Genomic DNA, 57671 nt, shown 5'->3' with positions numbered 1-57671 from the left:
TCCATTGGAAACCGGAAGCACTTTGGCTTCAGGAGGTTTAGGAACGACCGGAGTAAAGCCAACTTACTTGATTACAATCAAAATATTAGAACAAATTTTTAACGTAAAATAATTTTTTATGAGCGCAACTTCTCAAAATAATGATAATCAAGAAATTGATTTATCACAGATTTCAAAGAAAATAGGTAATTTTTTCGAAAACATTTCTACTGCAATTTTTAGAGGAATTTTATTTTTTAAAAGAAATATTATTTGGGTCGGAATATTATTTATAATTGGTGCTTTATTAGGATATTATCTTGATAAAACAACAAAAATTTATGATAATGAAATCATAGTAAGTCCAAATTTTGGTTCGGTAGATTATTTGTACGGTAAAATTGAACTAATCAATTCTAAATTTGAAGAAGGAGATACTTTATTTTTAAAAAATATTGTTGGTATCAAAAATTCCAAGAAATTCAAAGGAATAACAATAATTCCGATTACCGATGTTTATAAATTCATTGACAATAAACCACAAAACTTTGAATTGATTAAATTGATGGCTGAGGATGGTGACATTAAGAAGATTGTGAACGAAAACCTTACCAGTAAAAACTATCCATATCATATTATTTCTTTTTCTACTCTTAATCAAACTTCTAACGAGAATACAGTTCAGCCTATTTTGAATTACCTTAATGATTCTGATTATTTCAAGAAAATTCAAAATGAATATATGAATAACGTCAAAATAAAAATGGTTCAAAACGACTCCATAATTTCGCAAATAGATGGGCTGTTGAATTCATTCAAAGTTAAAAATGGGTCACAAAATGATAAAACTGTTTATTATAGTGAAAAATCACAGCTTAGTGAAGTAATCAAAACCAAAGATCAATTGGTTTATGAGCAAGGATCACACAGGATTGAACTAGTTAATCTTGATAAAATAGTTAAAGCAAGTAGTGTGACATTAAATGTTAGAAACAATAAAGCAGTTAATGGTAAAATGAAGTTGGTATTACCATTCTTGTTTTTGTTTTTATTTGTATTAGTAGGTTATTTCAAATCCTACTATAAAAAACAAATGGCAAAATTAAACAGCTAATCATGAAAGGAATTATTTTAGCGGGTGGATCAGGAACAAGATTGCATCCATTGACCTTGGCAGTGAGCAAACAGTTGATGCCGATTTACGACAAACCAATGATTTATTACCCACTATCAACCTTGATGTGGTCCGGAATCAATGAAATTTTGATTATATCAACACCACACGATTTACCATTGTTTAGGCAATTATTAGGTGACGGAAAAAGTTTGGGTTGTAGATTTGAATATGCTGTACAGGAAAACCCTAATGGTCTTGCGGAAGCATTTATTATCGGAAAAGAGTTCATAGGTAACGATAAAGTCGCCCTAGTTCTTGGAGACAATATTTTTTACGGAACAGGTCTTTCGGATTTGTTGTTAGCCAATAATAATCCGGATGGCGGAATTATTTATGCTTACCATGTTCATGATCCCGAAAGATATGGTGTTGTCGATTTTGATAAAGACGGAAAAGTACTTTCGATTGAAGAAAAACCGGAACATCCGAAATCAAACTTTGCTGTACCGGGGATTTATTTTTATGATAATGATGTTGTAGACATAGCGGCGAATATTCAACCAAGTCATAGAGGAGAATTAGAAATTACTGATGTTAATAAAGAATATTTAAAGAGAGGAAAACTCAAAGTAAGTATTCTCGACAGAGGAACAGCATGGCTTGATACAGGTACATTTCAATCGTTGATGCAGGCAGGACAATTTGTTCAGGTAATAGAAGAACGTCAGGGATTAAAAATCGGTGCCATTGAAGAAGCAGCATACAAAATGGGATTCATCGATGCAAAACAATTAGAAAAATTAGCCCAGCCACTTTTAAAAAGCGGTTATGGCACACACTTACTTAGTTTGATTTAAGATATGAATTTTATTGCAACCAAACTGGAAGGCTGTTTTATTATTGAACCAAAAATAATCCTCGATGAACGAGGTTATTTTATGGAAAGTTTCAACGAAAACACCTTTCAAAAAGGGGTTAATCAGCAGGTTCATTTTGTTCAGGACAATCAATCTTTTTCGTCAAAAGGAGTTTTGCGTGGCTTGCACTATCAAACAGGCGAACACGCTCAGGCCAAATTAGTAAGAGTTTTGCAAGGCGAAGTGCTAGATGTTGCGGTTGATATCAGGCCTAATTCACCAACATTCGGACAATACGAAGCCGTAGTTTTATCGGGAGAAAATCAGAGACAATTTTTTGTCCCAAGAGGTTTCGCCCATGGTTTTTTGGTGTTGAGTGATACCGCTACTTTTTTCTACAAATGCGATAATTTTTATAACAAAGAATCAGAAGGCGGAATTAGCTATAATGATAAAACCATCAATATTGATTGGGGTTTTCCAACAGAAAATCTAATCATTTCTGAAAAAGACAAAGTGCAACCCAATTTAGAAAACGCCAAAAAAGCATGGTAGTTTTAGTCACCGGAGCCAACGGACAATTAGGACAAAGTCTGCAATTTATTGCGCCAATGTATCCTAACCTTAATTTTGTTTTTTGTTCTTCAGCGGATTTAGATATTTCCGATTTAGAAAAATGCCAAACCGTTTTTTCGAAAATAAAACCTAATTATTGTATCAACGCCGCCGCTTATACAGCCGTTGACAAAGCCGAAAGCGAACCCGAAAAAGCACAGCTTATAAATGTTATTGGCGCTAAAAATTTAGCTGTCGTTTGCAAAGAATATGAAACTATTTTGATTCATATTTCTACTGATTTTGTGTTTGATGGTAATGCTTCAAAACCTTACACAGAAAATGACATTCCGAATCCGACAGGAGTTTACGGGCAGACCAAGTTAGACGGAGAAAAAGCAATTCAAAGTATTTTTGATAATTATTATATCATTAGAACCTCATGGGTTTACTCGCGATTTGGAAATAATTTTATGAAAACCATGTTGCGTTTGTCTTCCGAAAGAGATTCTATTTCCGTAGTTAATGACCAAATAGGAACACCAACAAATGCAGTTGATTTAGCTGAATGTTTAGTTAAAATTGTGACTTCCAATTTCCAACTTCCAACTTCCAACTTCGGCATCTACAACTTCAGTAATGAAGGACAGTGCAGTTGGTATGATTTCGCAAAAGAAATATTTAGGATTAACAATATTTCGATAAATTTACAATCAATCCCAACAACATCTTTTCCAACACCGGCAAAGAGACCAAAATATAGTGTTTTGGATAAGTCGAAAATAAAAGCCAATTTTGGGTTTCGTATTAATCATTGGGAAAAAGCCTTAGCTAAACTGCAGCAATGAATCAAAAACCAACCATATCAATAGTAAGTCCTGTTTACAGAGCGGAGTTTTTTTTGGATAAGCTCGTTTCAGAAATCCAGAAAGTTATGTCTAATCTTACTATTGATTACGAAATTGTTTTGGTCGATGATCGGAGCCCGGATAATTCTTGGGCAAAAATGAAGGAATTGGCGATTGCAAACCCAAAGATAAAAAGTATCCGATTGAGTCGGAATTTTGGACAGCATCCCGCAATTATGGCAGGTTTGAGTCAGGCAAAAGGAGAATGGATTGTTGTTATGGATTGTGATCTACAAGACCAACCAAAAGAAATTGAAAAACTTTACAGTAAAGCCCAGGAAGGGTTTGATGTAGTCCTGGCAAGAAGAACAAACAGACAGGATGGCTATTTGAAAAAGCTTTCCTCAAAACTATTCTCTAAAGTTTATGGGTTTTTTACAGACACAAAATACGATAACGAAATTGCCAATTTTGGGATTTACAATACTAAGGTAATCCAGTCGATACTAAAGATTTCGGATTATATCAAGTTCTTTCCGTTGTTTGTAAATTTTGTAGGGTATAACACGACTTCAATTGAGGTAGAACATGCATCCAGACAATCAGGAAGTACCGGCTACAGCATTTCAAAACTCATAAGTCTTGCTTTTAATTCAATAATTTCGTTCTCAAATAAGCCATTAAAGATTTTTGTCAAATTTGGAATTATAATTTCCTTATTATCTTTTTTGGTGGGTTCCTATTATCTTTATGAGGCATTCAGCAATAAGATTGAGGTGCTCGGATATACCTCCATCATTGTCTCTATTTGGTTTTTATCAGGAGTAATAATAACAACAATTGGAATAACAGGAATTTATGTTGGAAAGATTTTTGACCAGACAAAGAACCGACCTGTTTTCATAATTGATGAGGTAATATGATAAAGAAAAAGGAATGGGATTCAGATTTTTTTAATCTGAATGTGGGCGAGTTGGACTTTAAGGAATGTAACGATTCCTTAAATTATCTCGATTACGATTTACTATACGTAATGTCATCAGAGGATTTCGATTTATCACTTAAGGGATTTGAAAATTCTTTTTCAGAGGAAAAGGTCAAATTTCATAAAGAACTCAAAGTAACAAAACAGTTGTCTGAGAATGTTTTCTCTTACAGAGAAACCACATACAACATCCAAGACATATATCAATTGGCTTATGAAAGTGGAAGCCACAGTCGCTTTTTGCTCGATAAAAAATTTAGCAGTGAAAAGTTCAGGGAATTGTACAGACTTTGGATTGATAATTCGATTTCGGGACAATTTGCAGACGATGTTTTACTGTATAAAGAACAAGGACAAACAATAGGGCTGTTAACTTATAAAACCAAAGAAGAAGATGCTTTTGTCGGATTGATAGCAGTATCTTCAAATCATCAAGGAAAAGGAATCGGTGGAATTATGCTAAGACATTTGGAAACCGTTTTATATACAAAAGGAATAGAAAGTTTAAGCATTCCCACACAGCGCCAAAATGAGCAAGCCTGTCATTTTTATGCTAAACAAGGTTATTCAATTTCAGAGAATATACACATTAAACATTATTGGAAGATATATGATACCATTTAACAAACCCTATTTAACGGGTAACGAAATAGCTTATATTGAAGAAGCCGTTAAATCCGGAAAAATATCCGGAAACGGGCACTTTACTAAAAAATGTCAAAATTTCTTCGAATCGAATTATGGCATAAAAAAAGCACTGCTAACGACTTCTTGTACAGATGCCTTGGAAATGGCTGCGATTTTAATAGACATCAAGGAAGGTGATGAGGTTATTATGCCGTCCTATACATTTGTTTCTACTGCGAATGCCTTTGTTTTAAGAGGGGCAAAAATAATTTTTGCGGATAGCAGAAAAGATCATCCCAATATTGATGAAACCAAAATAGAATCATTAATTACGGCAAAAACTAAAGCTATTGTTCCGGTGCATTATGCCGGAGTTGCCTGCGAAATGGATGCCATAATGAATATCGCAGCAAAACATGATTTGTATGTAATAGAAGATGCCGCTCAAGCCGTTGACAGCTATTATACAGGCAAAAACGGTATTAAAAAAGCATTGGGTTCTATTGGTCATTTGGCTGCTTTTTCTTTTCACGAAACCAAAAACATCATTTCGGGGGAAGGCGGATTATTAGCCATTAATGATGATAAATTTATTGACAGAGCGGAAATAATTTGGGAAAAAGGAACGAATAGGTCTTCATTTTTTAGGGGAGAAGTGGATAAATATGGTTGGGTTGACATTGGGAGCTCCTTTTTACCTTCGGAAATTATTGCTGCATTCTTGTGGGCGCAACTCGAAAATCTTGAAAAAATCCAGGCTAAAAGAAAAGAAATCTGGAATAATTATTTTAATAGTTTAAATGATTGGGCACAGAAAAACGAAATAGAATTACCCTTAACTCCAGACTATGCAACCAATAATGCCCACATGTTTTATTTGGTTTGTAAAAATTTAGAACAAAGAACAAAGTTGTTGGCTCACTTAAAAGAGAACGAAATTTTGGCGGTGTTTCATTACATCAGCTTACATACAAGTCCATTCTATCTCTCTAAACATCAAGGAGGAGAATTGCCGGAAACGGATAGGTTTACGGATTGTTTGGTACGATTACCATTGTTTTTCGAATTAGACAGTCAAAAAGTGATAAACGCTATAATAGATAACTAGACTAAATTATTCAAAATATAATTTTGCCCCCTTTTCCTGTCCTAGCTTAACAACAACAATACCGTTGAACATTTTAACCGATTCATGATTTGGCCATGTCGGCATTTTAGCAATAGAATCTTTTACTAAATCAAGTTTCTCTTTGGTATCAATCATTTTATATTCAGCAATATCAGATTTCTCGAAGAAATTGACTATTCTATAATTATCCGCTGAATTCCCCCAATTGAAAATTGAGCCACCAAAAACTTCACTTTTCTCTAATCTAAATTTTTGATGATATTCATAAGGGAAATAGCCATAAAAGTAAATATTTTTCTCTGTTGTAAAAAAATCAGGATATTTAGTTTGTATTGTATTGTCTATTTTTTCAGCTATTCTTTTGTCGTGGTTGTAAATTTTATTGGCAGTAAGAAAAAGGTTTGTAATAAAGTAAATATTAATAACAGCTATCAAGACCACTAGTGTTTTGCTAATGGCGGTTAGATTTATTTTAAGATAATCCAGTGAAAAAACGATAACGAAGGCAAAAACAAGATTAGACGCTACATACAGACGTGGTGGATGATAACCATTAGTTATGGCTATGGACATCATAAAAGGTAAAAAAAGCACTAATAATAAGGATAGAAAACGAATTAGAGCAACCTTTTTATTGATGAAAAAGCGAATAAATAAAAACAGGCTTAATAGTAGTGCAATACCAAATAATCTTTCTCCGTAATAAAAACCTCCGCTAAGGTTTTTAAACCAAATGGAACAAAAATCAAAAAAATGATTATTATTAGATTCTCCACCTGACACGAAGGAAGAAAGATAAGCACTGTTCTCCATCGGCGGGCAAATTATTTTTACTGAAAAATAATATAAAATGAATGAAATTATCAGTAAGATTCCTTTAAACAATAATCTTTTTATCTCAGATTTTAGATTAAATGATTCTTCAAAAGTGCTTTGGAAAAAGAGAATAACACAAAGTGTAGCAAGAACTATTATGAATGCCTGATATAAAGAAATTGCAAATACGGTTATCAAAACTCCCGATGAAAAAAATAATATTTTTCTTGTCATCGCTTCAGAATTTAATCCTTTTATAAATAATTCCACAGTTAATACAGACAGGAGAATTCCTAATCCTCCAATAACTGCCATCATGCCAAAAACAACCTCATAAGCTATTTGAGGAAAAGTAACGAATAATCCGCAAAAGAAATAAGCAGAAATGCCTTCAAACCTAAATAGTTTAGCCAATCGAACCGCCGCTAAACTAAATAAAAACAAACTTAAAAGTAAGGAGAAATATTGTAAATGACCTTTAAAAAGATGGTACACTATTAAGTTTTGTCCCCATCTACCCATATCCATTCCGAAATCAGACAATATTGGGATTTCGTTGTCTACGCTAAGAGTATAATTTGAAAGCGCAAAACCGTAAGCTATTATTGACAATAAAAATGTATAAGAATACATTTTAAAGTTGTTTTCAAATTCTTTTTTTAACGAATCAGTCATACTCAAAACAGGTTTTAATTTTTGCGTAAAAATAATAATTAAAGTTGCATTCTATTAATAATATTGTTTAATTTGCAAATAAATTTTACTAGATTATGAAATACAATCATTTACTCATTCTGTTTTTTTGTTTCTTTTGTATAGTTGGGTGTAAGGATAAAACTACTGATAAATCAGAAGAGGCAACAGAGGCGCAAAATACAATTAAACCATTTAAAGTAACATTAAAATTTTCAGCAAAAGTAAATGATGATTTTTGCTTATTATATACCGAAGATGGAACAATAAATTTTGGAGAAAAAGGAATATGGAAAGCAATTAAAGGAAGTGAAATTGAACAATCAGTTGATTTTGAATTACCAGAAGAAGTTTTCCCAACAGCATTGAGAATAGACCTTGGAATAAAGCCAGAACAGACAGACATCATTTTAAAAGCTATAATTTTAGAATATAAAGATAAGACGCGACAAATAATGGGAACTGAAATGGCGGCGTTTTTTAGACCGGATGAAAATACGTGTACATTTGATGCTACTACGGGAATAGTTAAACCAATCGTAAAAGATGGCGTTAGACAAAATCCTTCTTTGTATCCTCAAAGTATTTTAAGACAGGAAATCGAGAAATTAGCACAATAATTTATATTACAAATACATAAAAAACTACAAATTGAGCATCAATTTGTAGTTTTTTATTTTAAAACCATTCCATTTATTGTTAAATAAAATTCTTTACATATTTAAAAACAAACAGAGTGCCAACTTATTGGTTTATGGTATTGGGCAAGGGTTTAATTTAATAACACCCTTACTTGTTGTGCCTTATATTGTATTAATATGCGGTGAAGAAGGGTATGGAAAAATTGGTGTTGGGATGGCTCTTGCTTTTTTTATCATGGTCTTTATTGATTATGGTTCGGAGATTGTTGGCGTAAAGGATGTCGCTGTTAATAGAGAAAACAACAATAAATTAGAAAGCGTTTTCATTACGACTTACACAGCCAAATTCATTTTACTTTTGGCAATGTTACTTTTGGTTTCAATTTTATTTTATTTTATTCCGTATTTCAGTAAAGAAAAAGCACTTTTCTTTTTAAGTTTATCAATGGTTATCGGTCAATTCATTAATCCCTCCTGGTTTTTGCAGGGCATTGAGAATTTTAAATGGATAACAATATTAAACATACTTTCAAAAGTAATTTATCTCGCGGGTGTTTTTCTGTTTTTAAAAACACCCGGCGATTATATATACAGTAATCTTATTTGGGGAATAGGAATGATAGCTGCTAACGGAATTACTTGGTTCTACATTGTCTATAAATATTCGTTTTCATTTTCTAATTTAAAAAGAAGTGAAGTACAAGAAATGATAAAACATAACTTCTCTATTTTTTCGTCACAAATATTTGTTTCGCTTCAAATGTATTCTCCTATTGTTTTAATTAGCTTTTTTGGAGGTAATACGATGGCTGGTCAATACAAAATTATTGATCAAATTATAGTGATTTTTAAAACGTATCTCTTGTTATTTTTCAATTTCGTTTATCCTCGAGTGTGCTACCTACTAGACAAAAGCAAAAAAGAAGCACTACGTTTTTGGAAAATATACAACGGTTTAAATGGCATTTTCATTATTATCTCTATGATAATAATTGCTTTATTTTCATTGAAAATTGTGGCCTATTTTAATCCAAAAGGGATTATAGAAATAAGCAATTTACTAAAAGTAGCAATTTTAATTCCGATACTTCAAAGCATTTCCATTCCATTGAAGCAATTGGTTTTGGGTTCGAACAAACAGAGACAATATGTAAAAACAGTTATGATAATTACAATAATAAGTCTTGCTATTATTGCGGCAATTACACCTTTTTATAATGTTTTAGGAGTATTGATTGGCTTAATTATAACCGAAATTATAACAGCAATAATATTTTACTGTATCATTAAAAAAGACTTATTTGTTCGAACAAGTTAAAAACTATTGTATTTTTGAAGTTTGTAGAAAATTTGCTTTCGAATGATTAAAAAACTCTTCCAAAAAATGCTTGCCAAGACAGGGAAAACCTATCAGATAGATGATAGAATTCCTAATAAGTTGCTGTATTCAATTTTCTATAATCGTGGCCTAATGTTGGTTAGAGGTTATTTAAAAACAGGAAAAAAAGTTTTTATTGGGAATAATACCAATATTCAAAATTCACGAAATATAGTTTTTGGAAAAAACGTTACCATTGATAAACATTGCGTTATTGACGGATTCTCTTCAGAAAAAATAATTCTTGGAGATTGCGTTAAAATAGGCTCTTTTTCAACGCTTACTTCTACTAGTCATATGTCCAAATATGGAAAAGGATTAAAAATGGGAAACAATTCCGCAATTGGTGATTATACTCATTTTGGCGCAGCCGGAGGAATAGAAATCGGAGACGACGTCATTATGGGTTCTTATATTTCATTCCATTCGGAAAACCATAACTTTTCAGAAACTTCAAAGCTAATAAGGCAACAAGGAGTTACTTCAAAAGGGATTAAACTCGGGAACAATATTTGGGTCGGAGCTAAAGTCACTTTTCTTGACGGTAGTGTTGTTGGAAATAATTCTGTTGTAGCTGCCGGAGCTGTTGTGAATGATGTTTTCCCCGACAATGTTGTTATTGGCGGAGTTCCTGCAAAAGTTTTAAAAAGCATAGAATAAATGGCAACAGTTATAAAAAAGGCACTTCCTTATCAAATTCTTTTTGCTATTTGTGTTTATGTTCCCTATTTGAATAATTATGAGTTAACCTTTGCTATTTGGTCACTCACAGCCCTCTTTACTATTCAGAAAGTATATTCAATAACCATCATAAAACAACTGCTTTGTTTCGCTATAATTTTAGCATTAGCTACAGTAGTTTACTTTTTTAAAGGCCATCAACTTTATTTTGTGATTAGAGATATCACCTATCTGACAAAACCCTTTATAGGATTGTTGGTAGGGTATCAATTATGCAAAAAGTTTCCATTAATAGCCTTTAAAACAATTGTTTTTACGGGGTTTTTCATTGCACTTATTCATCTAAGTTTAATTTTTCATGCCATTATTTTTTATAAAGCAACTACGGTAAATGATATTAGATTTTTTGGTGGTTATTTTAGTGATTTTGAAGTCTATGCCTTAATAATAGTAATATTTCATGAAAGATTTCAGTTAAATTTTTCCCGAAAAAAAGCATTTTTTTTCATGAGCATTATAGGGTTTTCAGTATTCATGTATTTGGCGAGAACAAATTTTATACAATTTATCATATTATTTCTAGCATTGAAAGGATATTTCGAGGTCAATAAAAAATCAATAATAGTTGTAGTTTCCGTGTTGATTTTGACGGGCATTGGATATACCATAATTTATAATATGAATCCCAAAAGAAATGGTGATGGAATAGAAGCCTTACTTTATAAGATAAAAATCGCTCCTATTGAAGCCTTTAAAACAAAGATAAACAGGGAAGATTGGAAAGATTTTAATGATAACTATCGCTCTTATGAAAACATTATGACTGTAAGACAAATGACAAGAGAAGGATATTTATCACTTTTATTTGGTCAAGGTATTGGGTCACAAATTGATTTAAAACAAAAGGTTTGGCTAGGAGACATGGAACTTAGATACATTTCCATACTCCATAATGGCTTTATGACAATATTTTTAAAAGCCGGTTTATTAGGATTGTTTATCTACTTGATAACAATTTACCTCTTGTTTAAGAAAAGCCAGTCCGAAAGTGAATTGATTCAAAATATTGATTTACTGCTTTTAGGAACAGGGATATTTTTAATTTTTTCAAACTGGGTGTTTATGGGTGTTTATAACCTTTTAGATAGTAAATCCATACTTATTGGAACTATAATCTGTTATAAAGGCATGGCTATTAAAAGTCACTTAAACCAATTAAAAAATGATTAACATTCTATTTATTCATCAATCGTCAGACTTATATGGTTCAGACAAAACATTATTACTTTTGTTAAAAAACCTTGATAAGAGTAGGTTTAATCCAATAGTCATTATTCCACATGAAGGGCCATTAAAAGAAGAATTGGAAAAGCAAAACATCAAGGTAATAGTTGCTCCAGTTTTGAAATTATACCGTAAGATGTTCACTCCTACAAACCTTTTTAAATTTTTAAAGGAAATAAGATCCGGAGTGGCAACGCTTGATGACTTAAATGAGAAATATCAATTTGATTTAATTTACTCTAACACATTAGCCGTTTTATTAGGACATTTTTATACGCGAAAACGAAAAATAAAACACCTTTGGCATGTACATGAAATAATTGAATCGCCTAAAATTTTCACACGATTATTTTGTAGATTACTTCAAAGTTCAGCGACTACTAAAATTGTTTATAATTCTATATCGACGCAAAATTTTTGGAATGTTAATTCAAAGATTGCAAGTAAATCAAGGGTAATATGGAATGGTCTTGAGTTCCCTAAAAATAGTGCATCAGTAGATGAAATAACAACGATTCGAGAAACCTTTTTTAAATCAAAACCAAACGAAATTGTTATAGCGTTGATAGGGAGAATTAGCCGATGGAAAGGTCAGCAACTTTTATTAAATGTTTTTAATACCTTGTCAAATAAGCATCAAAATATTAAGCTGGTTTTTATTGGTTCACCACCTCCAAATCAGGATGGATTTTTAGAAGATTTAAAATGGGATATTCAAAAATATCAACTAGCTGATAGGGTTTTAGTAATCCCATTTCAGAAGGAAATCTTTAAATTTTGGCAAAGTATTGATATTGCAGTTGTCCCTTCAATTGAGCCAGAGCCTTTCGGGCTTGTTGCCGTTGAAGCCATGTTAGCAAAAAAGCCTGTAATTGGTTCTAATCATGGAGGATTAACAGAAATAATAATAAATAATGAGACTGGTATTTTAGTTGAACCTAATAATAAAAACTATCTAGCAGAAGCTATTTCTAAACTAATTGAAAATCAAGAATTAAGAGAAAAGTTTGGCAAAAATGGTTATAATAGAGCAATTAAAGAGTTTTCTATTGAGAAATATGTTCAAAGTTTTGAAAAATTATTTGTTGAATTATAAACATTAATATTATTGTTAAATAATTATTTCCTAATTAAGAAAAAAAATCTATGAACATAGCCAAATCAGGCATTCGTGTAGTATCGAATTAAGATAAAACGTTATATAAATGTTTGATTTCTTCGGTTAACGGAACTTGATGATTGCCTACAAAAAATCCGTTTTTATCTAAATATTGCGCATTTTTCATTTCTCCGAAAATCTCATAATCAAAGAATTTCAACACTTCATTTTTGGTAAAATCACCTGTTACAATTGGACGGCAATCGATACCATTTTCCTCAAGCTTTTTAACTACATCACTTCTTTTCAAAGAAGACTCAGGTTTGATGATAAAACTAAAGCCAAACCAACTGCTATTATCAATATCTTGTTGGATATAAAAGTCTTTATGATTGGCAAATAATGAATTAAATAAAACAGCATTTTCTCTTCTTTTCTCCAGAAAATCAGGAAGTTTTTTTAACTGCTCAATTCCGATGGCGCCGCTCATTTCTACAGGTCTGAAGTTGTAGCCTGGTAATATAAATCGAAACGATTCTTCAAACCAATCGTCACTTTTATTAGAAACTTTGTTCTCTTTTGGCAAATGTCTTGTCCAACCATGAGCTCTGATGCAAAGCAATACGTGGTAAAGCTCTTCGTCATCAGTTACCACAATTCCACCTTCCATAGTTGCCATATGATGTGAATAGAAAGTTGAAAAAGTTCCAAGAACTCCAAAAGTTCCTGCTTGTTTCCCTTTGTATTCTGCGCCCATCGATTCACAATTGTCTTCCATCAGAAGAATATCGCGACCGGCAATGATTTTATTGATAGCATCAAAATCATTGGGGTTTCCTAATAAATTCACGGCCAAAATCATTTTGGTATTATTCGTAACCGCTTTTTCAAGTTGGGCCAAATCAAAATTCAACGTATTCAAATCAACATCTACAAACTTTAATTTTAATCCGTATTGATACAACGGATAATAAGTAGTTGACCACGAAACCGCAGGAACAATTACTTCATCTCCTCTTTTTAATTTTGGATTTTTGGTATAAAACAACGCACCAACTGCTAATAAATTTGCCGATGAACCCGAGTTAACCATAACAGCATATTTTGAGCCTGCGAATTTGGCAAAATCAGTTTCAAACTGTTTTACGCTTTCGCCCATGGTGTACATGTCTTTGGCTATTACAGATTGGATAGCGTTTATTTCTTTTTCATCCCAAGTAGAGGATGCTAATGGATACTTAATCATGTAAAACGTGTTTTTTAAAATAGTCAACTGTTTTTTCAATTCCGGCTTCTAATGACGTTGAATGTTTCCATCCAAACTGAGTCAGTTTAGTATTGTCAATTAATTTTTGTTTCATGCCAACAGGTTTGGTAAGGTCGTGAACAAAAGTTCCCTCAAAGCCAATTACCTTAGCTATGGTTTGGTAATATTCATTTATTGTGTAATCAAATCCAAGTCCAACGTTGATATTTTGCGGCATAGTTTCGAAATGTTCAATGGCATAAAAAATAAAATCGGCCAAATCTTCGACATACATAAACTCTCTTCTTGACAAACCATCGCCCCAAATATCAATTTGATTTTGGTTTGAAACCTTGGCTTCGTATATCTTTTTTATAACTGCCGGAACCATATGTGAATGTTCCGGGGAAAACTTATCGTATTTTCCATATAAATTACACGGAATTACAGTTTTATATAAAAATGTATTGTCTTCTTTATGGATGTATTCACAAAGTCGGGTTGTGATAATTTTAGCCAAAGCATAACCTTCATTCGTTGGCTCTAATTCGCCTTGCAAAATAAGTTCTTCTGATAAAGGATTTTTGGCATTTCTGGGATACATACAAGAACTGGATAAGTTCATGAAATGTTTTATATTGTTATCTTTTGCAGCCAGAATAATATTTTTTCCAATCTCTAAATTTTCGGTTAAAAACTTCACCGGATTTGCAATGTTAGCCTGAATTCCACCTACAAATCCCGCAGCATGAATAATAAAATCGGGTTTATGCAATTTTATATAATCGCTTAACGCACTATAATTTTTTAAGTCTAATTCTTCACTGCTTGGATGTAAGAAGTCATAACTTTTTGCTTTCGGAAAATGCAGAATATTTTTCCCGACCATTCCATTTCCTCCGGTTAAAAAAATCTTCATTGGATTTATCACTTAAAGGTTACGGATTTTATTCAAACAACTTTAAAGAATCCCTGTCTTTAAATCGGACAACATACTCTAAATCGTGCTTCATCATGATTTTCACAAGTTGATCAATAGAAGTTCGGCTAGGATTCCATCCCAAAACAGTTCTTGCTTTTGTTGGATCGCCAAGCAAGCTTTCTACTTCTGCCGGTCTGTAATAATTAGGATCAATTTCGATTAGCACTTTCCCGGTTTTTTTGCAAACACCTTTTTCATTTTCAGCTGCACCCTGCCATTCGAGTTCAATGCCTGCTTCTTTGAAAGCTAATTCGCAAAAGGTTCTTACTGAATGTTGTATTCCTGTTGCAATTACATAATCTTCTGGAGTTTCTTGCTGTAACATAAGCCACATGCATTCTACATAATCTTTGGCATAACCCCAATCTCTCAATGCATCAAGGTTTCCTAAATACAATTTCTCCTGAATTCCGTGAGCTATCCTTGATGCCGAAAGCGTGATTTTTCTGGTAACAAAAGTTTCTCCACGACGTTCGGATTCGTGATTAAACAGAATTCCGTTAACAGCAAAAATGTTATAAGATTCTCTGTAGTTTTTGGTAATCCAAAAGGCATATAATTTTGCAACGCCATATGGAGAACGCGGATAAAATGGCGTGGTTTCTTTTTGCGGAACTTCCTGTACTTTTCCATACAATTCCGAAGTAGAGGCTTGGTATATTTTAGTTTTGCCAACCAAATCACAAATTCTTACGGCTTCGAGCAAACGAAGTGTACCAACAGCATCTGTTTCGGCAGTATATTCGGGCATGTCAAAAGAAACTTTAACATGAGACTGTGCTGCCAAATTATAGATTTCATCAGGTTTAATTTGCTGAACCAACCGAATCAAATTGGTAGAATCGGTCATGTCACCATAATGCAATTGAATTTTTTTATCCCTATGTAAATCACGGATTAAGGATTCAATATACAAGTGTTCAATTCTTTCGGTGTTAAACGTAGAACTTCGTCTTATTATTCCGTGAACTTCGTATCCTTTTTCAAGCAAAAACTCCGCAAGATAGGAACCATCTTGCCCGTTAATACCTGTAATTAAAGCTTTCTTCATTTCAAATTTTTAATCTTGATTACAAATATATGGTTTATTATAGAAATACTTTTATCAAACTGACCGGACAATAATTTTTTTAAACTACTAAAAAAGTTATTTTTGCAACCTAAGTTTAAATTTTGATGAAAATAGCCATACTAGGAACTCGTGGTGTGCCCAATTATTACGGAGGTTTTGAGCAGTTCGCCGAATTTTTTTCGGTGTATCTAGCCAAAAAAGGTCATGAGGTGTATTGCTATAACTCTCACGATCATCCTTTTCAGGAAAAAAACTTTCACGGTGTAAACATAATTCATCAGTATGATCCGGAATACAAACTGGGAACCTTTGGGCAATTTATCTATGATTTTAATTGCATCATGGATTCACGCAAAAGAGATTTCGACATCATTTTGCAATTAGGCTATACAAGCAATTCGGTTTGGCATTTTTTGTTGCCTAAAAAATCAATCATTATTACTAATATGGATGGATTAGAGTGGAAAAGAACAAAATACTCTAAACCCGTTCAGCAATTTCTAAAATTTGCCGAAAGATTGGCAGCAAATAATAGTGACTTTTTGGTTTCGGATTCGTTGGGGATTGAAAAATTCCTTAAAGAAAAATACAAAAAGGACTCAACCTATATCGCTTATGGTGCTTATCCTTTTTCTGCTCCAAACGAAGATTTTTTAAAGGAATACAACGTAGAAAAAGAAAACTACAATATGATAATGGCGCGCTTTGAACCGGAAAATAATCTGGATATGGTTCTGGAAGGTGTAGCCATGAATGAGGATAAAATGCCAATATTAGTAGTTGGAAAACACATGACTAAGTATGGGGAATACCTGAAAAACAAATTCAAAAACCACTCGAATATCCGATTCGTAGGTGGAATCTATAATTTGGAACATTTGAATAATCTTCGTTATTTTTCTAATTTATATTTTCACGGACATTCTGTTGGCGGAACAAACCCATCGTTGTTAGAAGCTATGGCTTCGAGAGCTTTGGTGATAGCTCATAACAATGATTTTAATAGAGGAATTTTAAAGGAGAATAGTTATTATTTTTCCAATCCTGCTGAAGTAAAAAATATTCTGAATACAATCAAAAAAAATGATAACTTGCGATTGGTTCAAAACAATTTTGATTCGATTGTGAACGAATTTAATTGGGAAAAAATAAATGGGGAATATTTACAACTTTTCGAAGAATGTTATTCAAAATCTGATAAAAGAAAATAAGAGTAACAACTCTTTTATTCCAATACTTTTAGTTCTCTCTACCATTCCTTTAGCTTTTGCGATAAACAATATTTCTATGGGAATATTTTTGTTAGTCGCTTTTATTACTTTCAAAAAGGAAACGATTAAATTTCAAAAAGAGTTAATTTTTCCAATCCTGCTATACGTTTTAATGGTACTTTCCTATTTCTGGTCTATAGATTCGAAGGAAACACTTGCTGCTTTGTCAAAGGAAGTTCCATTGCTTATAATTCCGCTTGGCTTTCTGATTTTTAAAACAAATACTTCAGAACAGAAAAAGAAAATCATAGAATATTACAGCTATGTTATTGTTGCCTTTGTTTTATACTATTTAATCAGAGCAATAATTCGCTATTTTATATTTGGTGACGCAAGAATGTTCTTTTATCATGGTGAAAATGAAAAAGACTATGGGCTTGTCCCTAAACTGCTGAATGCCATACACATGTCAGTCTTTGTTGCTGTTGCGTTTTTTTATTTTTTTACCAAGGAGATAAAATCCAAGATTGAAACCTTATTTTCTATTTTGCTTTTTGGATTTATATTACTCCTATCTTCCAAAAACATCATACTCGTAGTTGTATTTCTTTCGCTGATACACATTTTCTTTTTTTCAAAAACAGCCCATAAATTAAGGCTGCGAAACCTAATTGTTTTTGGATTGTTAGTCGGAATAATTTTCTCAATAGGAAGGATAAAAGACCGGTTTAAAGTTGAATTCCAAACCAATACAGACAAAAGCTTAAGCGCCGATGTAATCGAAGGAATTCCGCAAAGTGTTCATTATGTAAGTTTAAAAGAAGCATGGTCAAACCCAACGTTTACACCTAATGATTACTTTAACGGAACTGCATTTCGGGTGTATCAATTTAGAATTTTCAGAGAATTAATAAATGAAAATAATGCATTCTTTACAGGTTTCGGATTGAATGCTTCTTACTCAAAAATCAAAGAAAAAGCAATACAGTATAATCTTTACATGGGAGTTGAAAATGATTCGGATAGTGGTTATCAATCAAAGAATTTTCACAATCAATATGTTCAAAATTTTGCCGAATTGGGTGTTTTTGGTTTTATACTATTGTTATTTTTGTTGATTGTTAACGTTAAAAATGCAATTAAATCAAAAGATTTTGTACATTTTGCTTTCGCATTTCTAATGATAAGTTTATTTTTGACCGAATCATTTTTATGGAGACAGCGAGGCGTTGTGTTTTTTACCATGATGTATTGCCTTTTTAATTCAGTTCCGAAGCTTCGGGATGTTCATAATGGCTCAAAAGCAGAATAAGAAAATATGAAAAGAATATTAATTACCGGTGCAGCTGGTTTTTTGGGCTCACATCTTTGTGATCGTTTTATAGCTGAAGGTTATTACGTTATTGGAATGGATAATTTGATAACGGGCGATTTAAAGAATATTGAGCATTTATTCAAACTCAAAAATTTTGAATTTTATCATCACGATGTAACCAAGTTTGTTCATGTACCGGGAAATCTAGATTATATTCTTCATTTTGCATCACCTGCAAGTCCAATAGATTATTTAAAAATTCCCATTCAAACCTTAAAGGTTGGTTCGCTCGGAACCCATAATCTTTTGGGTTTAGCACGTGTAAAAAAAGCCAGAATTCTTATTGCTTCAACTTCTGAAATTTATGGTGATCCGTTAGTGCATCCACAAACAGAAGACTATTACGGGAATGTAAATACCATTGGACCAAGAGGCGTGTATGATGAAGCCAAACGGTTTCAGGAATCAATCACAATGGCATACCACACTTTTCATGGCGTAGAAACCAGAATCGTTAGAATATTCAATACTTATGGACCAAGAATGCGACTCAATGACGGACGTGTTATTCCTGCATTTATCGGACAAGCATTGCGTGGAGAAGACTTAACGATTTTTGGAGACGGAAGTCAAACCCGCTCGTTTTGCTATGTAACAGATCAGGTCGAAGGAATTTTCAGATTGCTGCACTCCGATTATTCACAACCTGTAAATATTGGCAATCCTAACGAAATTACCATTAAGGATTTTGCCGATGAAATTATAAAATTGACAGGAACAAATCAAAAGGTTGTTTATCATCCGTTGCCAATTAATGATCCAATGCAAAGGCAACCGGACACTACCCGAGCTAAAAACATTTTAGGTTGGGAAGCTAAAGTTTCAAGAGAAGAAGGAATGAAATTGACATATGAATATTTTAAATCTCTTTCATCTGAAGAACTTTTAAAAGAAGAACACAAAGATTTTAAAGGATATATCCACTAGTAGTATATGGTTGCACAACAAACAGGTAGATACTCAAAATATATTAGACCGATAAATATTCTTTTTGATCTGGTTGTAATAACGTCTTTGAGTTTATATTTCTTCAGAGAACTGAACCTTAATCAGTTTTACTATTTGTTGTACCAAACATTTACATGGATTGTAATTGCTGTACTTGTAAAGTATTATGAAGTGTATCGATTTACAACTCCCGTTGAAATCGTTACGAAGTTAGTCAAACAATTCAGCGTTTTTTTATTGGTTGTTATTGCTTTTTTCCCATTTGCCAAAACGGCAATTTTTAGTGGAAAAGCAATTGCAATTTATATGACTATTAGTTTTTGCATTATTGTAACCTTTAAATATTTCTGGTTTTTTTACTTAAAAAAATATAGAATTGTAACGGGGAGCAATTTTAGAAATGCCGTTATCATCGGATTTACACCCGAAGCAATAAGGCTAAAGGAAGTATTTGAAACGAGGAAAGATTATGGTTATAGATTCTTAGGTTACTTTTCGGATAAAAAACAAAATCCCGAAATCAAAGGAAGAATTGAGGATTTAAATCAGTTTGTTATCGATAATAAAGTGGATGAAATCTACTGTTCTTTAAATGAAATTTCAAACGAAAAACTTAAAGAGTTAGTAGAGTTTGCCGATGATAATAAAAAGGCAATAAAATTTATTCCTGATACTAAAGAAATTTTTTCGAAAAACTTAAAAGTTGATTATTACGAATTATTTCCGGTACTCTCATTACAAAAAACACAATTACACAATCCAATAATAAAAGGTGTAAAGCGCGCTTTTGATGTGATCTTCTCATTAGTAGTTATCATTCTTTTATTGTCGTGGTTAATTCCTATTTTGGCAATTTTGATAAAGTTAGAATCAAGAGGGCCAGTGTTTTTTAAACAAGGAAGACCTGGAATTGATGAGGAAGAGTTTTTCTGTTATAAATTTCGTTCTATGCAGGTAAATGGATATACCGAAAAAGAAGCTTCCAAAAATGATCCGAGAGTTACCAAGATGGGGAAATTTATGCGAAAAACCAGTATGGATGAGCTGCCTCAGTTTTTTAATGTTTTGTTCGGAGAAATGTCGGTTGTTGGGCCAAGACCACACTTATGGTCACAAAATAAAGCTTATGCCAGTAAGATTAAGAAATACATGATTCGTCATTATGTAAAACCAGGCATTACCGGTTTAGCTCAGGTGAAAGGATTTAGAGGAGAAATTGAAACTGAAGAAGACATGGTAAACCGTATAAAACTCGATGTCTTTTATATCGAAAACTGGTCGCTGATTATGGACATCAAAATCATTTTCCAAACGGTATTTAATATCTTCAAAGGAGAAGACAAAGCGTATTAGAAAACACCCTTTTCTATTAGTATTTTCATTTGATTATCTAAATCAAATTCTTTTAGCGCTTTTTCGAAAATCTGCTTTTTCATTACATCCAATTCCGATTTTTTGATGGTTGAAATGACCTTAAGTTTTTCATTCAAATCTTCATAGTTTCCAACAGCTGCAACCCAACCTAACTTATTGTCGTTAACTATAGTTTCGCCTTCACCGCCACCAAAATAAAGTATCGGAAATCCAAGCGAACCATATTCAAAAATCTTAGAAGGAACTGAACCATAAATTCTTGTTTTTAAAGGAACAATGGCAACGTCGAACGATTTTATTCTTTCGTGTAATTCCTTTCTGTCTAACATTCCGTTGAAGAATAGTTGCTGTTCCTTTTCAGACGAAATCAGCCCTTCTATTTGCGTTTTTTCGGCACCATCGCCAAAGATGTGAAATTCTATATTTAGTCCTTTTAAATCGATTTTTTGACACAATTCGAATACACCTTGCGCAATTCCGAGAAGTCCGGCATAGAAAATTTTTATGGGTTGATTTTCTTCCGTTTTTAATTCCATTTCAGAAATACTATGATCGGGAAAATTGCGATATAAAAAACATTTTTTATCCGGAAATAAAGTATGAACGTGTGTTATAATTTCGTTGGATTGTCCTAAAATCAAAGTCGCTTTTTTATAAATATAGCGTTCAAAAAACAACGAAAATTTATGTGATAATGAGCCATTTTTCAGAGCATTCAATTCGATAGCAGCCAATGGCCATAAATCGGAAATGTTCAAAATTATTTTTTTTCTTTTTAGCGAAAGCACAAAAACTGAAATAAAAGATAACAATAAAGGCGGCGATTGAACAACTACTTTCTTTGGCGTTTTTTTGAATAATAAATAAAAAAACAAGGTAACCGAAAATGACAGAACAGAAATAATCCGAACCAGTAAATTTTTGCTGACACTAGGATAAATCCAAAGACGTTTTACAGTTATATTATCTCGGTTTTCAGTTACCGAAAACTTACCTTTATATTCCGGAAATAATGCTCCTTTTGGGTAATTCCCAAGCGGGCAAATAACCGAAACTTTATAGTTGTTTTGATTTAATTTTAAGGCCAACTGCTCAATTCTATTGGCAGCTGCACCTTTTTCCGGCGGATAATAATTGGATATGATTAGAATTTCTTCCATTATTTTTTTGAAAGCAAAATATCGATTATCCTATCGGAAGCTTTACCATCCCAAAGCTCTGGAATTCCTGCTTTTCTTGGACCATTTGCCAGAAATTCTCCAAATACTTTTTCTAAATTTTCAATCGAAGTACCCACTAAAGTATTTGTACCGATGGTTTGTGTTTCGGGTCTTTCGGTATTGTTTCGCATCGTAAAACACGGAATCCCAAGAACTGTAGTTTCTTCTGAAATGCCACCTGAATCTGTAATGACAGCAAAACTGTTTTTGATTAAATACATGAAATTCAAATAGCCTTGTGGTTCAACAAAAAGGATATTTTTCAGATTCAGATTTTGTTCGCCTAAGATTGCTTTAGTTCTGGGATGAATCGGGAAAATAATTTTTTTATCGCCAACCATTTTGTCAATACCATCTAATAAATTCACCAATGATTTTTCTTCATCAACATTTGCAGGGCGATGCAATGTTAAGACGATATAATTTCCGGTTTCTAAATGAAATTCGTTCCAAAAATCCGGAGCAGAAATTCTATCTAAATTTTGGTATAAAGTATCAATCATCACGTTACCCACAAAATGAATTGCCGAAGGTTCGGCACCATACTTTAAGAGATTTTCTCCGGCCCAGGTTGAGGTTGTAAAGAAATAATCGGTAATGCTATCCGTAACAATTCTGTTTATTTCTTCGGGCATTGTCATATCTCCAGAACGAATTCCGGCTTCAACGTGCGTGACTTTTATGTTTAATTTTTTGGCAACAATAGCACACGCCATAGTTGAATTGACATCGCCAACAACCAAAACCAAATCACATGGGTTTTGCAATAGCTCTTCTTCAAAGGCAATCATAATGGCAGCTGTTTGCACCGATTGTGAACCGCTTTTTACTTCCAGATTTGCATTTGGATGCGGAATATTTAATTCTTCAAAAAAAGTATCGCTTAGGTTTTTATCGTAGTGTTGGCCAGTGTGAACCAAACGATAGGAAACTTTTGCTCCTTCGTTTTGCTTTTTTTCTATCGCTTTGATAATGGGTGCGATTTTTATGAAGTTAGGTCTTGCGCCTGCGACTATTGTTATTTTCATGTTTCTACTTTACTAAAGAAACAAACTGTTTCAGTTTTCCGCTTTTGCTGCGTTCCAGTTTTTCTTTACGGCTAAATGAAAAAGTAAGACCACTTTCTAAATACGTAGTGATGGCTTTTTCAATTTGTTGAATCTGAATTTCGGATAATTCCAATTCGCTCACATATTCGATGTCAAAAGTATCGATTTTGGTTTGTTTTATCACAAATTCTTTCACATTTCCATCGTCTTCAATGATGCTTTTGGTAACATAATAAAAGGTTAATCCCGGAGATTTTTTTCCGCTTGGCAAAACAGCAATATCGTTGGTTCGGCCAATTAGTTTCTTAAGAATAGGTTTTTTAGAAGTACTTTTTTCATCCAAAATTCCAACATCACCAATATCATATCGGATAAACGGATGCGCTTTATTATATAATGATGTTATAACTATTCGGCCTTCTTGACCATTAGGCAAAACCTTGTTGTCATCATCTAAAATTTCTACAAAGATGGTTTCAGAATTTACCTGCCATTCGCCTTCGGGGTTTTGGAAAGCAATTAAATCGAGTTCAGAGGCACCATATTCATTGACAACCGGAACGCCAAATTGTTTTTCGAGTAGCATTTTATCATCATCAAAAAGCATTTCGGAGGTTACAATACAACATTTCAGTGTTGGGCAAACTGCTGTTAAAACAATATTTTTCTTTTGTAAAAATTTAGCAAATAAGACTATCGAACTAGTATATCCATTGATATAATCGAATTTTTTATTTTTAAATTTAAGCAAGACTTTTTCTAAAACAGCATCAGATAAATCAAAAATGGTAAAACGATAACGATGGCTCAATAGGTCTTTGATACGTTCTTTTTTGTTTCCGATAAAATCTAATGGAATTCCATAAAAACGCGCTTGTAAGGACGAATTAAAATCAATTCCAAACCAGCCAAAACGATAAATGATATTAGACCATGTCAAAGCATGACAAAATTTATCTTTGGCAAAAATAAAAGGATCACCACTCGAACCGGAGGTTTTGTTTACATAAACAGTTGATGATTTATAACCTTCGGAAAGCCTTTCCGATAATGGTTTTTGGAATTCTTTTTTTGTCATTACGGGAAGTTCATCCCAATTGTCACAGGAAGTTTTCCCAACAAATTCCTGATATGATTTGTTGTGTTTTAAATGATACTCAACGATTGCTGCCTTCTTTTGATTTACATAATTTTCATATTCAATTTCTGAAATGGCTAGAATTTTTTTGAACTCGACATTCGCTTCCTTCATCGGGAAACCGTTTACTAAAAGCGAAAAATTGAAAAAGTTGAACATAAAGACAATAAAAAAGGGCTAACGAATGTCAGCCCTTAAAAATACTATTTTATTTGTAATTAATTTTTAAGAATTTTAATCACATCTTTTGAGTTATCTGAACTTAATTCGAAGAAATAAGCACCGGTAGAAAGAGATGAAATATCCAATGTGTTTTCAATTCCGTTTAATGATTTAGTCATAACGATTTTACCTGTTACATCTGTAACGGATAAATTATATGCATCTGCATTTTCAGCTGCGATTGTAACTGTTGAAGCTGCAGGATTTGGGAATACTTTAAATTTAGCTGTATTAAAACTTGGAGTTCCTAACGTATTATTAAATTTAAATGCTCCTCCTACACCAGTTGTAGCAAAACCTCCGCCCCAACCAACGGTATCGCTTTTTAAAGCTAACATTGTGTGAGACAATCCGTCAATTGCTGTCCAGGTTACACCATTATTTAAACTGTAAGAAGACCCGAAATTTCCATCTGTTGAACCTCCGGTTACAAGCATTCCGGGACCTGCAAAAGCAATAGCCCCATGAAATATTCCATTCCCATATGTAACAGGTGTCCAAGTTGCGCCACCATCAGTTGTACGAAATAATTCTGTTTCTAAAAAAGTTGGACTAGGTAATCCGTCATAAGTTTCTTTTAAAATAAAACCATTATTATTATCAGAAAAAGCAAATTCAGCAATAGATGTAGTATCAGTACCACCGCCAAAATCAGGAATAGGAGTAGTAATTTTTGTCCAGTTTAAACCTCTGTCGGTAGAACGCATTAATTCACCTCCATCAGTTCCGAACCAAACCGTATTTCCGTTCACATAATATTTACCAGTATAACCATAATCAGTAGCTGAAGCAGCGATATTGGCTGAAGGAGTTCTTACCCAAGTAGTTCCTCCATTTGTAGTGGTATAAATTTCAAAATAACCACCTCTTTTATCACCCATACAAACACCATTATTGGCATCCCAGAAATAAACAAAGTTAACAAATGAAGCAGTTGTAAATGCAGCTGTAGTTTGTCTGGTCCATGTGGTACCGCCATTAGTTGTTTTGTATACACCTTGAGTCGCTAGGGCTGTAGTAGTAGGAAAGACACTAACCCAAGCTGTGTTAGCATCTACTGCAGTTATGTTTCCAATACCCAGACCTGTTGTATTACCAACTCCAATAGCGCCAGTTGTCCAAGTTGTTCCTCCATCAATGGTTTTAGAAAATCTTTGATGATTAGTTGTAGAAGTTCTTTGAACTAAAGCCCAAGCATTATTAGCATCAATCACAGCAATGTCTCCGGTGTAAGAACCGTCAATAGGAAAATTAGTGTTTTGTGTTGTCCACGTTACCTGAGCATTAGAAGTAAATGCAAATACTAATAAAGAGAAAAGTAATAATTTTTTCATAAGTTCAATTTTTATATTAAAAAACAAAAATAATCTTTTTTTCCAAGCAAGATGAAAATTTAATAAACCATTAATATTTAAAAGTTATTTTTGCAGTCAAAATAAATAATCATGATTATTTTACTACTTGGTTCAGGAGGAAGAGAACACGCTTTGGCGTTTAAAATGCTTCAAAGTTCAAAATGCTCAAGACTTTTTGTTGCACCCGGAAATGCAGGAACTGCATCAATAGCAACAAATGTTTCTATTAATCCAAACGACTTTAATGCGATAAAAACATTTGCAATTCAGGAAAAAATTGAAATGGTTGTTGTTGGTCCGGAAGATCCATTAGTATTAGGTATTTATGATTTCTTTAAAAATGATGCCGAGCTAAATCATATTCCGGTTATTGGTCCTTCAAAACTCGGAGCTCAATTAGAAGGAAGTAAAGAATTTGCCAAAGAGTTTCTGGTTAAACACAACATACCAACTGCAGCTTATTATAGTTTTACAGCAGTAACTGTCGAAAAAGGCTGCGAATTTTTAGAAACACTGCAACCACCATATGTTTTAAAAGCAGATGGATTAGCAGCAGGGAAAGGTGTTTTGATTATTCATGATTTAGAAGAAGCAAAAGCAGAATTACGAAATATGTTGGTTCATGCCAAATTCGGAAATGCAAGTGCCAAAGTAGTTATCGAAGAGTTTTTGGACGGAATAGAATTGAGCTGTTTTGTATTGACAGACGGGAAAAGTTATAAGATTCTCCCAACAGCAAAAGATTATAAACGAATAGGTGAAGGCGATACAGGTTTAAATACAGGTGGTATGGGAGCAGTTTCTCCGGTGCCATTCGCAGATACCGTTTTGCTTGAAAAAATTGAAACCCGAATTGTAAAACCAACAGTTGAAGGTTTACAGAAAGACGGAATTGAATATAAAGGTTTTGTTTTTATTGGATTAATCATTGTTAAAGGCGAACCAATAGTTATTGAATACAACGTCAGAATGGGTGATCCCGAAACGGAAGTTGTAATTCCGAGAATTAAATCCGATTTAGTACAATTATTTCAAGCTGTTGCTGATGAAAAACTGAATGAAGTTTCATTAGAAATTGATAAAAGAAGCGCCTCAACAATAATGGTTGTATCTGGTGGTTATCCCGAAGACTATGAAAAAGGAAAAGAAATTTCAGGACTAGAAAAAGTTGAAAACTCACTTGTTTTTCACGCTGGAACAAAACTCGAAAGCGGAAAAGTAGTAACTAATGGAGGAAGAGTTTTAGCCGTGACTTCTTTTGGAAATGATTTCCAAGAAGCCATAAAAAAATCTTACCAAAATATAGACAAGCTACATTTTGATAAGATGTATTTTAGAAAAGATATCGGCTTCGACTTACTTTAAGAAAGAGTGAGCTGTTGTATCTTGGTCTTCTTCGTTGTTGGCTCTGTGTTTTGCCAATTCCTGGCACCAGTAAACAATATAATAGCAGCAAACAATAATTAAAGTCCAGCTAACAATGTTAGCCAACCACCAATTGCTTAACTCTAATGAGCGTAATAAATCAAGTGGTTTGAATAAAAAGTCTACAAATAAAGATTGAATGCCTTCAAAAAATGCTCTCATTTTATAAAATGTTATATTTACAGCACAAATGTATAAAATATCCTTATGATAACAAGTGTTTTTAAAAAATCTACTTTACTTAATAATGCTTTAGTGGTAGTTTTATTGCTGCTTTTCTTTTTTATGTATCAGTCAAGCAATTTATTGACACCGATTTCTTCCAACGGATTTTCAAAAACAGCAACACTTGTTTTATTATTATTGTCTTCTTTTTTCTTGGTAAATTTTACGGTGAAAAAGAATAACCTGACCAAAAACAGCAGTTATACTATTTTATTTTTCTTGTTATTCCTGCTTATTTTTCCATCCATATTTACTAATTCTAGTTTATTGTTTGCCAATTTTTTTCTGCTTTTGGCCATTCGAAGATTGATTTCTTTGCAAACACTAAAGGCGCCAAAAGAAAAGATTTTTGATGCTTCGATGTGGATTTTCATTGCCAGCCTGTTTCATTTTTGGTGTATCCTTTTTATTCTGCTGGTCTACATTTCGATATTTTTTCACGTTTCAAGAGACTTCAGAAACTGGCTTTTACCCTTTGTAGCATTTTTTGCAACGGCAGTTATCTTTTTATTTTCTGCTCTGGTATTTGATAAAACATGGATTGCTCATATTATAAATCAAACGCAAACGAATTTTCAATTAGATTATTTTACCAACAATTATCAAAATATTGCGCTCTCGTTTTTTGTTGTGATAGGGTTGTATTTTCTATTATCACTGATTTTTTCCTTAACAAATAAGCCGCTGATATTACAGGCTTCCTATAAAAAAATGATATTCGGATTTTTAATCGGAGTAACTATTTTTTTGATTTCGCCCGATAAAAACAATGAAATGTTGGTCTTTACCTTTATGCCATTATCAGTGATGTGCACCACAAATATCGAATATTCGCAAAGCAAAATGTATCAGGAAATCGTTTTGTTACTGCTTATTTTGGGATGTTCGTTTAGCTACTTCTCCCAACTATAATTTGCTTCCATACGCCAAATCACCGGCATCACCAAGACCCGGAACGATATAATTTTTCTCGTTAAGTCTTTCATCAATAGCAGCAATCCAAAGATGACAGTTGTCAGGAAGGTTTTTTTGAAGATACTCTATGCCTTCCGGTGCCGCAATTACAACTGCAATATGAATTTCTTTTGGTTTTTGTTCCAAATGCAATTTATGTAACACCGCCACAATCGATTGTCCTGTGGCTAACATCGGATCAATTAAAATCAGATTCTTATTTTCGAAAGATGGAGCCGCTTGATATTCAACTAAAATATCAAACTTATCATCGTTGTCATAGTGATGGCGATAGGCTGATACAAAACCGTTTTCGGCATTGTCAAAAATATTCATAAAACCCATATGCAACGCCAATCCGGCACGAAGAATAGAGCATAAAACAACATTATCGGCAATGGTTGTGGTGTGTTTAATTCCTAACGGGGTTTGAACGTTGATGTTTTTGTACTCTAAAGTTTTACTTAATTCATACGCCATAATTTCTCCAATTCGCTCAATGTTTTTTCGGAAGCGCATGCTGTCTTTTTGAATGGTAACATCGCGAATTTGTGCCAAAAAATGATTGAGAATACTACTTTTTTCAGAGATATTATGAATGTGCATGAATGTATAATTTGAATGTTTAGGTAAATGTATAAAAAACTATCTTTGTACCCGAGACCTTTGGGTCGAATTGTATGAATAAAATAAAAAATAACCGTATGTTTTCACAGTTTGCATTTCCTATTTTCGAACAAAGCATTAAAGATTATCATGTTATTGATGATGTGTATCAACCAACCTTGAACCCATATACTAAAGGAACTATTGAATATTTATTGTATGCTAAAAACTGGGTTGACACCGTACAATGGCATTATGAAGACATCATCCGCGATCCAAATATTGATCCGGTTGCGGCCTTAGTTTTGAAACGAAAAATCGACGCATCGAATCAGGTTCGTACCGATATGGTTGAATATATCGACAGTTATTTTCTCCAAAAACATAAAGATGTTCAGGTAAAACCAAATGCAAAAATCAATACCGAAAGTCCGGCTTGGGCTATTGATCGTTTGTCTATTTTGGCGCTGAAAATTTACCACATGAATGAAGAAGCCAATCGCGCCGAAGCTACTGCTGAACACCGAGCTAAATGCCAGGAAAAATTGAACGTTCTGTTAGATCAAAAAAACGACATGTTTATTTCCATAAACGATTTATTGACGGATATCGAAAACGGTGACAAATTCATGAAAGTGTACAAACAAATGAAAATGTACAACGACGATGATTTGAATCCGGTGTTGTACCAAAATAAGAAGTAACTGTTCCTTTGTTATTCTGACGAAAGAAGAATCTCAACCTTTTGACAAAATCCATTAAACATATAGCTGTCATCCGAATGTCTGCCATGGGCGATGTTGCGATGACAGTTCCTGTTATCAGAGCATTCGTTGCCCAAAATCCAAATGTAAAAATCACAGTCGTTTCGCGACCATTTTTCAAACCTTTTTTTGATGGAATTACCAATGTGAATTTCTTTGCCGTCGATGTAAAAGAAAGACACAAAGGTTTCTTTGGTTTGCTGAAACTGCATTCCGATTTAAAGCAACTCAATATTGATGCTGTAGCCGATTTACATAATGTTTTGCGGTCACAAATTCTCCGGACACTTTTCGCGCTAAGCGGAAAAAAAGTAGCTTCAACAGACAAAGGCAGAGCCGAAAAGAAAGCGTTAACACGTTCCGAAAACAAAATCTTCAAGCCACTCAAAACGATGGTTGAAAGACATGTTGACACGTTTAAGAAACTTGGTTTTTTAGTTGATGTATCAAATCCAAAGTTCCCACAAAAAGCAATTTTATCTTCGGATATTTTAAAGATCACCGGAGAAAAACCAACTCGAAAATGGATTGGGATTGCGCCATTTGCTCAATACGACAGCAAAGTTTATCCTCAGGATTTGATGCAGCAGGTTATAAATGAATTAGCATCTGACACAAACAATAAAATATTCCTTTTTGGAGGTGGTAATAAAGAAATTGAAATTTTAAATTCGTTTGCCAACGGAAAAGAAAATGTAATAAATATTGCAGGACAACTTAAGTTGCAGCAGGAATTAGATTTGATTTCTAATTTGAATGTTATGCTTTCGATGGATTCAGGGAATGCGCATATTGCCGCGATGTTGGGAACAAAAGTGATTACACTTTGGGGCGCGACACATCCGTTTGCCGGATTTGCACCGTTCAATCAACCATTAGAAAATTGTTTGGTTTCCGACAGAGACAAGTTTCCAAAACTGCCAACTTCGGTTTATGGGAATAAAAAAGTAGCAGGTTATGAAGACGCGATGCGAACAATTACAACTGAAAAAATAGTATTTAGTATTCAGTCTCAGTTAGCAGTTTCTGAAAACTGAAAACCGTGACTGTTAACTAACTAAACATCATCATAATCCACATAAATTTCAGGAGAAGTTGGATGCGCCTGACACGTTAAAATCAAACCTTCGGCAATTTCTCCATCCGTCAAAATTGAATTTTTTTTCATTTCGGCAGAACCATTCGTGATTCGCGCCAAGCAGGAACTACAAATTCCACCTTGACAGGAATAGGGTGCGTCGATTCCTTGTTTCAATGCAGCTTCGAGAACCGTTTGTTTTTGTGACATTTCGAAAGTGGTTTCTTCGTCATCAACCATTACGGTTATTTTGGTATGACCGGTATGACTTTCAGCAGCTGGATTTTCATTAGCAGAAGAAGTCGAAAACAATTCGAATTTAATATTTTTCTCGGCAACATTATGTTCTTTTAAAACACTCGAAACCAGATTAATCATTTCTTCAGGACCACATAAATAAAATTTGTCAAACTCTTTTTCTTTGTGTTTATTATTCAAAACAAAATTTACAGTCGATTTATCAATTCGACCAAAAAGTTCACCATCAACTTTAGCCTGACTAAAAACATAGTGAACAAAAAAGCGCCCAACATATTTTAATTGCAATTCGTGTAATTCGTTGTGAAAAATAGTTTCATCAGGAGTTTTATTTCCGTAAACCAAAACAAAAGTGCTTTTTGGTTCGCTTTCCAAAACCGATTTTAAGATTGACATAACCGGTGTTATTCCGCTTCCGGCAACAAATCCGGCATAATTCTTTAAGTTTGAAAAAACAGGTTCGAAAGTAAATTTTCCTTCCGGCTGACCAACTTCTAAAATATCTCCAACCTTTAAGTTATCATTCGCAAATTTTGAAAAATGACCGCTTTTTACAGATTTGATTGCAATGCGCAATTCACCACTATTTGGCGAAGAACAAACGGAATACGCACGACGGATTTCCTGACCGTCTAAAGTTAATTTTAGATTTACATATTGACCGGCTGTAAACTGGTAAGCAGATTTTAATTCGGCAGGAATATTAAAAGCAACAGAAATAGCATTGGCAGTTTCGTGTTTTACTTCTTTAATCTGTAATTTATAAAATGAAGACATGAAAAATAATTTTCGCAAAGGTAAGAAATAGCAACGATTTGAAAAGTAAAGAAACTTTGAAAGTCTGTAACAAATTTTTACTTTTAAGAACTAATTTCGAAAACCTAAATAACTAACCATGTTCAAACACTTCATTTCGCTCGAATGGAAAGCTTTTCTTCGTTCGGCTTCTTTTGGCACCAATGTGGCATTTAAAATTATAATGGGCATTTTTGCTGTTATTATAATACTTGAATTTTCACTACTAGGTTTTTTTGGATACAATATTCTTCAGGAATTCCATTTAGAACCATTGTCAACAGTTAATAAATTTTTGATTTATTATTTAGTTATGGATTTAGTCATAAGGTATTTTCTTCAAAAAATGCCTGTAATGAACATAAGACCATTTTTGAGTTTACCAATAAAAAGAGATACTGTTGTTCATTTTTCTTTAGGGAAGACGGTCATCTCTTTTTTTAATATAATACACGCTTTTTTCTTTATTCCGTTTACGATTGCCTTGTTTACCCATGGCTTTGGATTTCAAGCTGTTTTGTGGCTTTTAGGTATTACGGCTTTGATTTATTCTAATAATTTTATCAATATTTTGCTCAATAATAAGAACAGCGTTTTTTATCCGATGTTAGCTATCGTTGTCAGTTTAGGATTGGCGCAATATTATAAGATTTTTGATGTAACCAATTATACGCAGCCTTTTTTCCAAGGAATGTACAGCACCTATTATTTGTTTTTGATTCCGCTGCTGTTAGCTATCGTCACCTATTATTTTTCATTTGATTATTTCAAAAAAAATTTAAATCTGGATACAGGGTTGGCGAAAAAAAGTGATGAAGCCAAAACCGAAAACCTCACTTGGTTAAACCAATTCGGAACTCTGGGAACTTTTCTCAAAAACGATATTAAACTTCTGAAAAGAAACAAGCGTTCCCGAACCACGGTTATTATGAGTTTTCTGTTTATTTTTTATGGATTACTGTTTTATACAAAATCGATTGAAGCTTATAATAATCCGGCCATGCAGGTTTTTGCCGGGATTTTTGTTACCGGAGGGTTTTTATTCACTTTTGGGCAATTCATTCCAAGTTGGGATAGTTCATATTACCAGTTGATGATGAGCCAAAATATTCAATACCGTGAATACATCAGTTCAAAATGGTGGCTGATGGTTATAGGCACTGCGATTTCGACAATAATTGCTTCTTTTTATTGGGTGTTTTTTGGATGGGAAATTTATTTATTAATTGTCGTTGGCGCGATTTACAATATTGGTGTCAACTCACATTTGGTAATGCTTGGCGGCGCATTTGTTAAAACCCCAATTGATTTGACAATGGCCAATAAAGCTTTTGGCGACAAACAGGCATTTAATTTCAAAACGGTGATAATGTTAATACCAAAACTATTGGTGCCAATGGGTTTATATGCTCTTGGATATTATCTTTTTTCTCCGAATATTGGCTATCTCTTTGTGGCTTTAGCCGGAGTTATTGGATTTGCCTTTAGAAATATGGTTTTTACCAAGATTGAAAAAGTATATAAAACCGAAAAGTACGAAACTATAGCAGCTTACAAACAGAAAAACTAAAAACAGAAGAGTCTGATAAACTCATAAACCTCATAAACTTTATAAGATGATACAAGTAAATAATTTAACCAAAAGATACAACCTGGGAACAATGGTTTTAAACATGCCAAATCTTGAAATTCCAAAAGGACAAAGCTTTGGATTGGTCGGAAATAATGGTGCAGGAAAAACTACTTTTTTCAGTTTGCTCTTGGATTTAATTCAGCCAAGTTCGGGCCATATAATAAACAACAAAGTACAGGTCGACAAAAGTGAAGCATGGAAACCTTTCACAGCTGCATTCATCGATGAAAGTTTTTTGATAGGTTATTTAACTGCCGAAGAGTACTTTTATTTCATCGGTGATTTACGTGGACAAAATAAAGCCGATGTTGATGATTTACTAAAAAAGCACGAAGAATTTTTCAATGGTGAAATTCTAAACAGCAAGAAATATTTAAGGGATTTATCCAAAGGGAATATGAAAAAAGTAGGCATTATCGCTACTTTAATCGGAAATCCGGAAGTGGTTATTTTGGATGAACCTTTCGCTAATTTAGACCCAACAACGGTTAATAGATTAAAAAAAATTATCAAAGAATTAGCCGAAGACCCTAATGTTACGGTTTTGGTTTCTTCACACGATTTGGTTCATACGGTTGAGGTTTGCAACAGAATTGTAGCACTCCATTTGGGCGAAGTTGTAAAAGATATCCAAACATCGCCCGAAACGTTGAAAGAATTAGAAGCATTTTTTGCAGTTTAAAAAATTAACACTTTTTCTAGTAAAGCGGTAAGTTTTTATCTTAAAAGGTAAAAATTTACCGCTTCATTTTTGATATGTTAAAAAAAAATGTAGTTTTACCAGCTAGTCTATTTGTTTTTAACACTTTGCTTTAAAATGTGTTACGATTAATGAGTTTTCTTTTAGGATTATTGATTTTTAAAAATTACCTAATCGGACGAAAAGAAAGTATCCATCGCAATTACACTAGATTAAAAGATTACTGCATGAAGAGAAATTACTTAAGAAAAATAAATACCACAACTATTGATCTTAAATTAAAAACAGTAACGTTTTTATTGTTTTTATTTGTTTTTAATAATGCTTTTGGCCAGTCCTTAGATGGTTGTTCAACTTCTGCAGGAGCTGGACTGACCGTTGGCACTAGCTGTACATCAGTTGCTTTTAATTCAACTTTCGCAACAGATTATTGGAATAGTGCAACAGGATGTAATGCAAGTGATCAAGATGATGCATGGGGATGGTTTGATGCTACTTCAATAAGCACTACAATAACCTATACGCCAGCTGCCAATAGAGATGCGGTTTTGCATCTATTTACCGGGTCCTGCTCTACTTCAATGACAGCGCTTGCCTGCTCTGATAGCGGCTTAGATGGTGTAGCAGAAACAATTACATATGCTACCACAATCGGCGTAAGATACTTAATCAGAATTCAACGTTATAATAGTAATAACGACATGACAGGAACTATTTGTGTTTATTCCCCTCCACCTTCACCAACTATTACTAATTTAACAACTGCAACAAGTGGATGTGTTGGATCAAGCATCACAATAACCGGAACAAATCTTAGTGGCGCAACGGCAGCTGATGTGAAAATAGGCGGTACACCGGTATCCTCTATAACATCAAATAATGGCACAACATTAGTAGCGGTAATTGGATCTGGAACAACAGGTACTGTAAGCGTGACAACAACAGGAGGCACTGCAACCAGTATAGGAACATTTACAGTAAATCCTTTACCTGCAGCTATTGCAGGAGCTTCAACAGTTTGTGTTGGAGCAACCACAACTTATACGGATGCAACTTCAGGAGGAACTTGGTCTGTTACAAACGGAACAGGTTCGGCAACCATAACTTCAGGAGGTGTTTTAACAGGTTCAACTGCCGGAACCGTTACAGTAGTTTATACTTTACCAACAACCTGTAATACAGCAAAAGTTATAACTGTTCAACAAACTCCTGGCACAATTGCAGGAGGCTCTGCAAGCGTATGTGTCGGTTCTGCAACACCTGCCTTTACTAATCCAATTTCTGGTGGTACGTGGACAGTTACTAACGGGACAGGTGCGGCAACCATAACAACTGGTGGTGTACTTACTGGAACCGTCGCTGGAACGGTTACGGTGAATTATACCATTGGCTCTTGTACTCCAGCTACTTATGCAGTAACGGTGAATACAACACCAACCGTCCCAACAACTCCCCTAAATTCTCTGATAACCGGTTCTGGATTTACAGTATCTTGGACCGCATCGGCAGGGGCTGTAAATTATGTGTTGGAAGTATATACAGATGCCGGATATACAACTCCCGCTCCCGGATCTCCTTTTACTATAGCCAGTCCAACAGTGACTTATGCCGTAACCGGACTAAATTCTTCAACTCCTTACTATTATAGAATTAAAGCTACCAATGGAACCTGTAGCAGTGCTTATGTAACAGGTTCAGTTACTACATCATTAACAAATGATATTTGTTCACAAGCGATTGCTTTAACCGTAAATCCATCTTTAACTTGCACTACCACTACAACAGGTTCTACAGTTGGAGCCACAGACAATAATGAAACGGGGGATTGCACTAACGGAACAGAAAAAGCAGTTTGGTACAAATTTACTGCAACAAGTACTTCACACATTATAACTGTTGACGGAGTATCAAGTTTTGATGCTGTGGTTGGAGTTATAACCACATGTGGTTCTGCGACAACACCAACAGGAGGGACTTGTACAGATGTTACCACAGATGATGGTATAGAAACAGTAACATTAACCGGATTGACGGCTGGCGTTACTTATTATGTTCAAGTATATGATTATAACGGTGACAATACAGCAAATGCATTTACAATTTGTGTAACAACACCAGCACCACCTATAAATAATCAATGTGCAAATGCAACTAATTTACCCTGTAGTACATCCAATTTAGCAGGAACAACTGTTGGCGCATTAAGTTATACTCATGGTACGGGCTGTCTTATGAGTAATTATGGAGTTTGGTACACATTTGCAGGGGATGGCAATTCAAGCACCATTTCGGTAACTACTACTAATAATGATATAGAATTGTCTATTTCTTCAGGAAGTTGTGGAAGTTTAATAAATATTGCATGTCAAGATTCAGCATTATCAAGCGGAACAGAAACATACACTTTTACTACGGCAGTTGGTGTAAATTATTATGTTTACATTGCTAATTGGTACTCTACCGGAACAAGCACAGACACAGGAACATTTACCATTTCCAGAACTTGTGTTGTGCCTTATAATCCATGTACTTCAATACAAAATATTGCTGCTTGCGGAACGAGTAAAAGTGTTACTATAGCAGCAGGAACAGGAGGTTATAGCCCTTCTTCTTGTGGATGGACAACACCTGGTGTTGAACAAATTTATACATTTACACCTGCGTCAACCGGGAATTTCACCATAACACAAACAAGTTCTTTTGATTATATAAACTATCAATTCAAGCCTGTTTCTTCGGGATGTGGTAGTTCGGGATGGACATGTATAGATTCACTTTATGGTGCTGAAACCAGCCCTAGTTTTACATTAACAACTGGTATACAGTATTATATTTTATTAGATCCAGAAGTTTCAACAGGAGGTAGTGTAAATTTCACTATTAATTGCCCTACCGCACCAATAACAAATGATGATCCTTGCGGCGCAGTTTCTTTAACCGTTAATACTACATGTAGTTACGCTACTTACACTAATTCAGGAGCTGCTGCAAGTGGCGGAATTCCGGCACCGGGATGCGCTAGTTATTCGGGTAGTGATGTATGGTTTTCGGCTGTAGTTCCAGCAACGGGAGTTCTTACAGTAGATTTACAAACCGGAGTTATGACCGATAGTGGTATGGCATTCTATTCAGGAACATGTGGTTCATTAACCTTATTGGAATGTGATGATGATGACAGTACTAACGGATTAATGTCGAACATATCCATGAGTGGTTTAACGCCGGGGCAAACCATATTCATAAGAGTATGGGAATATGGAAATGACAATAACGGAACATTTGGAATTTGTGCTACTACACCAAGTTGTCCACCTACTTCAGATTTATATTCCACAGTTTTATCTTCGACTAGTGCGACGATAACTTGGGCAAGTACGACGCCTCCGGCTTCTAACGGTTATCAATATTATGTTACGACTACTAATACTCCACCAACATCAGGTTCAACTCCATCGGGTTCAACGGCAGCCGGAGTAAACACAATAACCCTCACAGGTTTAGTAGCTGGACAAGACTATTATTTTTGGGTGAGAGCTTATTGTGGCGGTAGCGACTATAGTACTTGGTTTGGTCCAACCAATTTCACGCCTTGTAATGTAGGTAGCGGTAGTGGTACCACATCACTTGCTTGTCCATCTATACTTTCCGGAGGGCTAGGGTTAAGCGGCGGAAATCCTGCGGCAATAGTGTGTTCAGCAGCATCAACTTGCACTAACTTAGAAGCAACTTATTTACAACTAAATCAAGCCACAAATTATAATGTTGCATCAATTACTTATGCCCCGCCATATCAGTATAGTTGTTTGGATAATCAGGTGAGTGTAAATATTGATGACAAATGGTCGCCAATTATTAATTTACCTTTCAACTTCTGTTTTTATGGTAATAATTATGATAAATGTTTAATAGGATCTAATGGCGTAATAACATTTGATACAACCAACAATACTCCCGGCGGTTATTCAACATGGTCTTTCAATGCTGATTTACCAAATACGTCTTTATTCAAAAATAGTATTTTTGGGGTTTATCACGATATTGATCCGGGAGTGGGTGGAGAAGTAGGATGGGAATTAATTACTTTAAACACAGGGTGTAGAGCATTAGTCGCTTCATGGAATAACATTCCAATGTTTTCTTCAACATGTAACTCGATTTTATACACAGGTATGATTGTTCTGTATGAAAACACTAATGTTATTGATGTTTTTATTAAAGAAAAAAATGTCTGTGATACCTGGAATAATGGAAATGCTATTGTAGGCCTTCAAAATGCTACAGGAACTGCAGCTGTTGTCGCTCCAAATAGAAATGGACTTAGTACAAATTGGACAGTTACAAATGAGGCTTGGAGATTTACACCATCCGGACCATCATTAACATCGATTAAATGGTATGAAGGAAGCGGGACTTCGGGGACAGTTTTGGGAACAACTGACGTTCTAAATGTTTGCCCATCCGCTACAACTACATATACTGCTGAGGTAACTTATGCTCTCTGCGGTGGAACAAATTTAAAATATACGGATGATGTTGTTGTAACTGTTACCGGCGCAAAAATTTGGGATGGGTCAACAAGTACTAATTGGAATGTTGATGACAACTGGACACCAAGTGGTGTTCCAACTAGCGCAGACTGTGTCGTAATCCCTAATGTAGCAAATGACCCGGTAATTTCAGGAGCACCAAATGCTGTTGGATACAATTTATTCTTGTACAGCGATGCACAACTAACAATTAATTCCAGTCAAAACTTAACCATCACGGATAAAGTAACGGTACAACCAAACGGTATTTTCACAATCAACAATAGCGCAAGTTTAATTCAAATAAATAATGTTTTAAATACAGGAAATATTATTTACAAAAGAGAGTCACCAAGTGTAAGGACTTTAGATTATTCTTATTGGTCTTCGCCAGTAGCCGGTTTTAATGTAAATAACATTGTATCACCATATAGTTTCGGAGCAATTTACAAATGGAACACCACTATTCCAAATTCAAATGCGGGTTGGGGCGCTTGGCAAAGTGCAGCTGGCGACAATATGATTGCAGGAAAGGGATACATTGCAAGAGCACCTGGAACAGCACCATTTAACAACACAACTTATAACGTTTTAAGCGGAAGTTTTACAGGAGTTCCTAATAATGGAAATATAACAATTGCTATTGAAAGAGGACCTGATCAAAACACAGCGACACATTACGGGACCAATTTAACGGAAATAACAAATTTGAGTGACAACTGGAATTTATTAGGAAATCCATATCCTTCTGCCATCCGTGCAAGTCAGTTTCTATTTGACAACAGAACAAAAATTGAAGGTAATGTTAGATTATGGACACACGGTAATTTACCATCGATTATTACACCAAACCCTTTTTATGGCTCCTATTTGTCTAATTATAGACCAGGAGATTATTTACAATATAATTTTTCAGGAATGAGTTGTTGTCCAACAGCTGATTCTGACCTATTCATCGGAGCTGCACAAGGATTTTTTGTACAAATGATTGATGGTCCGCCTGTCGCTGCTGCAGATAATAACACTGTTGGTTTTACCAATAGTTTAAGAAGCGCTTCCTATAGCAACAACACTTTTTATAAAACACAAGATTCGATTACAAGCACACCGGTTGATGTTAATAATATTGAAAGAAACCGAATATGGTTAGACTTAATTAACGCAGCAAATAATCAAACAGACAGAATCCTTTTTGGATATATTGAAAACGCAACTATGGGAAGAGATAGCTTCTATGATTGTAGTTCACAAAATACAGGAGGAACGGTAATTTACTCTCTAATTGATGATGCTAAATTCGGCATACAGGGAAGAGCTTTACCTTTTGACGTGACCGATCAAGTCCCAATAGGAGTAAATATCCCAACAGTAGGTAACTACACTATTGGAATTGCAGCGGTAGATGGATTATTTCAAAGTCAAAATATTTATTTGACAGATAATTTATTAAACATTATTCATAATCTTAAAGCAAGTCCATATAATTTTACTAGTCAATCCGGTGAGATTAATGATAGATTCAAAGTAGTATATATCGATAATACATTAGGTACAAATAACCCGAATGAGATTACTACTTTTGCTGTGATTTCTAATAATATGATTAAAGTTGAGTCGAGTGAATTAATAAAAGAAATTAAGATTTATGATGTCGCTGGAAAATTGATAAATATATATTCGTTAAATGAATATAAGAACCAATTCACCAGTCCTTTTTATTATGCTAATGGCGTTTATATCGCTAAAATCACTTTGGATAATGATATGGTATTTAGCAAGAAACTGATACATTAATTTCTATCTCTGGCTCAATTTTTAATCGAAGCGTTGTTGGTATTTAGTACTAAGGACAAAATCTTACCGCTTATTTTTTTGCCATATCAAAAAGAAACGTATTTTTACCAGTTAGTTATACTATTTATAACTTTTTTACGTTATAACATTAAACGTTTTGCTTTGAAAATCAATACAATTAAATATTTCATCTTCACGGGATTATTACTTTTTTTAATTGCCTGTTCTACCAAGAGAAACACATGGCTTTCAAGAAATTCACATGCGCTTAGCACGAAAGATAACATTTTATACAATGGCGGAATTGCCTTGGACAAAGGAATTGAAGAAGTTAAACTTCAAAACAAAGACAATTTTTGGGCAATACTTCCTGTAGAAAGAATGCAGGTTTCAGAAGATAATCTCATGCCGGGCAATACTAAAAACGCCAATTTTGAGAGAGCAGAAACCAAAGCAACCAAAGCGATTCAGAAACATTCGATGAACATTAACGGTTCAGAGAAAAACCCACAAATGGACGAAGCATATATGATGCTCGGACAAGCAAGATATTATGATCAGCGATTTGTCCCGGCTTTAGATGCATTCAATTATGTGTTAAATAAATCGCCAAACAGCGATAAAATATACGAAGTAAAAATCTGGAGAGAAAAAACCAATATGCGTTTGGATAATGATGCTTTAGCGGTAAACAATCTTCGTAAATTACTAAAGGAAATCAAATTTAAAGATCAGATTTTTGCCGATGCTAACGCCACTTTGGCCCAAGCATTTTTAAATTTACAGGAGAGAGACAGCGCAGTTGCCAAACTTAAAATCGCTATAGAATTCACAAAATCAAAAGAAGAAATATCAAGATACAATTATATTTTAGGTCAGATTTACGAAGAGTTAGGCTATAAAGATAGTGCTTATGCCAGCTATCAAACCGTAATCGACATGCGTAGAAAAGCGGCAAAATCATACGTAATTCACGCACACGCCAGACAAGCGGCTCAGTTTGATTATGAAAAAGGGGATACAATTGCCTTTCTAAAAAAATACAATGATTTATTGAAGGATAGAGAGAACCGTCCTTTTTTGGATGTCTTACACCATCAATTGGGATTGTTTTATGAAAAAACGAATAATAAAGAAAAAGCCAAAAAAGAATACAATCTTTCCTTAAAAAAGAAAACACAAGACACGTATCTTATCGCTTCCAATTATAGGAATTTAGCTGATTTGTATTTTATCGAATCCAAATTTGTTAAAGCCGGAAATTATTATGACAGCACCTTGGTTCAATTAAAACCAAGAACAAGAGAGTTTAATTTGATAAAAAAGAAAAGAGAAAATCTGGAAGATGTTATCAAATATGAAGCGATTTCACAAACAAATGACAGTATAATATCGCTATATAAAATGTCCGGTTCAGAAAGAACAGCTTATTTTGAAACCCACATAGAAAAACTTAAAAAAGAAGAAGAATTACAAAAAAAGGCTGCTGAAAAACTAGCAAGAATTAAAGAAAATCAGGAAAGAAACGACGGTAAAATCGATTCAGATGATGGCTCTGGTTCAAAAAAACCAAAATCAATAATCCCAAAAACTCCTAATCCTTCAGCCGCAGGAAGCGAAAGTGTTTTCTATTTTTACAATCCTACAACTGTTGCATATGGTAAAGTAGAGTTTGCCAAAAACTGGGGCAAAAGAAGCTTACAGGACAATTGGCGTGTTGCATCACTTTCGGAAAAAGCCAATGCAGGTAAAGGAAACGATGGTAAAGACTCTGAAGAGGACAAAGATGCTAAAGATGTTGCAGCAGTCGATGAGCGATTTACACCGGATTTCTACATAAAACAAATTCCGGAATCGCAAACAACTATTGACAGTTTGAGCAAAGAAAGAAACTTTGCCAACTATCAACTTGGAATTATTTATAAAGAAAAATTCAAAGAATATCAATTAGCCGCAAACAAATTTGAGAAATTATTAAGAGATAATCCCGAAGAAAGATTAGTGCTTCCATCGATGTATCATTTGTATAAACTATATGAAATTTTAGACAAATCAAAAGCGGATGCAATGAAAGAAAGCATCGTTGCTAATTATCCAAACTCGAGATACGCCCAGATTTTGCAAAATCCGTCAAGCGAAGTTGAAGAGTCGAGTGATTCGCCAAATGTCGTTTACGCTAACCTATACAAACAATATCAAAATGGTGAATTTAAAACGGTTTTAACCGAGACAGAAAAAGCAATTAACCGATTTACAGGAGATGAAATTGTGCCTAAATTGGAATTGCTAAAAGCCAATATAGTTGGTAAACTTGGTGGACTTGGTGAATTTAGCACAGCATTAAATTATGTAGCATTAAATTATCCAAATAGTGAAGAGGGTAAAAAAGCTGAAAAATTATTATCGGTTGATTTACCTAAATTAGAAGCACTACAGCTATCTAAAGCACCATCTAAAAACTGGAAAATTCTTTACAGTACCAAAGATTTTGAAGACGCCGGAACAAAAGCACTTCGCGAAAAAATCAAAAAATTCATTGCCGACAGAAGTTTGAACAAACTCACAGTTTCATTGGACATTTACACAATGACCGACAATTTTGTGGTGCTTCACGGAATAAATACGGAGGATTTAGCAATAGGTATTACATCAATATTGAAAGACTATAAAGAGTATAAAGTACAGCAAACGCCTATAATTATTTCGGCAGAAAATTATACAATAGTTCAAATTAAAAAGAATTTAGACGAGTTTTTAGCCGGAAATCTTCCGGAAACAGCACCACAACCAAATTGGGACGGGACTTTAGAAAAAGCACCGGAACCGGTACAGCAAAAACCGGTTGCCAATAATAATCAAAAAGGGCAGCCATCTCAAGACGACCCAAATGAAATCATACCGGGGAAAAATCTAAAAGGAGGTGAACAAAAAGGAGGTGAGCAACAGGAATTTGCGTTGCCACCATCACCACAAATGGATAAATCCGGTAAAAAAGGATAGAAATCATGTTTGAAAAAAGTCCAAAATCGTACACCGATTTATTGGGAAAAACCAATAGAATTGTTGAAGGAACTACCATTCAGGGTGACATAATTTCACCTGCGGATTTTCGTTTAGACGGCCATTTGGTTGGCAATTTTCAATCAAAAGGCAAAATCGTAATTGGTCCGGCTGGCAGTGTGAAAGGCGATATTGTTTGTAAAAATGCCGACATCGAAGGTGTTTTCGAAGGGAAAATACAAGTACAGGAAATACTTAATATAAAATCCAAAGCCCACATTCATGGCGAAGTAATCTGCGGAAAACTTTCGGTTGAACCCGGAGCCGAATTCAGTGCGTCATGTATAATGAAACCTCATGTAAAAAACATGATTACCGATGGAAAATCAGCAGAAGAAAAAACAGCGTAATAAATGGTTATCCCTTATTAATATTCCCATCCAAATGGGAATCATTGTTTTTCTGTTTGCAAAACTTGGTCAATGGCTTGACCTAAAATTCACAAACAAAGATAATTTATATGTAAAAATCTTAACCATGGTCGGTGTTGTAATTGCGTTTTACAACATCGCCCGACAGTTAAAAGAAATAAACAAATCGGAGGAAGAAAAATGAATTTAAAAAAATACAATTCCCTTTTTACAGTCTTTATTGCAGCCATAATCGGTCTTATCGTTCACAAAACTATATCGTATTTCGTCATTCCAAAGGAATTCGAAGACAGCTTTATTTATTCAACATTGTTGCTATACTTACTGTTTGCTTTGCTTTCGGGGGTTATAGTATCGTTGTTGACTATGGTAAGAAAGACATCCGAAAACTCTGTTGGTTATGCTTTTTTAGCATTCACAACTTTAAAGATGGCAATTGCGTATGCTTTTTTAAGACCAATAATCCATACCAATCTTCCAAAAACACCAACAGAAAAGATGAATTTCTTTGCGATATTTATTTACTTTTTGGCAATAGAAACCTATGTAACCATCAGAATTTTAAACAATAAGCAATAAATTGTTTTAGAATCGACAATTCCATCAAAAAAAATAAAACTTATACTTTTTAATATTAATTAAAAGTGTACTTTTGCACCAAATTTCAGAAATAAAATTTAGACAAATCATAGTTATGGTGTTTTCGAAAAAATCATTCCTTTATAGTATAGTAGCTTTAATTGCTTTTTTGCCTTCGGTTTTATTAGCAAATTCACCTGAACCAGCTTCAGGACATGAAGAAGCTGTTACCAAAGAAAACCAGGATCCAAAGGCTGAAATTAAAAAACAGATTAACGAAGTAAAAAATCACCACGTTTTAGATTCACACAGCTTTAATTTCTTTGCTGACGAGGAAACAGGGAAACATTATGGTTTTCCATTGCCTATCATTCTTTGGGATAACGGTCTTCACATTTTTTCTTCTTCAAAATTTCATGAAGGAAAATCGGTTGCAGAAGATGGTGGAAACTATTATGTTTTACATCATGAAAGAATCTACAAAACAGATGCAGCAGGTACTTTAACCGAGCACGATGGACATCCAACAAACGCAAAGCCACTAGATTTTTCAATCACAAAGGGAGTTTTCTCTATGTTGATTATAGCACTTTTAATGTTCTTATTGTTCAGAGGTTTAGGAAAATCATATTCTAAAAATGGTGGTGTAGCAGCAGGAGCAGGAAGATTTTTCGAGCCAATCGTATTATTCGTTCGTGATGAAATTGCAATCCCAAATATTGGAGAAAGACACTATAAAAAATATATGAGTCATTTATTGACGGTATTCTTTTTTATCTGGTTTTTGAATGTTATTGGTATGTTGCCATTCGGAATCAATGTTACAGGTAATATCTCTGTAACTTTCGGATTGGCAGTTTTAACGTTCATTATCACAACGTTTACCGCTAAAAAAGATTATTGGTTGCATATTTTTTGGATGCCAGGTGTTCCGGTTCCAATGAAAATTATTTTGGCACCAATCGAATTGATGGGCGCAATCATCAAACCGTTCTCATTAATGATTCGTTTGTACGCTAATATGTTTGCAGGTCACATCGTTATAATGAGTTTGATTGGAATGATGTTCATTTTCAAAAGCTGGATAGGAAGCCCTTTAGCATTCGGACTTTCATTCGTCATTTCATTAATTGAAATTTTAGTAACGCTTTTACAAGCTTATATTTTTACAATGTTGACCGCTTTATATTTTGGTGCTGCTGTTGAAGAGCATCATCATGATGATGCTCATCATTAAAATGCAGTAGGCTTCACGCTTACAACACAAATTTGAATGTTTAATTAAATATATATACATTATGGAAGGTACTCTTAATTTAGTAGGAGCAGGATTAGTAGTTATTGGAGTAGGAATTGGTATCGGTAGAATCGGTGGTTCTGCATTAGATGCAATTGCTCGTCAACCAGAAGCTACAGCAAAAATTCAAACAGTGATGCTTATTGCAGCTGCACTTGTTGAAGGAATTGGGTTTGCGGCATTATTTGCTGTTGCTTAATCCAAACAAACAATAATCCAAATGCTGCAACGGTTGGTTGCAGCTTTGGTTTATCTCTAAAAAGAAATAAAAATTTTACATATATAATACATATTAAATTATGGAAAAGTTAATAAATGATTTCTCGTTCGGATTATTCTTCTGGCAAACATTAATTTTCTTGTTGTTAGTTTTCTTATTAAGAAAATTCGCTTGGAAACCAATTCTTGATGCCGTTAACGAAAGAGAAGAAGGAATCAAAAATGCATTGCTTTCTGCAGAAATTGCAAAAAAAGATATGCAAAAATTAAATTCAGACAACGAAAAATTATTAGCCCAAGCTAGAGTTGAAAGAGATGCTATTCTAAAAGAAGCAAGAGAAATTAAAGATAAAATTGTTTCTGAAGCTAAAGAAGAAGCACAAGTTCAGGCAGGTAAAATGATTGAACAGGCAAAAGCAGCTATCAATAGCGAGAAAAATGCTGCTATGGCAGATTTGAAAAATCAGGTTTCTAACTTGTCTATCGAAATAGCAGAGAAAGTATTAAGAAATGAATTAGCTGACAAAGCTTCTCAAACCAAATTGGTTGAGAAAATGTTAGGTGACGTTAAATTAAATTAATCGTTATGTCAAGAGCTGCGATTAGATACGCGAAAGCAATTATAGAAACTGCGGTTTCAAGCGGAAAAGCCGGTCAGGTAAATGATGATATGAAATCAATTATAGCTGCGGTTGATTCAAGTACTGATTTAAAAGAGTTTTTGGCTAGTCCAATAATCAAATCAGAATTGAAGATGAACGCTTTGGCAGAAGTTTTTGGCTCAGTTCAGGCTGAAACCAAATCGCTTTTCAGATTGCTACAAGAAAACAAAAGATTTGAAATATTAGTAGCTATTGCTAAACAATACAACACTCAATTTGACGAAATCAACGGTGTTGAAGTGGCAAAAGTAACTACAGCTTTTCCTATTTCTGCAGACTTAGAAGCTCAGATTTTAGCAAAAGCAGCAACCATTTCGACTAAAAAATTAACTATTCAAAACACTGTCGATCCTTCAATAATTGGTGGATTTATTTTGAGAATAGGCGACAAACAATATAACGCTTCTGTGTCAAACAGATTGCAGGAATTAAAAAGAGAATTTAGTAACTAGATTACCATTAAAGATATATCAAAATGGCAGAAATCAATCCAGCTGAAATTTCAGCAATATTAAAGAAACAATTATCTGGTTTTGAATCAGGTGCAACATTAGAAGAAGTAGGAACTGTTCTTCAGGTAGGTGATGGTATTGCTCGTGTTTACGGGTTATCAAACGCTCAATACGGTGAGTTAGTACAATTCGACAACGGATTGGAAGCTATCGTTTTGAACTTAGAAGAAGACAATGTAGGAGTTGTACTTTTAGGACCATCTACAGGAATTAAAGAAGGTTCTACAGTAAAAAGAACACAACGTATTGCATCGCTTAAAGTTGGTGAGCAAATCGTAGGACGTGTTGTTGATACATTGGGTAATCCAATCGACGGTAAAGGTCCAATTGGTGGTGATTTATACGAAATGCCATTGGAAAGAAAAGCTCCTGGAGTTATCTTCCGTCAACCGGTAACTGAGCCATTACAAACAGGAATCAAATCTATCGATGCGATGATTCCGGTTGGAAGAGGACAAAGAGAGTTAGTTATTGGTGACCGTCAAACAGGGAAAACTACAGTTTGTATCGATACCATCCTTAACCAAAAAGAATTCTACGATGCTGGTCAACCGGTATTTTGTATCTATGTTGCTGTTGGACAGAAAGCGTCAACAGTAGCCGGAATAGCTAAAACATTAGAAGAAAAAGGAGCAATGGCTTACACAGTTATCGTTGCTGCTAATGCTTCTGACCCAGCACCAATGCAGGTTTATGCGCCAATGGCCGGAGCTGCAATCGGTGAATATTTCAGAGATTCAGGTCGTCCTGCCTTGATTATCTATGATGATTTATCAAAACAAGCGGTGGCTTACCGTGAGGTATCTCTTTTGTTAAGAAGACCACCGGGACGTGAGGCTTATCCTGGAGACGTATTCTACTTACACTCTCGTTTATTAGAAAGAGCTTGTAAAGTAATTGCGGATGATGATATCGCAAAAAACATGAACGATTTACCTGATTCATTGAAACCAATCGTAAAAGGTGGTGGTTCATTAACGGCTTTGCCAATTATCGAAACACAAGCGGGTGACGTTTCTGCTTATATCCCAACTAACGTAATTTCGATTACTGACGGACAGATTTTCCTTGATGGAGATTTGTTTAACTCTGGAGTTCGTCCCGCTATTAACGTAGGTATTTCAGTATCACGTGTTGGAGGAAATGCTCAGATTAAATCGATGAAAAAAGTAGCCGGAACATTAAAATTAGACCAGGCACAATTCCGTGAATTGGAAGCGTTTGCAAAATTTGGTTCTGATTTGGATGCTGTTACTTTAAACGTAATCGAAAAAGGAAGAAGAAACGTTGAAATCCTGAAACAAGCCGTAAACGATCCGTATACTGTAGAAGATCAGGTTGCAATTATCTATGCAGGTTCTAAAAACTTGTTGAGAAGTGTTCCTGTTAACAAAGTAAAAGAATTCGAAAGAAGCTTTATCGATTATTTAAACAGCAAACACAAAGACACTTTAAATGCTTTAAAAGCAGGTAAATTGGATGACAATATTACTGACGTTTTAGAAAAAGTAGCTAAAGAACTTTCAGCGAAATATTAATTATTCAATGTATCAATGTGAACATGTAACAATTTTCACATTGATTAATTGGTACATTTCTACATTAAACAATGGCAAACTTAAAGGAAATACGTAATCGAATTAGTTCCGTTTCATCTACGATGCAAATTACATCGGCGATGAAAATGGTATCTGCTGCAAAGCTGAAAAAAGCTCAAGATGCTATTACAGCGATGCGACCTTATGCCGAAAAATTGACTGAACTTTTGCAAAATGTAAGCGCTACTTTAGACGGAGACGCAGGAGGCGAGTTTACAGCACAACGCGAAATAAACAAAGTTTTAATTGTAGCCATAACATCTAACAGAGGTTTGTGCGGTGCTTTTAATACCAATGTTATCAAGCAGGTAAAAGTTGTGGCAGACAGTTACGAAGGAAAACAAGTTGATATTTTTCCAATTGGGAAAAAAGGAAACGACGTTTTAGGAAAAGCGTATAATGTTCATGGTCATCACAATGAAATTTTTGATGATTTGACTTTTGATAATGTTTCAAGCATAGCCGAAATATTAATCGAAAAGTTCACATCTGGTGAGTATGACAAAATTGAAATTGTATACAACCAATTCAAAAACGCTGCAACACAAATCGTTCAAACCGAACAGTTTTTACCGTTAGCACCAATACAATCAGACAAACCGGCTTCAACCGGAGATTATATTTTCGAACCATCAAAAGAAGAAATTGTATTGACATTGATTCCAAAATCATTGAAAACACAATTGTATAAATCAATCAGAGATTCATTTGCATCAGAACACGGAGCACGTATGACGGCAATGCACAAAGCAACCGATAACGCAACCGAGTTAAGAAACCAATTGAAACTGACATACAACAAAGCACGTCAAGCAGCAATTACCAACGAGATTTTAGAGATTGTTGGTGGAGCCGAAGCGTTGAAAGGGTAATTCATTAATTCAAATAATTATAAAAGAGCTAACAAAAATGTTAGCTCTTTTTTTATACTTTTAAATAAAAAAGCACAATGGAAATCAAAGAACTTACTTTGTTAGAAGAAATGTTGCCACAGTTTGATTTGATGCATTTAATGTACACCAAAATGACTCCTGAGAAATACAAATCGTTTCTCGAGGTCATGATTCCGAATAATTATTCTCAAGTTGCCGTATTTGAAAACGGTCAATGTCTCGGAGTTACCGGACTTTGGTTTCAAACAAAACTTTGGTGTGGGAAAGCATTGGAAATAGATAATTTCATCGTTCATCCAGACCATCGCTCCAAAGGAATTGGCAACATGATTTGTGATTTTGTAGAAGAAAAAGCTAAGGCATTAGGCTGTACCAATATTGTCCTTGATGCCTATACTACCAACTTTCCGGCACATCGTTTTTACTATAATCAAGGATTTGGTCCCAAAGGTTTTCATTTCGTTAAAATTTTAGACGAAAACGGCTTAACTTAAACCAAAGAATTGGTTACTTTTGTTATCATTCCAAAGCAATATTCAACATCTTGAGTTTATATAAAAATCTCTTTAAACAAACCATAATTTACGGATTGGCTACGGTTATACCAAGGCTAATCAGCTTCATTCTGAATCCGATTTATGTGATGTTTTTGCCTGACAAAAGTAAAATGGGCGAAGTGTCGATTATTTTTTCCTATTTGGTTTTTTTCAATGTGTTGTTGTCTTACGGAATGGAAACCGCCTTTTTCAGATTTTATAATTCCGAACAAAATGACAAGAAAAATGTTATTTCTACGGCTACCATTTCGTTGTTTTGGTCTTCTTTAGGATTCTTGGTGTTGGGATTACTTTTCCGAAATACGTTGGCAGACTGGTCCGATATCAAAGTAGAATACATCACTTATACAGTTTGGATTTTAACACTAGATGCACTTGCCATCATCCCATTTTCAAAGCTTCGTGCCGAACGTAAACCTATGAAATATGCCGCGATAAAAATTGGAAATACTACCATAAGTTTAGTGTTGACGCTTTTCTTTTTGGCGATTTTGCCCAATTTAGCAGCCAATAATCCGGATGGTTTTTTCAATACGATTTATATCGATAATTATCAGATAGGCTATATTTTTATTTCATTTGTTGCGGCAAGTCTGGCTACATTTCTGGTGCTGATTCCGAATTACACTAAAATAGCATGGCATTTTGATGCTGCACTTTGGAAAAAAATGATGAGTTATGGATTGCCAATTTTATTTGCCGGAATTGCCTTTGCCATCAACGAGCATTTTGACAAAATTCTTTTAGACTGGATGCATGTTCCGTTGTCTGATATTGGAGCCTATTCAGCCTGTTATAAAATCGGAATGTTTATGGTGCTTTTCAGAACGGCTTATACTTTAGGAATCGAACCGTTCTTTTTTAGTCATGCAGCCAATGAAAATGCACAACAAACTTATGCCACCATTACCAAGTATTTTGTGATTTTTGGTTCTTTCATCTGTTTGTTTGTAATTGTTTTTATAGATTTATTAAAACAACCATTAGTGCCCGATGAGAATTATTGGGACGCGATACAAGTTGTTCCGCTGATTGTTTTAGCCAATTTCTTCCTTGGAATTTACACCAATCTTTCCGTTTGGTACAAACTGATAGACAAAACCCGAATAGGAGCTTACATCTCAATAATTGGCGCTGCCATAACGTTGATATTGAATTGGCTTTTGATACCGTCAATGAGTTATTATGGTTCAGCTATTGCAACCATTGCGGCTTATGGAAGCATGATGATTATCTCCTACAAATGGGGACAAAATCATTATCCGATCCCATACGATTTCAATAGAATTTTTAGTTATTTGGGATTGACGATATTGTTTTCGGCAATCGCATTTTACATTCCCTATCTAAGAGAAAATTATCCTGTGAAAATAATCTTGTTAGGCTTATTTTTATATTTCATTTATTACAGTGAAAAAGAAACATTACTCCGAATCATAAAAAGAAAAGCAAAATAAAATGACCATAAAAATCATTAACAAATCGCAACACGATTTGCCAAATTATGAAACCATTGCCTCTGCCGGAATGGATTTAAGAGCAAATCTGGACGGACCAATTACACTAAAACCTTTAGAAAGAGCCATTGTAAAAACCGGACTTTTTATCGAACTACCAATTGGATACGAAGCCCAAGTTCGTCCAAGAAGTGGTTTGGCAGCTAAAAAAGGAATAACAGTGCTCAATTCTCCCGGAACAGTTGATGCCGATTATCGTGGAGAAATTGGTGTGATTTTAGTAAATTTATCCAATGAAAATTTTGTCGTTGAAAACGGTGAAAGAATAGCCCAATTAATCATCGCCAAACACGAAAGAGCCGAGTGGAATGAAGTTCAGGAATTGTCCGAAACGTCACGTGGTGAAGGCGGATTTGGTAGTACTGGGGTGAAGTAAGCCCTAACCCCCAATGTGGGAATTTGAAAATAAAATTATTTATATTATAAAACCTATGTTCCTCGATAGATTATCCCTCCTTTGGAGGGGACAGGGGAGGCCAATATGAAAATAATAGTTCCAATGGCTGGTCGTGGTTCACGTCTTCGCCCACATACATTAACAATCCCAAAACCGTTAATTCCAATTGCAGGAAAACCAATCGTTCACCGATTAGTGGAAGATATTGCCAGTGTTTTGAATCAGAAAATAGATGAAGTGGCTTTTATCATCCACGAAAGTTTTGGCAAAAAAGTTGAAGAAGATTTGATTGCCATCGCTCAAAAACTTGGTGCGCAAGGAACGATTTACTACCAAAACGAAGCGCTCGGAACAGGTCACGCCATTATGTGTGCTAAAAATTCTTTGAGCGGTCCGGCCGTAATTGCTTATGCAGATACATTAATCCGTGCCGATTTCGATTTAGATAAAACCGCCGATAGTGTTATTTGGGTAAAACAAGTCGATCAGCCTGAAGCATTTGGTGTGATTAACTTAAATGAAGCCAACGAAATTGTAGAATTGGTTGAAAAACCAAAAGAATTTGTTTCGGATTTAGCAGTTATCGGAATTTACTATTTCAAAGATGTTGCTGTTTTAAAAAATGAATTACAATCGGTGTTAGATAATAATATCATTCATGGTGGCGAATACCAAATTAATGACGGAATTAAACAAATGATGGCAAAAGGCATGAAATTTGTGCCGGGCAAGGTCGATGAATGGATGGATTGTGGTAACAAAGATGTAACGGTAGAGACCAATTCGAGAATGCTCGGGTTTTTGCACAATGATGGCGAACATTTGATTGATTATGATGTGAAACAGGAAAATTCAACTATAATTCCACCATGTTATATTGGTGAAGATGTCGTTTTGATAAACTCGACTGTTGGTCCAAATGTCTCGTTAGGGAAAGGCACTCATGTTATCGATTCAACAATTAAAAATAGTTTGATTCAAACACATGCTCATATCAAAAATGCAAAATTAGACAACGCCATGATTGGAAATCATGCAAATTTTGACGGAAATTTTACCAGCATCAGCATCGGAGATTACTCGGTTTTAGAATAAAAAATACTGAAATGAATTCAGCATAAATGAAAAATTTAAAAATTTATTGTCTGTTGTTTTTTGGGATGCTTTGCCTTCCCAATTGCACGTTGGCTCAAAACGAACCAACGAATGATGTTGTAACTATAGACGATGGATTTGAAGAGATATTCTATGAAGCAATCCAACAAAAAAGCATCGAAAACTATGACAAGGCAATTGAGGCTTTAGAAAAGGGAATGGTAATTCAACCTGAAAACCCAGTGATTTATTTTGAGTTGGGCAAGAATTATTTAGCTCAGAAAAAGTATAATGAAGCCTATGAAAACTTTGAAAAGGTCGCCAAGATGGAACCAAAAAACCGTTGGGCCTGGGTTGGAATGTACGATGTTTGTTATGCCGTTCGAGATTACAATAAAGCGATTCCGATAGTTGAAAAATTGGTAACATTCAAAGAAGATTATAAAGAAGACCTGACTTCTTTGTATATGAATACACAGCAATTTGACAAAGCCTTGGAACTTATCAACGAATTGAACGCTAAGTTTGGGAAATCCGACAAGCGCGAATTGTATAAGGCAGACATTCTAAAAGATGCCAAATACCAATCGGCTGAAAAATTTCATTTATTAGATCAGATTAAGAAATTTCCAAAAGAAGAATCCAATTATATTGCTTTGATTTATATGTATTCGCAGAGCAATCAGGAAGAAAAAGCATTAGAAATTGCGCAAAAATTAGAAAAAGAAATTCCAACTTCTGATTGGGCGCAAGTGAGTTTATTTAAATTTCATTTGAATAAGAATGATGGAGATAATGCAGTTAAAGCTATGAATATTGTGTTTCCTAGCAAAAAAATAGATTCTAAAATTAAACATAGAATGCTCAATGAGTTTCTGATTTTCACCAAAAATAATCCAAATTATGAAGCCGATTTAGATAAAGCTATTTCTTATTTTGATAATGATAAAGATGTAAGAGTTGCTAAAGAAATAGGTAAATTTTATTATTCGAAATCCAATTTCGGGAAAGCGGTCAAGTATTTAAACATGCATTTAACAAGTGATCCGGACGATGTTGAAACCCAGCTTTTATTGATGCAGGCTTACACAGAAAATCAGCAGTTTACTGATTTGGCCAAAAAAGCAGATGATCTGACACAGCTTTTTCCAACACAACCACAGTTCTACTATTATGCCGGGCTTGCTAATAATCAGTTGAAAAACTTTAAAAAGGCGATAACAATTTTAGATTCGGGTTTAGATTTTGTTGTTGACGATGCATCATTAGAAATCAATTTCAATATTCAACTGGGAGAAGCCTATAGTGGTTTGGGAGATTCAAATAAAAAAGAAAAGTATTTTGCCAAAGCGGATGAACTCATAAAAAAACAAAAAAAATAATGAAAAAAGGATTGTTTATTCTGGCGATTATTTTTTTAAGTTCCTGTAAATCAAAAGCGGTTTTTGTTGATACAAAGACTCCAACAGCGGTCGTTAAAGATGAGAACGCTTTGACTTCTGAAAAGATAATCCAAAATCATTACAATAATAAAAATGATTTTTCGACGTTATACATTAGAGCCAACGCCAAATACAAGCACGAAGATGATTCGCAAAGTGTTTCTGCCGAAATCAAAATCAAGAAAGACGAAAAGATTTTAGTAAGCATTCGCGTATTGGGAATAACAATGGCAAAAGCATTGATTACGCCAAGCGAAGTAAAATATTATGAAAAGATAAACGGCGAATATTTCGAAGGAAATTACGAAGCGTTGAGTCGATGGCTGGGAACTGATTTAGATTTTAATAAAATACAAAACATGCTGATTGGGGAACCAATTGACGATTTGACAAAAGGGAATTATTCATTTACCGAAACAGATAAATTCTATAAATTGAATACTGTTGAGGACAAAACCGAAAAATCTTTTTTCTTTGAAGCAGAGCATTTTTTATTAAAAAAGCAAGAAATTAGTCAGCCCGAAAAAGCAAGAAAATTTGAAGCGAATTATCCCAATTTTCAGGAATTTGCTTCGGGCATTTTTCCGGCAGCTTTGACAATAAATGCATTTCAAAAAAATGAAAAAACAGCCATTATAGTTGATTATAATTCGATAACATTCAACGAAGATTTGTCATTTCCTTACAGTGTCCCTGATGGATATGATAGAATTTTTATAAAAGATTAGCCAAAATAAGACAACAATGCCAAAATTATTTCTCTCTTTATTATTCTTCTGTTTCACAATTCAAATGTGGAGCCAACCGCCAACGCAGGAACAACTCGAAGAGCGTAAAGCTAAAATTCAGTTAGAGATTCAGGAAAAAGAACAGTTGTTACAATCAGTAAAAAGCAAAGAGAAATCAGTTGTTACTCAGTTATTAATTCAAAAGGAAAAGATTGGGTTAAAAGAAAAATTGATAAAAACAACCGAGAAGCAAACCAAGTTGTTAGGGAATGATATTTATGTAAATCAATTGAAAATTAACCAGCTCAACCGGGAATTGGAGCAACTCAGAAAGGATTATGCCGCGATGATTATGAAGTCCTATAAAAGTAGGTCTGAACAAAGTAGAGCCATGTTTTTATTGTCTTCGGAAAACTTTTTGCAAGCTTACAAAAGAGCACAGTATATGAAACAATATGCTAGTTATAGAAAAATGCAAGGACAAGAAATAGAAGCAAAAACAAAGCAATTGGTTGGTTATACCAATAAAATTGTTGTCCAAAAAACAGAAAAGGAAAAACTAATTGCAGAAAACGAAAACGAAAAGAAAGAATTAGAAAAGGAGAAAAAAGAGCAGGAAAAAATAGCGCTACAAATACAAAAGGACAAAGGCAAAATCACTGCCGAGATTAAGAAGAAACAACAGGAAACAAGAAAGATTGATGCGCAGATTCAAAAGTTAATTCGGGAATCTATTGCTGCAGCCAATAAAAAAACAGCGGCGGCAAAAGCCAAAGCGAATCCAAAATCAACTACGGCCGAATCGACAAAAGCGGTAGAATCGTCAACAAAAATTGTATTGACTTCAGAAGGGCAATTGGTTGCCAATAATTTCAGGGCCAACAAAGGAAAATTGCCTTGGCCAGTTGAAAAAGGAGCCGTTTCTTTAGCATACGGAGATCAACCGCATCCAATATACAGAACTCTAACGGTTCATAACAGTGGTGTTGAAATTACTACAGAAAACGGCGCTTCTGCCAGAGCAGTTTTTGGTGGCGAAGTAACGAAAGTAATTAAGTTATCGCCTTTAAATATTGCAGTTTTTATTCAGCATGGAGATTATTTCACGGTATATCAAAACCTAATTAGTGTAAACGTAAGCGTTGGAGATAAAGTTTCTACCAAACAAACTTTAGGTAAAATCAGAACTAATGGTGACACCGGGAAAACGGTTTTGAAATTCTTGATTCTTCAAAACACGACCTATAATAATCCGGCAAGTTGGTTGTTTAATATGTAATAAAGAATTCCTCTAGTTTAATAGGACTAGAGGAATTTTTTATTACAAAAACAATGCTTTCAATTCGGTTGCATCGTGTGGTTTCATTTTTCCTGCCAAGACCAAACTTAATTGTTTTCTGCGTAAAGCGGCATCATATCTGGCTTTTTCTTCATCTGTCTGAGGTTCTATTTGTGGAACAGGAACAGGATTTCCCATTTCATCAACCGCAACAAAAGTGTAAATGGCTTCGTTAGCTTTACTTTTATTTCCCGATTCTCTATCTTCTATCCAAACATCCAAAAAGATTTCCATAGAAGAAGTAAAAGCACGTGAAACTTTGGCTTCAACCGTTACCACACTTCCTAAAGGAATGGCACGATTAAAAGCTACGTGATTTACAGAAGCGGTCACAGTAATTCTTCGAGAATGTCTTCTGGCAGCAATGCTTGCAGCTCTGTCCATTCGGGCTAATAATTCGCCTCCGAAAAGATTGTTCAAAGGATTGGTTTCGCTTGGTAAAACTAAATCAGTTAAGATGGTTAACGATTCGGAAGGATGTTTCGGACTCATACTTTTTTTTGCAAAGGTACTTACAGAAAACAAAAAATCCCTATTTCTAGGGATAATTTTATTGTTCTTCGATCAAAAGCCAGGCATCTTTATTGTCTAATTTTCGAATATTCTTCATAGCATCATTGGCTTCTGAATAAGTCGAATAACTTCCGTAAAGCACTGGGAATAAACCATGCTTGTTTGGCGCTAATCTTTTGGCTTTTGTAAATCCTAATTTAAGTAATCTTTGATATTGTTCTTCGGCATTACTTTCTATTCTAAAAGCACCGGC

54 protein-coding genes (2 of these 54 running past the window's edge) are annotated in these 57671 nt (G+C 34.3%); 41 read left to right on the top strand and 13 right to left on the bottom strand.

The genetic code is table 11. The features are described 5' to 3' along the window. The 8 genes in view from L1S35_RS08895 to rffA are tightly spaced (at most 6 nt apart) and all read left to right on the top strand, a layout consistent with a single transcriptional unit that may run on beyond the window. Positions 1-112, top strand: the 3' end of a protein-coding gene (locus L1S35_RS08895) for a DUF6909 family protein (protein ID WP_236399567.1). It extends 1583 nt beyond the left edge of the window; the window shows 112 of its 1695 coding nt (coding positions 1584-1695); the start codon falls outside the window, past its left edge; the stop codon is at positions 110-112. 6 nt (positions 113-118) lie between these two features. Next, a complete protein-coding gene (locus L1S35_RS08890) occupies positions 119-1093 on the top strand; it encodes a hypothetical protein (RefSeq protein WP_236399565.1) in 975 nt (324 codons plus the stop codon). A gap of 2 nt (positions 1094-1095) precedes the next feature. After that, on the top strand, positions 1096-1953 hold the full coding sequence (rfbA, locus tag L1S35_RS08885) for a glucose-1-phosphate thymidylyltransferase RfbA (RefSeq protein WP_236399562.1): 858 nt from the start codon (positions 1096-1098) through the stop codon (positions 1951-1953). A 3-nt stretch (positions 1954-1956) separates the two neighbouring features. Further along, positions 1957-2508, top strand: coding sequence for a dTDP-4-dehydrorhamnose 3,5-epimerase (rfbC, locus tag L1S35_RS08880; RefSeq protein WP_236399559.1), 552 nt, complete (start codon positions 1957-1959; stop codon positions 2506-2508). Then, positions 2502-3356, top strand: a complete 855-nt coding sequence (rfbD, locus tag L1S35_RS08875) for a dTDP-4-dehydrorhamnose reductase (RefSeq protein WP_236399556.1) — start codon at positions 2502-2504, stop codon at positions 3354-3356. The genes rfbC and rfbD overlap by 7 nt, the downstream gene beginning before the upstream one ends. Next, positions 3353-4279, top strand: a complete 927-nt coding sequence (locus L1S35_RS08870) for a glycosyltransferase family 2 protein (protein ID WP_236399552.1) — start codon at positions 3353-3355, stop codon at positions 4277-4279. The genes rfbD and L1S35_RS08870 overlap by 4 nt, the downstream gene beginning before the upstream one ends. Continuing rightward, a complete protein-coding gene (locus tag L1S35_RS08865) occupies positions 4276-4965 on the top strand; it encodes a GNAT family N-acetyltransferase (protein ID WP_236399550.1) in 690 nt (229 codons plus the stop codon). Before L1S35_RS08870 ends, L1S35_RS08865 begins: the two co-directional genes overlap by 4 nt. Further along, the gene (gene rffA, locus L1S35_RS08860; RefSeq protein WP_236399547.1) at positions 4952-6076 is read left to right on the top strand and encodes a dTDP-4-amino-4,6-dideoxygalactose transaminase; all 1125 of its coding nucleotides are present in this window, start codon (positions 4952-4954) and stop codon (positions 6074-6076) included. Before L1S35_RS08865 ends, rffA begins: the two co-directional genes overlap by 14 nt. 6 nt (positions 6077-6082) lie before the next feature. Here the strand turns inward: rffA and L1S35_RS08855 are convergent, their stop codons facing one another. After that, positions 6083-7588, bottom strand: coding sequence for a glucosyltransferase domain-containing protein (locus tag L1S35_RS08855; RefSeq protein WP_236399544.1), 1506 nt, complete (start codon positions 7586-7588; stop codon positions 6083-6085). Positions 7589-7683: 95 nt separating this feature from the next. On the opposite strand from L1S35_RS08855, the gene L1S35_RS08850 reads away from it, so the two are divergent. From L1S35_RS08850 to L1S35_RS08830, 5 genes are all read left to right on the top strand, one after another. Further along, entirely contained in the window at positions 7684-8226 is a 543-nt protein-coding gene (locus tag L1S35_RS08850) for a hypothetical protein (RefSeq protein ID WP_236399541.1), read from the top strand. Positions 8227-8302: 76 nt separating this feature from the next. After that, a complete protein-coding gene (locus tag L1S35_RS08845; protein WP_236399540.1) occupies positions 8303-9565 on the top strand; it encodes an oligosaccharide flippase family protein in 1263 nt (420 codons plus the stop codon). A gap of 42 nt (positions 9566-9607) precedes the next feature. Further along, positions 9608-10285 (top strand): acyltransferase, encoded by a 678-nt coding sequence (locus L1S35_RS08840; protein ID WP_236399537.1) that lies wholly within the window; start codon positions 9608-9610, stop codon positions 10283-10285. Beyond that, a complete protein-coding gene (locus tag L1S35_RS08835; RefSeq protein ID WP_236399534.1) occupies positions 10286-11536 on the top strand; it encodes a hypothetical protein in 1251 nt (416 codons plus the stop codon). Continuing rightward, a complete protein-coding gene (locus L1S35_RS08830; RefSeq protein WP_236399532.1) occupies positions 11529-12686 on the top strand; it encodes a glycosyltransferase family 4 protein in 1158 nt (385 codons plus the stop codon). The genes L1S35_RS08835 and L1S35_RS08830 overlap by 8 nt, the downstream gene beginning before the upstream one ends. A gap of 88 nt (positions 12687-12774) precedes the next feature. Here the strand turns inward: L1S35_RS08830 and L1S35_RS08825 are convergent, their stop codons facing one another. The 3 genes from L1S35_RS08825 to gmd are packed head-to-tail and all read right to left on the bottom strand — an operon-like array spanning position 12775 to position 15968. Beyond that, complete coding sequence (locus tag L1S35_RS08825; RefSeq protein WP_236399529.1) at positions 12775-13935, bottom strand: DegT/DnrJ/EryC1/StrS family aminotransferase; 1161 nt, start codon at positions 13933-13935, stop codon at positions 12775-12777. Next, positions 13928-14854 (bottom strand): GDP-L-fucose synthase family protein, encoded by a 927-nt coding sequence (locus tag L1S35_RS08820; protein WP_236399526.1) that lies wholly within the window; start codon positions 14852-14854, stop codon positions 13928-13930. The genes L1S35_RS08825 and L1S35_RS08820 overlap by 8 nt, the downstream gene beginning before the upstream one ends. 28 nt (positions 14855-14882) lie before the next feature. Then, complete coding sequence (gmd, locus tag L1S35_RS08815; protein ID WP_236399523.1) at positions 14883-15968, bottom strand: GDP-mannose 4,6-dehydratase; 1086 nt, start codon at positions 15966-15968, stop codon at positions 14883-14885. A 125-nt stretch (positions 15969-16093) separates the two neighbouring features. Here gmd and L1S35_RS08810 point away from each other — a divergent pair, with 125 nt between their 5' ends. The 4 genes from L1S35_RS08810 to L1S35_RS08795 are packed head-to-tail and all read left to right on the top strand — an operon-like array spanning position 16094 to position 20876. Continuing rightward, positions 16094-17200, top strand: coding sequence for a DUF1972 domain-containing protein (locus L1S35_RS08810; protein ID WP_236399520.1), 1107 nt, complete (start codon positions 16094-16096; stop codon positions 17198-17200). Then, a complete protein-coding gene (locus L1S35_RS08805) occupies positions 17142-18512 on the top strand; it encodes an O-antigen ligase family protein (protein ID WP_236399517.1) in 1371 nt (456 codons plus the stop codon). The genes L1S35_RS08810 and L1S35_RS08805 overlap by 59 nt, the downstream gene beginning before the upstream one ends. Positions 18513-18518: 6 nt before the next feature. After that, positions 18519-19502 carry a UDP-glucuronic acid decarboxylase family protein gene (locus tag L1S35_RS08800; protein WP_236399515.1) on the top strand — a complete coding sequence of 328 codons (984 nt, stop codon included), beginning with the start codon at positions 18519-18521 and terminating at the stop codon, positions 19500-19502. Positions 19503-19508: 6 nt separating this feature from the next. Further along, positions 19509-20876, top strand: a complete 1368-nt coding sequence (locus L1S35_RS08795) for an undecaprenyl-phosphate glucose phosphotransferase (protein ID WP_255700839.1) — start codon at positions 19509-19511, stop codon at positions 20874-20876. Here the strand turns inward: L1S35_RS08795 and L1S35_RS08790 are convergent. The 4 genes from L1S35_RS08790 to L1S35_RS08775 are packed head-to-tail and all read right to left on the bottom strand — an operon-like array spanning position 20873 to position 25860. Then, on the bottom strand, positions 20873-22057 hold the full coding sequence (locus L1S35_RS08790; RefSeq protein WP_236399508.1) for a glycosyltransferase family 4 protein: 1185 nt from the start codon (positions 22055-22057) through the stop codon (positions 20873-20875). The genes L1S35_RS08795 and L1S35_RS08790 overlap by 4 nt on opposite strands. After that, positions 22057-23145, bottom strand: coding sequence for a non-hydrolyzing UDP-N-acetylglucosamine 2-epimerase (wecB, locus tag L1S35_RS08785; RefSeq protein WP_236399505.1), 1089 nt, complete (start codon positions 23143-23145; stop codon positions 22057-22059). The genes L1S35_RS08790 and wecB overlap by 1 nt, the downstream gene beginning before the upstream one ends. 4 nt (positions 23146-23149) lie before the next feature. After that, on the bottom strand, positions 23150-24463 hold the full coding sequence (locus tag L1S35_RS08780; RefSeq protein ID WP_236399502.1) for a phenylacetate--CoA ligase family protein: 1314 nt from the start codon (positions 24461-24463) through the stop codon (positions 23150-23152). 59 nt (positions 24464-24522) lie between these two features. Further along, on the bottom strand, positions 24523-25860 hold the full coding sequence (locus L1S35_RS08775) for a T9SS type A sorting domain-containing protein (protein ID WP_236399499.1): 1338 nt from the start codon (positions 25858-25860) through the stop codon (positions 24523-24525). A gap of 111 nt (positions 25861-25971) precedes the next feature. On the opposite strand from L1S35_RS08775, the gene purD reads away from it, so the two are divergent. Beyond that, positions 25972-27246 carry a phosphoribosylamine--glycine ligase gene (purD, locus tag L1S35_RS08770; RefSeq protein ID WP_236399496.1) on the top strand — a complete coding sequence of 425 codons (1275 nt, stop codon included), beginning with the start codon at positions 25972-25974 and terminating at the stop codon, positions 27244-27246. On the opposite strand, the gene L1S35_RS08765 is transcribed toward purD, so the two are convergent. After that, positions 27238-27468: a DUF6341 family protein gene (locus tag L1S35_RS08765; protein WP_236399494.1), complete on the bottom strand. Its 231-nt coding sequence runs from the start codon at positions 27466-27468 to the stop codon at positions 27238-27240. The two genes, purD and L1S35_RS08765, sit on opposite strands and share 9 nt — an antisense overlap. Before the next feature lie 45 nt (positions 27469-27513). Between L1S35_RS08765 and L1S35_RS08760 the strand changes: the two genes are divergently transcribed. After that, on the top strand, positions 27514-28443 hold the full coding sequence (locus L1S35_RS08760) for a DUF6427 family protein (protein WP_236399491.1): 930 nt from the start codon (positions 27514-27516) through the stop codon (positions 28441-28443). Here L1S35_RS08760 and upp read toward each other — a convergent pair. Then, complete coding sequence (gene upp / locus L1S35_RS08755; protein WP_236399488.1) at positions 28438-29091, bottom strand: uracil phosphoribosyltransferase; 654 nt, start codon at positions 29089-29091, stop codon at positions 28438-28440. The two genes, L1S35_RS08760 and upp, sit on opposite strands and share 6 nt — an antisense overlap. Positions 29092-29189: 98 nt before the next feature. On the opposite strand from upp, the gene L1S35_RS08750 reads away from it, so the two are divergent. Continuing rightward, positions 29190-29795, top strand: a complete 606-nt coding sequence (locus tag L1S35_RS08750) for a DUF4254 domain-containing protein (protein WP_162126792.1) — start codon at positions 29190-29192, stop codon at positions 29793-29795. An 86-nt stretch (positions 29796-29881) separates the two neighbouring features. Beyond that, entirely contained in the window at positions 29882-30892 is a 1011-nt protein-coding gene (locus L1S35_RS08745) for a glycosyltransferase family 9 protein (RefSeq protein WP_236399829.1), read from the top strand. A gap of 20 nt (positions 30893-30912) precedes the next feature. On the opposite strand, the gene L1S35_RS08740 is transcribed toward L1S35_RS08745, so the two are convergent. Beyond that, positions 30913-31968 (bottom strand): ferredoxin--NADP reductase, encoded by a 1056-nt coding sequence (locus L1S35_RS08740; protein ID WP_236399486.1) that lies wholly within the window; start codon positions 31966-31968, stop codon positions 30913-30915. 118 nt (positions 31969-32086) lie between these two features. Here L1S35_RS08740 and L1S35_RS08735 point away from each other — a divergent pair, with 118 nt between their 5' ends. The 20 genes from L1S35_RS08735 (at position 32087) to L1S35_RS08640 (ending at position 56845) form a co-directional block, all read left to right on the top strand. Then, complete coding sequence (locus tag L1S35_RS08735) at positions 32087-33556, top strand: DUF5687 family protein (protein ID WP_236399483.1); 1470 nt, start codon at positions 32087-32089, stop codon at positions 33554-33556. Positions 33557-33602: 46 nt separating this feature from the next. Further along, positions 33603-34301 (top strand): ABC transporter ATP-binding protein, encoded by a 699-nt coding sequence (locus L1S35_RS08730; protein ID WP_236399481.1) that lies wholly within the window; start codon positions 33603-33605, stop codon positions 34299-34301. Positions 34302-34546: 245 nt separating this feature from the next. Beyond that, entirely contained in the window at positions 34547-40639 is a 6093-nt protein-coding gene (locus tag L1S35_RS08725; RefSeq protein WP_236399478.1) for a RemA C-terminal-like gliding motility protein, read from the top strand. Positions 40640-40801: 162 nt separating this feature from the next. Then, positions 40802-43639 (top strand): type IX secretion system periplasmic lipoprotein PorW/SprE, encoded by a 2838-nt coding sequence (gene porW / locus L1S35_RS08720; protein WP_236399476.1) that lies wholly within the window; start codon positions 40802-40804, stop codon positions 43637-43639. 5 nt (positions 43640-43644) lie between these two features. Further along, positions 43645-44049 (top strand): bactofilin family protein, encoded by a 405-nt coding sequence (locus tag L1S35_RS08715; protein WP_236399473.1) that lies wholly within the window; start codon positions 43645-43647, stop codon positions 44047-44049. Next, a complete protein-coding gene (locus L1S35_RS08710) occupies positions 44018-44254 on the top strand; it encodes an AtpZ/AtpI family protein (RefSeq protein ID WP_236399470.1) in 237 nt (78 codons plus the stop codon). The genes L1S35_RS08715 and L1S35_RS08710 overlap by 32 nt, the downstream gene beginning before the upstream one ends. Next, positions 44251-44649, top strand: a complete 399-nt coding sequence (locus L1S35_RS08705) for a hypothetical protein (protein WP_236399467.1) — start codon at positions 44251-44253, stop codon at positions 44647-44649. The genes L1S35_RS08710 and L1S35_RS08705 overlap by 4 nt, the downstream gene beginning before the upstream one ends. A gap of 115 nt (positions 44650-44764) precedes the next feature. Then, on the top strand, positions 44765-45886 hold the full coding sequence (gene atpB, locus L1S35_RS08700; protein ID WP_236399464.1) for a F0F1 ATP synthase subunit A: 1122 nt from the start codon (positions 44765-44767) through the stop codon (positions 45884-45886). A gap of 61 nt (positions 45887-45947) precedes the next feature. Continuing rightward, on the top strand, positions 45948-46145 hold the full coding sequence (atpE, locus tag L1S35_RS08695) for an ATP synthase F0 subunit C (protein WP_236399461.1): 198 nt from the start codon (positions 45948-45950) through the stop codon (positions 46143-46145). Between the two features lie 100 nt (positions 46146-46245). Further along, on the top strand, positions 46246-46746 hold the full coding sequence (locus tag L1S35_RS08690; RefSeq protein WP_236399458.1) for a F0F1 ATP synthase subunit B: 501 nt from the start codon (positions 46246-46248) through the stop codon (positions 46744-46746). After that, complete coding sequence (atpH, locus tag L1S35_RS08685; protein WP_236399827.1) at positions 46746-47279, top strand: ATP synthase F1 subunit delta; 534 nt, start codon at positions 46746-46748, stop codon at positions 47277-47279. The genes L1S35_RS08690 and atpH overlap by 1 nt, the downstream gene beginning before the upstream one ends. 23 nt (positions 47280-47302) lie before the next feature. Beyond that, positions 47303-48877: a F0F1 ATP synthase subunit alpha gene (gene atpA / locus L1S35_RS08680; protein ID WP_236399455.1), complete on the top strand. Its 1575-nt coding sequence runs from the start codon at positions 47303-47305 to the stop codon at positions 48875-48877. A gap of 71 nt (positions 48878-48948) precedes the next feature. Next, entirely contained in the window at positions 48949-49809 is an 861-nt protein-coding gene (gene atpG, locus L1S35_RS08675) for an ATP synthase F1 subunit gamma (RefSeq protein ID WP_236399452.1), read from the top strand. Positions 49810-49886: 77 nt separating this feature from the next. Beyond that, positions 49887-50324, top strand: coding sequence for a GNAT family N-acetyltransferase (locus L1S35_RS08670; protein WP_236399449.1), 438 nt, complete (start codon positions 49887-49889; stop codon positions 50322-50324). A gap of 50 nt (positions 50325-50374) precedes the next feature. Further along, positions 50375-51844 carry a lipopolysaccharide biosynthesis protein gene (locus L1S35_RS08665; RefSeq protein WP_236399446.1) on the top strand — a complete coding sequence of 490 codons (1470 nt, stop codon included), beginning with the start codon at positions 50375-50377 and terminating at the stop codon, positions 51842-51844. 1 nt (position 51845) lies between these two features. Continuing rightward, positions 51846-52280 (top strand): dUTP diphosphatase, encoded by a 435-nt coding sequence (gene dut, locus L1S35_RS08660; RefSeq protein WP_236399443.1) that lies wholly within the window; start codon positions 51846-51848, stop codon positions 52278-52280. A 105-nt stretch (positions 52281-52385) separates the two neighbouring features. Continuing rightward, positions 52386-53396 (top strand): sugar phosphate nucleotidyltransferase, encoded by a 1011-nt coding sequence (locus L1S35_RS08655; RefSeq protein ID WP_236399440.1) that lies wholly within the window; start codon positions 52386-52388, stop codon positions 53394-53396. A gap of 26 nt (positions 53397-53422) precedes the next feature. Then, complete coding sequence (locus L1S35_RS08650) at positions 53423-54778, top strand: tetratricopeptide repeat protein (RefSeq protein WP_236399437.1); 1356 nt, start codon at positions 53423-53425, stop codon at positions 54776-54778. After that, positions 54778-55566 (top strand): lipoprotein insertase outer membrane protein LolB1, encoded by a 789-nt coding sequence (gene lolB1, locus L1S35_RS08645; RefSeq protein ID WP_236399435.1) that lies wholly within the window; start codon positions 54778-54780, stop codon positions 55564-55566. The genes L1S35_RS08650 and lolB1 overlap by 1 nt, the downstream gene beginning before the upstream one ends. Positions 55567-55582: 16 nt before the next feature. Beyond that, positions 55583-56845 carry a murein hydrolase activator EnvC family protein gene (locus L1S35_RS08640; protein ID WP_236399433.1) on the top strand — a complete coding sequence of 421 codons (1263 nt, stop codon included), beginning with the start codon at positions 55583-55585 and terminating at the stop codon, positions 56843-56845. A 42-nt stretch (positions 56846-56887) separates the two neighbouring features. Here L1S35_RS08640 and L1S35_RS08635 read toward each other — a convergent pair whose 3' ends face one another. Further along, the gene (locus L1S35_RS08635; protein WP_236399431.1) at positions 56888-57397 is read right to left on the bottom strand and encodes an acyl-CoA thioesterase; all 510 of its coding nucleotides are present in this window, start codon (positions 57395-57397) and stop codon (positions 56888-56890) included. A 58-nt stretch (positions 57398-57455) separates the two neighbouring features. Beyond that, positions 57456-57671, bottom strand: the final stretch of a protein-coding gene (locus tag L1S35_RS08630) for an HU domain-containing protein (protein ID WP_236399429.1). It continues 723 nt past the right edge of the window; the window shows 216 of its 939 coding nt (coding positions 724-939); the start codon falls outside the window, past its right edge — the gene reads right to left on this strand; it ends in the stop codon at positions 57456-57458.

It is taken from the genome of Flavobacterium anseongense (assembly GCF_021608185.1).
Taxonomy (GTDB): Bacteria; Bacteroidota; Bacteroidia; order Flavobacteriales; family Flavobacteriaceae; genus Flavobacterium; species Flavobacterium anseongense.
This window is presented reverse-complemented; position numbering and strand designations above follow the sequence as displayed.

Excerpts from the sequence above, each read along its gene's own strand:
- L1S35_RS08890 (WP_236399565.1), top strand. The coding sequence starts at position 119 with ATGAGCGCAACTTCTCAAAATAATGATAATCAAGAAATTGATTTATCA.
- rfbA (WP_236399562.1), top strand. The coding sequence starts at position 1,096 with ATGAAAGGAATTATTTTAGCGGGTGGATCAGGAACAAGATTGCATCCA.
- rfbC (WP_236399559.1), top strand. The coding sequence starts at position 1,957 with ATGAATTTTATTGCAACCAAACTGGAAGGCTGTTTTATTATTGAACCA.
- rfbD (WP_236399556.1), top strand. The coding sequence starts at position 2,502 with ATGGTAGTTTTAGTCACCGGAGCCAACGGACAATTAGGACAAAGTCTG.
- L1S35_RS08870 (WP_236399552.1), top strand. The coding sequence starts at position 3,353 with ATGAATCAAAAACCAACCATATCAATAGTAAGTCCTGTTTACAGAGCG.
- L1S35_RS08865 (WP_236399550.1), top strand. The coding sequence starts at position 4,276 with ATGATAAAGAAAAAGGAATGGGATTCAGATTTTTTTAATCTGAATGTG.
- rffA (WP_236399547.1), top strand. The coding sequence starts at position 4,952 with ATGATACCATTTAACAAACCCTATTTAACGGGTAACGAAATAGCTTAT.
- L1S35_RS08855 (WP_236399544.1), bottom strand. The coding sequence starts at position 7,588 with ATGACTGATTCGTTAAAAAAAGAATTTGAAAACAACTTTAAAATGTAT.
- L1S35_RS08850 (WP_236399541.1), top strand. The coding sequence starts at position 7,684 with ATGAAATACAATCATTTACTCATTCTGTTTTTTTGTTTCTTTTGTATA.
- L1S35_RS08840 (WP_236399537.1), top strand. The coding sequence starts at position 9,608 with ATGATTAAAAAACTCTTCCAAAAAATGCTTGCCAAGACAGGGAAAACC.
- L1S35_RS08835 (WP_236399534.1), top strand. The coding sequence starts at position 10,286 with ATGGCAACAGTTATAAAAAAGGCACTTCCTTATCAAATTCTTTTTGCT.
- L1S35_RS08830 (WP_236399532.1), top strand. The coding sequence starts at position 11,529 with ATGATTAACATTCTATTTATTCATCAATCGTCAGACTTATATGGTTCA.
- L1S35_RS08825 (WP_236399529.1), bottom strand. The coding sequence starts at position 13,935 with ATGATTAAGTATCCATTAGCATCCTCTACTTGGGATGAAAAAGAAATA.
- L1S35_RS08820 (WP_236399526.1), bottom strand. The coding sequence starts at position 14,854 with ATGAAGATTTTTTTAACCGGAGGAAATGGAATGGTCGGGAAAAATATT.
- gmd (WP_236399523.1), bottom strand. The coding sequence starts at position 15,968 with ATGAAGAAAGCTTTAATTACAGGTATTAACGGGCAAGATGGTTCCTAT.
- L1S35_RS08810 (WP_236399520.1), top strand. The coding sequence starts at position 16,094 with ATGAAAATAGCCATACTAGGAACTCGTGGTGTGCCCAATTATTACGGA.
- L1S35_RS08805 (WP_236399517.1), top strand. The coding sequence starts at position 17,142 with ATGGGGAATATTTACAACTTTTCGAAGAATGTTATTCAAAATCTGATA.
- L1S35_RS08800 (WP_236399515.1), top strand. The coding sequence starts at position 18,519 with ATGAAAAGAATATTAATTACCGGTGCAGCTGGTTTTTTGGGCTCACAT.
- L1S35_RS08795 (WP_255700839.1), top strand. The coding sequence starts at position 19,509 with ATGGTTGCACAACAAACAGGTAGATACTCAAAATATATTAGACCGATA.
- L1S35_RS08790 (WP_236399508.1), bottom strand. The coding sequence starts at position 22,057 with ATGGAAGAAATTCTAATCATATCCAATTATTATCCGCCGGAAAAAGGT.
- wecB (WP_236399505.1), bottom strand. The coding sequence starts at position 23,145 with ATGAAAATAACAATAGTCGCAGGCGCAAGACCTAACTTCATAAAAATC.
- L1S35_RS08780 (WP_236399502.1), bottom strand. The coding sequence starts at position 24,463 with ATGTTCAACTTTTTCAATTTTTCGCTTTTAGTAAACGGTTTCCCGATG.
- L1S35_RS08775 (WP_236399499.1), bottom strand. The coding sequence starts at position 25,860 with ATGAAAAAATTATTACTTTTCTCTTTATTAGTATTTGCATTTACTTCT.
- purD (WP_236399496.1), top strand. The coding sequence starts at position 25,972 with ATGATTATTTTACTACTTGGTTCAGGAGGAAGAGAACACGCTTTGGCG.
- L1S35_RS08765 (WP_236399494.1), bottom strand. The coding sequence starts at position 27,468 with ATGAGAGCATTTTTTGAAGGCATTCAATCTTTATTTGTAGACTTTTTA.
- L1S35_RS08760 (WP_236399491.1), top strand. The coding sequence starts at position 27,514 with ATGATAACAAGTGTTTTTAAAAAATCTACTTTACTTAATAATGCTTTA.
- upp (WP_236399488.1), bottom strand. The coding sequence starts at position 29,091 with ATGCACATTCATAATATCTCTGAAAAAAGTAGTATTCTCAATCATTTT.
- L1S35_RS08750 (WP_162126792.1), top strand. The coding sequence starts at position 29,190 with ATGTTTTCACAGTTTGCATTTCCTATTTTCGAACAAAGCATTAAAGAT.
- L1S35_RS08745 (WP_236399829.1), top strand. The coding sequence starts at position 29,882 with ATGGGCGATGTTGCGATGACAGTTCCTGTTATCAGAGCATTCGTTGCC.
- L1S35_RS08740 (WP_236399486.1), bottom strand. The coding sequence starts at position 31,968 with ATGTCTTCATTTTATAAATTACAGATTAAAGAAGTAAAACACGAAACT.
- L1S35_RS08735 (WP_236399483.1), top strand. The coding sequence starts at position 32,087 with ATGTTCAAACACTTCATTTCGCTCGAATGGAAAGCTTTTCTTCGTTCG.
- L1S35_RS08730 (WP_236399481.1), top strand. The coding sequence starts at position 33,603 with ATGATACAAGTAAATAATTTAACCAAAAGATACAACCTGGGAACAATG.
- L1S35_RS08725 (WP_236399478.1), top strand. The coding sequence starts at position 34,547 with ATGAAGAGAAATTACTTAAGAAAAATAAATACCACAACTATTGATCTT.
- L1S35_RS08715 (WP_236399473.1), top strand. The coding sequence starts at position 43,645 with ATGTTTGAAAAAAGTCCAAAATCGTACACCGATTTATTGGGAAAAACC.
- L1S35_RS08710 (WP_236399470.1), top strand. The coding sequence starts at position 44,018 with ATGGAAAATCAGCAGAAGAAAAAACAGCGTAATAAATGGTTATCCCTT.
- L1S35_RS08705 (WP_236399467.1), top strand. The coding sequence starts at position 44,251 with ATGAATTTAAAAAAATACAATTCCCTTTTTACAGTCTTTATTGCAGCC.
- atpB (WP_236399464.1), top strand. The coding sequence starts at position 44,765 with ATGGTGTTTTCGAAAAAATCATTCCTTTATAGTATAGTAGCTTTAATT.
- atpE (WP_236399461.1), top strand. The coding sequence starts at position 45,948 with ATGGAAGGTACTCTTAATTTAGTAGGAGCAGGATTAGTAGTTATTGGA.
- L1S35_RS08690 (WP_236399458.1), top strand. The coding sequence starts at position 46,246 with ATGGAAAAGTTAATAAATGATTTCTCGTTCGGATTATTCTTCTGGCAA.
- atpA (WP_236399455.1), top strand. The coding sequence starts at position 47,303 with ATGGCAGAAATCAATCCAGCTGAAATTTCAGCAATATTAAAGAAACAA.
- atpG (WP_236399452.1), top strand. The coding sequence starts at position 48,949 with ATGGCAAACTTAAAGGAAATACGTAATCGAATTAGTTCCGTTTCATCT.
- L1S35_RS08670 (WP_236399449.1), top strand. The coding sequence starts at position 49,887 with ATGGAAATCAAAGAACTTACTTTGTTAGAAGAAATGTTGCCACAGTTT.
- dut (WP_236399443.1), top strand. The coding sequence starts at position 51,846 with ATGACCATAAAAATCATTAACAAATCGCAACACGATTTGCCAAATTAT.
- L1S35_RS08655 (WP_236399440.1), top strand. The coding sequence starts at position 52,386 with ATGAAAATAATAGTTCCAATGGCTGGTCGTGGTTCACGTCTTCGCCCA.
- L1S35_RS08650 (WP_236399437.1), top strand. The coding sequence starts at position 53,423 with ATGAAAAATTTAAAAATTTATTGTCTGTTGTTTTTTGGGATGCTTTGC.
- lolB1 (WP_236399435.1), top strand. The coding sequence starts at position 54,778 with ATGAAAAAAGGATTGTTTATTCTGGCGATTATTTTTTTAAGTTCCTGT.
- L1S35_RS08640 (WP_236399433.1), top strand. The coding sequence starts at position 55,583 with ATGCCAAAATTATTTCTCTCTTTATTATTCTTCTGTTTCACAATTCAA.
- L1S35_RS08635 (WP_236399431.1), bottom strand. The coding sequence starts at position 57,397 with ATGAGTCCGAAACATCCTTCCGAATCGTTAACCATCTTAACTGATTTA.